Source organism: Pseudomonas sp. IPO3747 (genome assembly GCF_013385245.1).
GTDB lineage: Bacteria > Pseudomonadota > Gammaproteobacteria > Pseudomonadales > Pseudomonadaceae > Aquipseudomonas > Aquipseudomonas edaphica.
In genome coordinates this window covers 475,033-532,703 of record NZ_JACAQL010000009.1, presented here as the reverse complement: position 1 = coordinate 532,703, position 57,671 = coordinate 475,033, and the positions used below count along the sequence as shown (strand labels likewise).

The following is a 57,671-nucleotide window of genomic DNA, read 5'->3' as shown; positions in this document are numbered from 1 at the left end:
CATCGCCGAAGATGTGGCCTTCGCCGAAAGCCGCATCCGCCGCGAGACCATTGCCGCCGAAGATATCCTGCACGATTTGGGCGCGTTCTCGATGATCAGCTCCGACAGCCAGGCCATGGGCCGTGTCGGCGAAGTGATCACGCGCACCTGGCAGACCGCTGACAAAATGAAAAAGCAGCGCGGCCCTTTGCCCGGCGACGGCCCGGGCAATGACAACTTCCGCGCCAAGCGCTATATCGCCAAGTACACCATCAACCCGGCGATCACCCACGGCGTCAGCCATATCGTCGGCTCGATCGAGGTGGGTAAGTGGGCCGACCTGGTACTGTGGCGCCCGGCGTTTTTCGGCATCAAGCCGACCTTGATCCTCAAGGGCGGCGCGATTGCCTCAAGCCTGATGGGTGACGCCAACGCCTCGATCCCCACGCCGCAGCCGGTGCACTATCGCCCGATGTTCGCCAGCTTCGGCAGCTCGTTGCACGCCACCAGCCTGACCTTCATCAGCCAGGCCGCCCAGGACGCCGGGTTGCCCGAGGCCCTGGGGTTAAAAAAGCAGATTGCCGTGGTCAAGGGCTGCCGCGATGTGCAGAAAACCGACCTGATCCACAACGATTACCTGCCGGATATCGAGGTTGACCCGCAGACTTATCAGGTCAAGGCCGACGGCCAGTTGTTGTGGTGCGAACCGGCTGATGTATTGCCCATGGCCCAGCGCTACTTTTTGTTTTAGGTCGCACGGGAGACGACACCCTCAGCCATGTCCAGCGGATGATCGAGCAACTCCTGACGGGTCAGCGTCTCGATCAGCGCGGCGTCTTTAATCTGCAATTGCAACTGAAGTTCGCCGGACCGATGCTTATAAAGTGCCTCGGTGATCGCGTTGGATTCAAACCTGCTCCGCAAGTCCGCCAGCTGATCGTGCAAGGGATGGCGCAGAGCGTCAAATTGCACGGCGTATTTACCGGTCAGGTAATCCTGCCAAAAGCCCCTGGACAGCAGCGCCTGAAGCTCTTGCGCAGAGTTATCCAGGGCTTTGATCGTGTCATAGGCAGTATCGAGCATCGATGCGGTCACGCCGCCCAGCTTGATATGCCTGACCTGCTGCGGCTGCCCCGGTAGCTGGAGCCGATCCTTGAGGCCGTAACGATACGCCAGTCGGATCTCAACCTCTTCGGCCAGGCGCTGGGTATGGGGCACCTTATTGGCTACCGACACGCGGGGGTCATTGACGATGGCCTCGCTGCGCTGGATATCCGCCGACGCGATCTTGTCTACTTCGTGCAGGCGGAACAAACCTCTGGATAACCTTGCCAGTTGCACGCCCTGGGTCTGATCCGTGGCCTGCAAACGAGCCTTGTAGGCCATTGTGCGCACTTCCAGGTTGCTGAAGGAGAAAGCTGCAAGGTCGCAACATCCTGGCTCACCGGCCAGGTCGAGGAGTTCCTTGCGCAGGGTTTCCGATTCGGCGGTGTCCTGGGTGATGCTTTCGATCACTTCCCAGACACGGCGCTGCAAGTCGGCGTGGCCGGCACCCGCCGGTTCCAGACGCTCAAGGATGTCGAAAAACGGGGCAGCCCTCGGAGCGCGCTCCAACGCCACCCATAGGGGCCGTTTGCTACTCGCCTCTTGCGTGGACATGCCTTGGGCCCAACGCAGAAATGGATCCTGCGCGCCAGCTGTGGGGGCCACACGGTTAGGGGCAATATCAGCCGTCAACCGGAGCATGTTCGGAAGACCCTCAGACATCAGCCCAGCCTCCTCAAGGCGCCGGCTGTGTTCGCGGACTTGTTGCCGGGTTTGCTCGGTCAAAGGGTTCTCGCCGATATCCGTCACACGAGTCACGCGCTCCGTCTGCGCCAATTGCTCATCCGACGGTGCAATGACTGAGTCCGGGATAGTGGTAATACTGTTTTGGCTCAGATCTACCCATAGCAGGTTCGTTCGTTCAACCAACCCCGCAGGCCAGGTATCAATCCCTGTATTTTTCATCTGCAAGGTACGCAAATCCGTCATTTGGCTGAAATCCGGCGTCAGGCCGAGGGGGTTATCATTGAGCATCAAGTCACTGAGTGTCGCTCGCGAGGACAGTAAGGCAGCCGACTCGGCAGTCAATCGGATTCGGTTGTTTTGCAGCGACAAACGGGCCAACTCGTTCATATTCCCCACGGCTGGCGGCAACTCGAACAAATGGTTATCCGACATGTCCAGCCAGCGCACACCTTGGCAGTGCGCCAGGAAACCTTCTGGTGACGTACGCAGGTTCAGGCGGTTCAGTTTCAGTGACGTCGGGCGAATGAAATTCGCGCCAAGGTCGGGCAGGCTCGACAGGCGCAACCCACTGAGGTCCAGTTCGACGTCGATGAGTGTGGCGTCGTTGCTCAAAACGAGGGGATTACCCGCCCTCCAGCAGCTCATGATGCGTTGCCTGGCGCGATCACGATCGTTGAACTCCAGCAGGCGCTCATTTCGCCCGACGCGCTCGTTACTCTGACGCTCGTTGGAGAGGTTCCAGGCTTTTAACTGACGCTTGAACGCTTTGAATTCCTGCTCACGCTGGGCCAACTCTGCATCGGCGCGCTCGCCCAGCGCCCAAATCATCTTCCGAGAAGTTTGCACGCTGTTGTCGGGATAGAGTTCCTGCATGACCCTGAGCCTTGGATTACCACTGTCAAAGGCGCCATCAAGGGCGCCTTGCAAAAGTTCGGGCCGCGTGCGCGTCAAGGTCTCCCAGTAGCGATCGAACTGCTGCCAATAGTCGGCAGGAAACTTATTGTGCTCAAGCATGACGACGTTGTTTGTCCGAACGATCGCTTCAAGCTGCTCAGGCGGTGGTGTCAAATGCTGTGGTGGAACCTCCTGCAGGCGGTTTTCGGACAAATCGACACGTCTCAATCCAGTCAGTGCGGTTAATCCCGAGGGCCACTGCTCAATCTGCGTGTTACTGAGGTTCAACTCCACCAGATTTGGCATACCGCTGACATCGGGGGCAGCACCCAGCGGGTTGCTGCGCAGATCAAGCGTGACAAGGGCGCTGAGGTTGCTCAGCATACGGCTGGTTGGTGGAGTCAACTCAAGATTATTACCGGTCAGGTTCAACGAAGTCAGGTAGCGCATTTCACCGATAGCACTGGGTAACTCGGTAAGCCGGCAACCGATCAGGGCCAAATGCTTGACGTGGGTGAACGATGTAAGGAAAGCATCAGTCTTGCCGGTCCAGCCGCTACCGTAGATCTCAAGCCCCTCAACATGGCTGAAGTCGACGCTTAGCAGTGGTAGTTCCAGATCGCCCCTCATCATCAGCTTCAGGGGGCCTTCACTCATAAGCCGCCAGTGACTCTTGATCTCGCGCGCGATATCGGACGCACCGGGAAAATCGGCATCCCAACCATCAGCACGCGGCGGCCCACTGGCGTAAACCCAGGCATCCAACTCCCTCGTAAACGTTTTGAACTCAGCCTTCCAGTGTTTCAACCCACCCTCGACGTCGTCGCCCAAAGTGCGGACAAACGCATTGACTGCCTCCTCGTCCATCAAAGGGAACAGATCGGTGACCTGCTCGTGTACTAAATCGACATCGCTATCGACATCACTGGCCGCCTGTCGGCTGGACCCGCCGCCACCACCGAGTAATCTCAGCGTCGAATCAATCGTCGGTTTGCGCACCGGATGCTCCAGCAACACCGTGCGCAGCGGCTCACGAGGCAAAGGCGACTGCTGGATCGCTGTCTTCAACTGCTGTGCATCGGTGAACCCGAGGCTCTGGCGTTCGGCGGTGGACAACAGGTCCCAGGTTGCCCCAAAGAAGTCCCTGGGCATGGGCGCCTCGAATAAACCATTGTCCTTGAGCACCAGGGCCTTGGTGGTGGTTGAATCCGGGGAACCGATAGCATCCAGCAACGTGCCTTGGGCCGAGTAGTGACGCAACTCCACCCGCGTTCCACGCTGCCATCCAGGCAAGGTTTCCAAAGTGCGCAAGGCGAGGCGCTGGCTGTCGATGCTTGCCAGAGTGTCCAGGTGCAGGCCTTCATAGGCACGCGATACCCGGGTTTCCTGCTCAAGCCACCTCGCCTGCTCAATACGTTCCTGGGGCAGAAACCCGGTATCTCGAAAGGTGTGCAACTGTTCAACGCTCAGCCTTCTGAGCAACTCAGTAGCCATCGACGCTGGCAGCCTGGGGTAAGTCGCCATGAGCAGGCGCACATCAGGATCGTTCGTGGCATTCAAGGCTTGATAGCGCTCTTCGACCAGCGAGCCCTTAAAGGTATCGACGACATTGGCGATGTGTTCACGCAGCTTGCCGGCCCGCACCGCCAGCGACTCTTCGGCACTGCCAGGGATGTCCCGGAGCGTGGGGTCCACGCCTTGCAAGCTGAACAGCACCTCATTGAGCCACTCACCGCTCGCCAACTGGTTGTCACGGACCACCACTACGCGTTTGGGGGCAGCTGCGAAGGTCTCCTCCCACAAAATCCTGTTGTGGCTGTCCATGACCCGCAGCGGCGCATCAGGCAACATCCCTCGTCGACGCATGATTTGCAGCAGCAGCGTGAGGTCCGCCTGGGCATAGACGGCCGAGTCGCTGCTTCTCAATTGCTCGACAAACGTCGTCAGTGCCTGATGAGCCTTGAAGTGCTGGATCGTGTCATCCAACAACAAAGGCACCGGGTCATGCTCAACAAAGGTCTGGCGCAAGACGTTTTCCTCGACACCGCTGGCCATACGGGCTTGTTCCAGCGTCGCGGAGTCAAGCCCACGCTGTTCCAGCCCCAGGCGCCTCATCAGGGTCGGTTTGTCCCAGGTCAGCGGTTGCTCGATTTCATGGCTCCAGGCGCCAGCATGGTTATGCTCCAACTGCGGCTCATACGCACCAGGGCGGCTGGGGTGCTGGATGCGATACTGCCCAGTGACGGGGTCCTGCCCAACTCGATAGTGGTCACCCTCATGGTGCAAAATCAACTGGCCGTCGTGCGAGTAAAGGCCCAAAGCGTCTGGCTTGGCGCCTGTGTCCAGCTCGACAGGCGCCTTATAGGGCGCAAGATCAGGCTTCCACAGGCGGATCTTGCCGCCGGGCAACGTGACGGCTTTGAGCCGTTCAATGAAGGGGGACACTGTGAAGCGCAACGCCACCGCCTGCGCCGCCAGCGTCGCCAGGTTTTCCACCACGTCGGTAACATGCGCCCAACCTGCCTCGCGGTCGCCTTCACTGAGTTCGACCGCACCCTCAAAGACCTCGTAAAGCAGCTGACCGGCCATCACCCCGGCCATCACCAGGCCCAAGGGTGGCACGGCCATCCCCACCAGGTTCAGGCCGAACATGCCGATACTCAGGTAATGGGCTGCACGCCTTGAACTCGATGCCTTGTCAGCAGCCTCAGTGCTCACGGCCTGGTGTTGGGCATCGTTAAACAGTCGCGTGCGCAGACTGGCATGGCGATACACCCACAAGTCCGCAGCCCGCCAGAGGCCAGCGATTTCGATGGCCTGAATATTGAATTCGGGGGCTTTTATCGGAACGCGTACGGTCGGTTGCGGCTCCCCCAGCGACGAGCCGGAGGAAAAGAATGGGGCCGTCAGTAAACGCCCCCATTCCGAACGCAGCGCCTGTGAACCGAACGGTTGCGGTGGCGCATCCACCACGAGTTCGGTCAGCCTGCGGTAGTAGTAAGCGCGATCCTTATAGGCTACAAACTGGGCAAAAAGCTGCTGGTATTGCGTGGTTTGTACCCCCATGGAGCGGTCGGCACCCTGGCTGACGCTCGCGGTCAGGTGATCAGTCAATTCGTTGCGAAACTCATTAAACGTTTCATAACGCTTGATGGGGTGCTCGAGGTGGTCAGGAATATAGACGATAACCCAGCTCGAATAACGCTGCTTGGCGCATGGGGCGATGATCAGGCAGTCATGCAGGTGCAGGTTCATCAGGCTCAAGCAGCAGTAACCGACCGGCTGGTTGCCGATCACGATGTGCTTTTCGCCAGCCGTCACACGCATCAGCAAGGTGTAATCGGTGGTACCGATATCACCCTTGAGCAAGGCCAGATACGCCGCCGCCTTGAAGGCATCTTTCTGATGGCGGATGAAGCGATCCCGAAACTCGGCACGGGACCGTACATCATCAGGTATCAACTGCGCCCTGAGGTGAGCCTGGTATTGACTCCCCAAATCGAGATCACGGCATAACTGGGCGAACTCATGAATTTTCAGGGTCGTGGTGTGGCGTTCAAAGTGCTCGCGAGTATCCGGCTCGGTGATAAATCCCGAAACGCTATCGTAAAAACCGTCCTCGGCCTCCCGCGCCTCAAAGTTGCCCAGGGCAGCCTTGAGCAAGGAGAACGTCTTGACCCTGGAACCGCCGGTTTTTTTGCCAAAGGCGTCTTCAACCGGAACATACAGGCGCAACCAGGTTTGATTGACGTCCAGCGCATAACCGGCAGCCTTTAATGCCGCTTCCAATAACGGCTGGGCGAATGCTTCCAGCGCCTGGACTTTGCTTAGGGATTTCTCCAGCTCATTCAGGGAGTGGCAACGGCTCTCCAACAGCGTCTTGAGCTGATCCTTCTGCGATTGAGACGTGGCGTCGTACCAAGAGGGGATATTCGCGGGGGTCTGTTTGAGGGCCTGGCGCCGCTCAGGTGAACTGCTGACCAGGCAGGACGGGATCGCCTGTTTGATTAATTCGTAGTGTTGTCCCTGTTCACCGGGCGGGAGCGTGGAGGGGGCAATAACCTGAAGTTCGAGCATGGGATGACAACCTTGTGGTGAGAAAGATTGTCATCCTATGCAGTGCGTTTTTTTGCTGGAGCTAACTATTTAGCAAGCTCGAAAACTCATCGGGTCAGCTCGTTCAGAAGTGCTCACGGGGGTCGAAAGCGGCCTTTTCAGCCAGCGCCTGCCACAATGCCTTGACCTCATCGTCTGCAGCCTTAGGCATCACAGCCTTGAGCTGGATAAACAGATAACCGCGTTGCCCGGCCTTGTTCAACAAGCCATGGCCCTTTGCGCGCATGCGTTGGCCGTTCTGGCTGCCGGCCGGCACCTTGAGGTTGATCTTGCCGGTAAGGGTCGGCACTGCGACTTCCGCGCCCAACGCCAGCTCCCACGGGGCCAGCGGCAGGTTGATGATCAGGTTTTCGCCATCCACCTCGAACTTGGCGTGCGGCGCAAACTTGATGATCAGGTACAGGTCGCCATTGGCACCACCGCCCACACCCGGTGCGCCCTGGCCCTTGAGGCGGATGCGCTCGCCATCGGCCACACCGGCCGGAATCTTCACATTCAGGCTCTTGACGGTATTGCTGACATGCCGGCCAGACGCATCGTATTGCGGCACCTGGAAGCTGATCTGCTTGGACTCGGTGGACAGCGTTTCCTCAAGGGAAACGCTCAGTTGCATCTCCACATCCTGGCCCTTGCGCCCGGTAGGACGGCGCTGGCCGCCGCCAAAGGCGTCGCCGCGCGCGCCGAAGATCGAGCTGAAGAAGTCCGAGAAGTCGCCCGTGTCCTGGCCACCGCCATAACCACCACGGCTCTGCCAGCCCGGCGGCCCCTGGAACGGCTGGCCATGCTGGCCGTATTTACGCAGCTCATCGTACTCGGCGCGTTTGTCGGCGCTTTTGAGCGCCTCATAGGCTTCGGACGCGTCCTTGAATTTCTCTTCGGCGTCCTTTTCCTTGCTCACGTCCGGGTGATACTTGCGTGCGAGCTTGCGATAGGCGGCCTTGATTTCCTTGTCATCGGCGCTCGGCTCGACACCCAGAATCTTGTAATAGTCTTTGAAATCCATCGGCAGTTCACCATCCTTAATCGAGATCGCACAGCCCGGGGCACAACGTGCGCTGCTTTGCACCTGTTGAGTGGTGTGGCCTGGGGGTGCGTCAAAGTGTTATCGGCGCTAGCCGTATGCAACAGATGTGGGGGCAAATACCCAACTTTCAAGCACGATTTAGCGGATAGTCGGCCTACGCATCTGCGCGCGAGTGACATACACTGCGCGGCCGTTTTTTAACCGGAACCTGGAAGACATGAACAACACATCCCCAGCCCGTGCCTGCGGCATCGACTTCGGCACGTCCAACTCCACCGTCGGCTGGATCCGCCCCGGCGAGGAGACGCTTATCGCGCTGGAGGACGACAAGATCACCCTGCCGTCGGTGGTGTTCTTCAACTTCGAGGAGCGCCGCCCGGTGTACGGTCGCCTGGCGCTGCACGAATACCTGGAAAACTACGAAGGCCGGCTGATGCGCTCGCTCAAGAGCCTGCTGGGTTCCAAGCTGATCAAGCACGACACCAGCGTGCTCGGCACGGCCATGCCGTTCACCGACCTGCTGGCGCTGTTTATCGGCCAGCTCAAGAGCCGCGCCGAAGCCAACGCCGGTCGCGAGTTCGAAGAAGTGGTGCTGGGCCGCCCGGTGTTCTTCGTCGATGACGACCCGATGGCCGACCAGGAAGCCGAAAACACGCTGGTGGATGTGGCGCGCAAGATCGGCTTCAAGGACATCTCGTTCCAGTACGAGCCGATTGCGGCCGCGTTTGACTATGAGTCCACCATCGAGAAAGAAGAGCTGGTGCTGATCGTCGACATCGGCGGTGGTACGTCTGACTTCTCGCTGGTGCGCCTGTCGCCGGACCGTCGTCACAACGACAACCGCCAAAGCGACATCCTCGCCACCGGCGGCGTGCACATCGGCGGTACCGACTTCGACAAACAGCTGAGCCTGCAAGGCATGATGCCGCTGTTCGGCTATGGCAGCCGCATGAAAAGCGGCGCCTACATGCCCACCAGCCACCACATGAACCTGGCCACCTGGCACACCATCAACTCGGTGTACTCGCAAAAATCCCAGCTGGCCTTGGGCAGCATGCGCTACGACATCGAAGACACCGGCGGCATCGACCGCTTGTTCAAGCTGATCGAACAGCGTGCCGGGCACTGGCTGGCCATGGAAGTGGAAGAAACCAAGATCCAGCTGACCCACGAAGACAGCCGCCACGTGGCCCTGGACCGCATCGAAAAAGGCCTGAGCGTCGACCTGAGCCGGGCATTGTTCGAGTCGTCCATCGACGCGTTGCTGGAGCGTGTGCGCAACAGCGTCACGCAACTGCTTAACGATGCCTCGGTGAGCGTGGCCCAGGTGGACACGGTGTTCTTCACCGGCGGCTCCAGCGGCATTCCGGCACTGCGCCACAGCATCTCGGCGATGCTGCCGAATGCACGGCATGTGGAAGGCAATATCTTCGGCAGTATCGGCAGCGGTCTGGCGATTGAGGCGAGCAAGCGTTACGGCGCAATGGAGTAGATCGTTCCCACGCTCCGCGTGGGAACGCATCCTGTGACGCTCCGCGTCACGACGTCAACAGCGGACGCAGAGCGCCCAGGGCAGCATTCCCACGCAGAGCGTGGGAACGAGCTAAAGGGCCAGTTAAACCATCCCCGCCAGCTTCAACTCACTCTTCAAATACGCATAATAAATCGGCCCCGCCACCACACCAGGCAGGCCGAATGCGGCTTCAAACACCAACATCGCCAGGAGCAATTCCCAGGATTTGGCACTGATCTGCCCGCCGACGATGCGCGCGTTGAGGAAGTACTCGACCTTGTGGATCACGATCAGATACCCCAACGCCGCCACCGCCACCCAGATCGACAGCGACAGCGCGACGATGGTGATCAGGGTGTTGGAGATCAGGTTGCCGATCACCGGCAGCAGGCCGACCAGGAAGGTCAGCACGATCAGGGTTTTGGTCAAAGGCAGGTGAATGCCGCAGAGCGGCAACACAACCGCGAGAAAAATCGCAGTGAAGGCCGTATTGAGTGCAGCAATCTTGATCTGGGCGAAGACAATGTTACGAAACGCCTGGACCAACAGGTGCAGGCGGTCGAACAGCGCGGCCGCCAGGGGTTTGCGTTTGGTCAGGTCGGGCACGCGCTGCAGGGCGATAATGGCGCCGAGCACCATGCCGATCAGCAGGGTGACGAACATGTGGGCGGCGTCTTTGCCGACCAGTTGCAGCTCGCTCAGGTGTTTGCTCAGCCAATCGCCGATGGCCACGCGGAATTCGGCGGCACTGGCGGGCAGGTAGGCGTCGACGAACGGCGGCAGTTGCCCGCGCGCGCGGTCGACCACGCCCATGAATTTGTCCAGGGAAGCCCCGGGGTTTTCCGCTTCGTGGAGCAGAAAGCTGATGGCGCCGGCAAAGATCAGGGTCAACACGCTGACGATCAAGGTGCCCAGCAACGCTACTGCCAGCCAACGCGCACGCCGGCCTTCAATCAGTCGCTGCAACTGCGGGGTAAGCATGTTGACCAGTTCATAAACCAGCAGGCCGGCCAGCAAGCTCGGCAACAGCTTGAGCGGCAGGACCAGCAATAGCCCGCCGAAAATGATGACGCAACTGACCAGCAACAACACGTGACGCTGAGAAAACGTTGGCATACAGCCTCAAAACGAACGGCGTTAAAGGATGGGCAGTCTGCCAGCCTTGAGGGAATCAAGCGAGAGGTCTGAATTGTGAACACCGTCAGTGTGGGAGCTGGCTTGCCTGCGATGGCATCACCTCAGTCTGGCTGATGCACCGCGGCGTCTGCATCGCGGGCAAGCCCGACTCCCACATGGGATCTATGTTGTTAGCTGCCTTTGAGGCAGGTGCTCATAAAGGTTTTACGCGCATCGCCAGCCAACGCCTTGGTTTTCGCCGAGGCATTGCAGTCTTTCATTTTCTGCTGCTGTGGGGTCAGGGTCTTGGCATCGTTGGCAGCTGGCGCCGACAGGCAGGTCTTCATAAAGGCCTTGCGGTCATCACCTTTGAGCGTCTTGGTGGTCGCTTGTGCATTGCAGGTGGTCATTTTATTTTGCTGGGCTGTGGCAGCGAAGCCTTGGGAACACAGCAGCAGGCCCATCATCAACAACGGAATACGCAGCATCTTCATGGAGTTTTCTCCCTGTTACCGCACCAAAGGGGCACGGCCTACGCAGCAGTGTAGTCAAAACCTGTTACATCTTCAGCGTCCGCGAATATTCGACCGTCGGTACTGCTCCGGGGTGCAGCCGGCGTGACGCTGGAACATGGCGATAAACGCCGAGGCCGTGCTGTAACCCAAGTCAAAGGCTACATGTTGCACGCTGCGGTCGCTGTCCAGGGCTTCGATGGCGGCAAGATAGCGCAGGCGCTGGCGCCATTCGCCGAAGCTGATGCCCAGCTCGCGCACAAATTGGCGTGCCAAGGTGCGCTCACTCACATGCACCTGCTCCGCCCACTGCGCCAGCGGGCGATTGTCGCCAGGGTCGGCCTGCATGCCTTCGAGCACGCCGAGCAGCCCGGGGTGGCGCGCGTAAGGCAGAAAGCAATCATGCATCGGTGCCTGTTTGAGCTGGTCCACCAGCACCTGGGCCAGGCGTATATCGGCCTCACTTTGAGGAACATTGACGTCACGCTGGGCAAAATCGCTGAGGATCGCCTTGAGAATGTCACTGATCGCCAAGGTGCACGGCGCCTGCGGGAGTTGCGCGCACAATGCCGGGGCCAGGCCCACGGAGCGATACACAATCGCCTGGGCGTTGTAGGAGCTGTGCTCGGTATTGGGTGGGATCCACACCGCGTACTGCGGAGGCGACATAAAGCGGCTGCCGGCCACCTCCATGCGCATCACGCCATTGGCCGAATAGTCCAGCGAGCCCCAGCCATGCCGGTGCGGCGTACACTCGGTGTCGGGCGCAAATTCGGAGTAGCGGAAGTAGACCGGACTCGGCAGGCTGCGAAAATCCGCGAGGCGTACGGTGTGTCTGGCCATATTGTCTGGATACAAAGGTCGGTTGTCTGGATCGCAGTATAGGCTTCTATCCAGACAGGGGGATAATCGCGGCTCATCAACACACCTGGTTTCTTTCGATGCAATACGCGTACCCCCTGCTGGCCATCTTTATCTGGGCCGGCAACACCGTGGTCAACAAACTGGCCGTGGGCTCGATCTTCCCCGCAGAAATCGGCTTTTACCGCTGGTTGCTGGCGGCATTGCTGTTTACCCCATTCATGCTCAAGCCGGTGCTGGCCAACTGGGCGCTGATCCGCCCGAACCTGGGCAAGATCTTCATCCTCGGCGTGCTGGGCATGGCGGTGTATCAAAGCCTGGCCTATTACGCCGCGACGCTGACCAGTGCCACCAACATGGGCATCATCCTGTCGCTGATGCCGTTGATGTCGCTGACCGCTGCCATCATCAGCCTCGGCCAACGCCTCACCTTCGGCGCGCTGACCGGCGCAGTGCTGTCGTTCGCAGGCGTTGTCGTAGTGGTATCAGCCGGCAGCCTCGGCGCGTTACTGCAACACGGGCTCAACCTGGGTGACGCCATGATGCTGTTCGCCACCCTGGCCTACGCGGTCTACAGCACCCTGCTGAAAAAATGGCATTTGCGCCTGCCGCCGCTGGTGTTGCTGTATTTGCAGATACTGGTGGCGGTGGTGGTGCTGTTTCCGCTGTTCCTGTTCTCGGCCAAGGCCGGCTTGAGCTGGGCGAATATCCCACTGGTGCTGTACGCGTGCCTGCTGGCGTCGATGCTGGCGCCACTGGCGTGGATGCACTCGGTGAAACACCTGGGGCCAAGCCGCACCACACTGTTTTTCAACTTGCTGCCGTTGATTACCGCATTGATTGCGGCGGTGGTGCTGAAGGAAAAACTGGCGATGTATCACTTGGTCGGCGGCTTGCTCACCTTGGGTGGGGTGATTTTGTCGGAGCGTTGGATTACGCCGGTGCGCCGTGAGGTTGGCGTCGCCTGACAGATCGCTATCGCAGGCAAGCCAGCTCCCACATTCGACCGGGTTCCAACTTTGGAATGGGGCCAACTGTGGGAGCTGGCTTGCCTGCGATGAACGATAACCCGGTCTCCCTGTTAAACCCCAGCCGCCTTCAGCCGCCGCGCATGCTCGACAAACAACCGGATCGGCTCCGCACCTTTGCCCACCAACCCCAAGGATTGGTTGACGATATCGAAGTGATCCAGGGCGTAGTCATCGCCGATGACCGTGCCCAGGTGCGAGCTGTAGCGCCCGACCATGCCGTCACACTGGCCCTTCTCGCGCACAAAGCTGCGGGCGAACAACCGGCAACTGCGATTCGTGCCGTCCAGCAGGTTGCGCCCACGATCGGTCTTGCCCGGCTGCAAGGTGCCGGACCACGAGTAATAACGCACGCCATTGACCACTTCGGCGCCCTGCCCGCCCCAGGTAGCGGGCAGCCCTTGAGGATACTGGCGGTTAAACAACGCCACACCGGCACTGGTCAGCGAATGGTGCGAAGCCTCTAGATCGGCCTTGAAGCGCGGGCCGCGATAGCCGGTTTCCAGCAGGCCCATCCACCAGGCAACCAGGTGAAACACCGCGCTCATCAGCCTGCCTTTCACGCTGTCAGCCGGGTAATGGGCGTGGATATGGTCCGCCAGCTCCGAGCCATGGTTGGGGCCAGCCACCGACGTCACTGACGCCACCCACTCCGGGCGCCTGGCGGCGGCATAACGCGCGGTGAGCGCGCCCTGGCTATGGCCGATCAGGTTGACCTTGTCGGCGCCGGTCTCGCGACGAATCTGCGCAATGTGTACCAACAACTGCTCGCCACGCACCTCGCTGGAATCCAGCGGCGCCACCTGAACCGCAAATACCTGCGCCCCACCCGCCCGCAGCGCCGGGACAATCCCGTACCAGTAAGGGAAAAAGCCTACGCGCACAAAGCCCAGCATGCCGGGTACCAGCACCAGGGGGTAACGCGTGGCGAGGGAATCGGGCATAGGGCGAACATCCTGGTAGGGGAAGCGATAACGCCATCCTAGACCACCCGACATGACTGCCCCATGACTGTGCCGTTTAGAAGTGTCCGGTCAGGCGGTGTGAAATCCGATAAAACTTTTTGCGCTGCCCGGGACTCACAACTTGGAGTGATCACGCCGACAGAGCGTGGCGCAAAACCGGATTAGCACCAGGAGATTGAGATGACCCAAGCAAACTTGACCGACGTTGCAACCCTGCGCAGCCGCGCCCGCCAGCACGTCGAGAACGGTGCCGTGACCGAAGGCTACGACGCCGACCGTGAGGAAATTATCCGCCTGCTCAATGAGTCGCTGGCCACTGAACTGGTCTGCGTGTTGCGCTACAAGCGTCACTACTTCATGGCCAGCGGCCTGAAAGCCAGTGTCGCGGCCGATGAGTTCCTGGAGCACGCCACCCAGGAAGCAGAACACGCCGACAAACTGGCCGAACGCATCGTGCAGTTGGGCGGTGAGCCGGAGTTCAACCCCGACCTGCTGTCGAAGAACTCCCACGCTCAATACGTGGCCGGCAACACCCTGAAGGAAATGGTCTACGAAGACCTGGTGGCCGAGCGGATCGCGGTGGACAGCTATCGCGAAATCATCCAGTACATCGGTGATAAAGACCCGACTACACGTCGAATCTTCGAAGACATCCTGGCCCAGGAAGAAGAACACGCCGATGACATGGCGGATATTCTGCAGGACCTGTAACGCGCTTCACCGCTGAACCCCATGTGGGAGCGGGCTTGCCCGCGATAACAATCTAACAGTCAGTGCCTGTATCGACTGTTACAGCGCTATCGCAGGCAAGCCAGCTCCCACATTTTTTTGCGCCGGGTCCTGATCGTTCCCACGCTCCGCGTGGGAATGCATCCAGTGACGCTCTGCGTCACATCACCTTTAGGAGCGGACGCTTTACTTAACGGTTTTCGGCGCCTTGCCTTCCTTCATCTGTTGCAGCAACGGTGCGCACTGGTTGGGCTCGTCACCGCTCGGAGCGACCAACGCCAGCAACCCGGCCGCCGGGCCGGCGATTACGCCCAGCGCGACCATGCCGGCACCCCGCAACATCAGCGGCACGGCCTTTACACCCGCATTAGGCTTGATAAACGGGCCATTGACGTACAACGGTGAACGCAGGGAGAACAAGCGAAAGCCCTTGGACTCTGGCGTGATGGTCAAGTCCAACTGCTCGGTCGCCATGTTCGCCGTGCCATCGATATAGATAATCGCGTTCTCGGTATCGAACACAAACAGCCGCGTCGTCGCCAAACCCGTCTTGATGCCAAAGTCTGCCGCCGCGCAGTTGATCTTCACTTCCTTGTCGCCAAACAAGCGGCCCACCACGTAGTTGCCCACGTTGAGCCCGGCAATTTCCATCAGGCCGCGGCTGATGGCGCCGTCATTGATCAGCATTTTCAGGTCACCGTTGGAGGTGCCCAACAAGGCCGCCACGGAGTTGCCGCGCCCGGAAATATCAGCGTCGCCGTTGAGCTCACCAAAGCTGGTCTTCATCGGTTCGAACGTCGGGAACAACTGCTTGAGCTTGAAGTTACGCGCGGTCAGCTTGGCGCGGCCTTCCATCGGCGTGATGCGCCCGTTCAAGCGAATCTGCGCATCCAGCTTGCCACCCGCCACGCCAAAGCGCAGGGGTTGCAGGCTCAGCTCGCCATCGTTGAGAACCAAGTGGGTGTAGAGGTCGGTGAACGGCAAGTCGGCGCTGTGCACGATACGTTTGCCGGTGAATTCCACGTCGGCGTCCATGTCGCGCCAGCGCTCGGTGCGGAACTCTTCCACCGGCAGCACTTTGGTCGCCGGTTGCTTGCTCTCGCCACCACGGGCCTTTTGCTTGGCGTTGGAGTCGGCACCGATCAACGGTGCAAGGTCAGTCATCAGCAGTTGGTTGGACACCAGCGTACCGCTGAGCTTGGGGCGTGGCTGGCTGGCGACGTAGCTGAGGTTGCCGTGGATATCACTGTTGCCGATCTTGCCGTTGAAGTTTTCATAGGTGAATGACGCGCCGCTGGCCTCATGCAGCTTGGCGATCAGATGGCCGTCGGTGGAATAGGCCGGAGAATCGGGCAGCGTCACGCCGGTCAGCGGGTAAAGGTTGCCCAGGCTACTACCGGACAGTTTCAACCGCAGGTCCAGGGCACCCAGGTTCAGCGGATCGGTCAGGGTGCCGGCCAGTGCGATGCTGGTGTCGGCGATTTTCACTTGCGCTTGCAGCGGGAACGGCTTGGCCGCGTCCTGCAAGGCCAACAGCCCGCCTATCTTGCCGGTGCCATCGAGTTTCTGGCCGTGGTACTGGCCTTTGACCTTGAGGCCGAATGCGTAGTCCTGCGGCGCCGAGCCTTTTTCCAGGGCCTTCTTGGCATCCGCGTCGCCGACGATTTCACCGAAGGGAATCGGCTTGCCAAGCAGGTCGATGATCACATCCAACTGGGTCTTGAGGGTTTGGTCGTCGAGGGTCACGTGGCCCTTGTCGAAACCGATGGAGCCGATGTCCACCACCCAGCTGGAAGGCTCGGCGTTGGGGTCTTTGGGGTCGAACTTGAAGGTCCAGTTGGCGCGACCGTCGGCAAGGCGCTGCAAGTCGGCGCTTGGCTCGGTGAGGTCGATACGCGGGATCACCACGCGCTGAGCCAACAGCGCCAGGGGCGAGATGCGCAGCTCAACGCGTTTGAGCGTGACCATCTGCGGTTTTTTTGACCAGTCCGGGTTGCCCAGGGTCAGGTCTTCGGCAATCACGTGCGGCCACGGCACCCAGGCACGCCAACCGCCTTCATCGGCCTCGCGCGCCCACACCACGGCGAGGTTGCCATTAATGGCAAACGGGCGATGCAATTCTTCGGAGACCTTGGCATTGAGCGGCGGCTTGATGCGGTTCCAATCAAAGAACACCAGCACCAAGACCACGATAGCGATTAACACAGCGAAGCTGGCGCAGCTCCAAACCACGATTTTACGAGTGCGCGTCATTGCACAGGACTCCTCAACACAGATAGCAAAACTAAAGCTTATAAGGCTACGACTGGCAAACCGCCGGGGGGTTTAACCCGATCAGCGATTTAGTCGCAAAAAGCCACATTCCTGATCGACCAGACAGTTTTCATCATCGACAGCGCACCATTGTTACCCAGGTTCGTGTCGAAAATACCCACCACGGTGCAAAAGCGCGGGCTTGAGAGGCGCGTTCTAGAGCCTCTGCGGGGAACAATCAATTCTGTTGATTATTACCATTGTGTTTATGAACTTTTATATCGACTTCTCGAGAGTAACATTAGCCCTGTACCCACTTTATCGCCCTCCCAAGGAGCAACCCATCATGAAACGCCAAGTACTCGCTACTGTTCTGCTGTCGGTCCTGGCTTCCAGCGCATTTGCCCTGCCAGCCGCTGAACAAGCTACCCCACAGAACAAAGCTCAAGCCGTTCAGTCGAGCCAGACCCTGGCCCGCAGCGGTTCGCAAGAAGACGAAAACCGTGACTACGCCAAAGGCGCCGTTGCTGAAAACGGTCGCAACCGCCTGGAAGAGAAAGGCCTGGTAGAAGGTGGCGCTGAACAAGCCAACAAACGTGCTTACACCGAAGGCGTTGCTGAAGGTGGCCGTGATCGTCTGGAACAAAAAGGCCTGGTAGAAGGCGGTGCTGAGCAAGCCCACAAACGCGCTTACACCGAAGGCGTTGTTGAAGGCGGTGCTGACCGTCTGCAAGAACTGCATCAAGCACAGAGCTAACCCCGTGGTGGCCGAGAAAAAAGCCCGATCTGAAGATCGGGCTTTTGCTTTTATCTGACGCTTATCTGAACTGCATCACACCCCAACATCCCGCCAAGTTCGACGTAGCTGAAGCTGTTTTGCTAGAGTGCGTCGCTGTACTTGCCGACAAAGCCCGCCCGCCGATGCTGCCCCGCGCCGAACAGAAGCAACAGACCCGCCTCGCCTTGATGGACGCAGCCCGCCATCTGATGGAGTGTGGCCGTGGGTTCGGCAGCCTGAGCCTGCGCGAAGTGGCCAAGACCGCCGGGATTGTGCCGACCGGGTTCTATCGTCACTTTGAGGATATGGACCAGCTGGGGCTCGTGCTGGTCAGTGAAGTCGGCCAGACCTTCCGCGCCACCATTCGCCTGGTCCGTCACAACGAGTTCGTGATGGGCGGCATCATTGATGCCTCCGTGCGGATCTTTCTGGACGTGGTTTCAGCCAACCGTTCGCAATTCCTGTTCCTGGCCCGCGAACAATACGGTGGCTGCCTGGCCGTGCGCCAAGCCATCGGGGCGCTGCGTGAAGACATCACCAGCGACTTGGCTGCCGACCTTACGTTGATGCCCAAGCTCCAGCACCTGGATGCCGACGGCTTACATGTGATGGCCGACCTGATCGTCAAGAGTGTATTCGCCACCCTGCCCGACATCATCGACCCACCGGCCCAGGCCCTGCCTGCCCACCTTACGCCCCAGGCGAAAATCACCCAGCAACTGCGCTTTATCTTTATCGGCCTCAAGCATTGGCAAGGGCTGGGCAGCACCGAATAAGCCCGGTCAGCCCGCCGTGTGGAAGCGCTTGGCGGTGGTGTAGTGCTTTTTCCAGTAGCTGTTGCTCAATGAATCGATACGCACGCGTTTGCCGGTACTGGGCGAGTGGATGAATTTGCCCTTGCCGATATAAAGGCCGACATGGCTGACCTGTCCGCGCCCATTGCCTTTGAAAAATACCGCGTCGCCGGGCTTGAGCGCCTCGCGCTGAACAGTCGCGGCGCTTGATCGATGCATTTCTGTGGTGGTGCGCGGCAGGCGGATATTGGCTTCGGTCTTGAACAGGTAGACCAGGAAGCTGCTGCAATCAAACCCCTGGTTAACCTTGGTACCGCCGCTTTTATACGGCGTGCCGAGCAGCTCATGGGCACGATCGATCACGTTGTCGATGGTGGCGGAGGGTTCGAAGGCCACAGGCGCTTTTAAATTGGCCGAGGCCGGTATGACGGCGCAGGACAAGCTGAGAATAAGTGAAACCAAAAATACTTTGAACATGATCGGCGTCGCAGTGGATTAAACACGGCGCACATCGTAATGAAACAGCGCGTAACTTTTTGAACGGCAAATCCTTCAATCACGTAGGACAAATCCTAGAAAAATCCAGTGCGAAACAGATGAAGGAAATTTCATCCTTTACGCAACGGTTCTCAACGAAAAGCGCCCCCATCCAGTGCTATAAATCCAATAGCGCACCAATTTGAAGCGCGACAGCCATTGGCTGACGCCCTATTCGGTGGCATGTCCGTGCTTGCCTACAGGGATTTCCCGCCCATACACACGGTTGGCAAGCCCCTTGCTCTAGCTCATTTATCGCTCATAGCTGGAAGCCTCCTGATGCTGGTGATCCACCGCCGAATCGCCCCCCAAGCCCTCTGGGCCGCCGAACTGCTGCTGAACTTCGAAGCCCGCAGCAAAAGCCGCCTGCGCTGTTTCAGTGCCGACGGCGAAGACGTCGGCCTGTTTCTGGAGCGTGGCCAGCCGCCGCTGCACGATGGCGAATGCCTGCAAGCGGAAGACGGGCGCGTGGTACGCGTGGTCGCCCGCCCTGAACAGCTGCTGCACGTGACCTGCAGCAACGCCTTTGAACTGACCCGCGCGGCGTATCACCTCGGCAACCGCCATGTGGCCTTGCAAGTCGGCGACGGCTGGCTGCGCCTGCTCGATGACTACGTACTCAAAGCCATGCTCGAACAGCTCGGCGCCACCACGCAAACCCTCGAGGCTCCGTTCCAGCCGGAACACGGTGCCTATGGCGGTGGCCATCATCATTCGCGTCATGGCGATGAAGACTTCAATTACCCGCCCAAACTGCACCAGTTCGGCGTGCGTCTATGAACCCAGCCTGGGCGCTGTTGCGTCTGGCCAGTCCGCAATTGCCGATTGGTGGCTACAGCTATTCCCAAGGCCTGGAGATGGCGGTGGATAACGGCCGCGTCAATGATGCAGCCAGCGCCCGGCGCTGGATCAGCGACCAGTTGCTGCTCAACCTCGCCCGTTTTGAAGCGCCGCTGTTGCTCGCCCATTGCCGCGCCGCCGCCGAACAGGACTGGCCGCATTTGGCGCAGCTGTGCGAAGAGCACCGCGCCAGCCGCGAGACCCGCGAGCTGTATCAGGAAAGTCGCCAAATGGGCTATTCCCTGCAACAGCTGCTCAACGGTTTACCGGAGCTGGACGACGCCGCGCGCCACTTTCTGGCCCAACGTGATGAACCCCACCTGGCCCTGGGCTGGGCTTTGGCCGCCCGCGCCTGGCATATCAACCCCGATGACGCCCTGGCCGCGTGGCTGTGGAGCTGGCTGGAAAACCAATTGGCGGTGCTGATGAAAACCCTGCCGCTGGGCCAGCAAGCCGCCCAACGCCTGACCAGCCAATTGCTGCCCCTGTTGCAACAAGCCCAGCAGGACGCGGCACGCATCGACCCTCCCCATTTCGGCAGCGCCGCGTTCGGCCTGTCCCTGGCGTGTATGGCCCATGAGCGCCAATACAGCCGCCTGTTCCGTTCCTAGGAGACCTACATGAACACACAACCTTTGCGTGTCGGCATCGGCGGCCCAGTGGGCTCCGGCAAGACCGCCCTGACCCTGGCGCTGTGCCTGGCGCTGCGCGACCGCTACAACCTGGCGGTGGTCACCAACGATATCTACACCCGCGAAGACGCGGATTTTCTGGTGCGCAACCAGGCACTGGCGCCCGAGCGCATCATCGGCGTGGAAACCGGCGGCTGCCCGCACACGGCGATTCGTGAAGATGCCTCGATCAACCTCGAAGCGGTGGACCAACTCAACCGCCGCTTCCCCGGCCTGGACCTGATCCTGGTGGAGTCCGGCGGCGACAACTTGTCGGCCACGTTCAGCCCGGAACTCTCGGACCTGACCATCTACGTGATCGACGTGTCTGCCGGTGACAAGCTGCCGCGCAAGGGCGGGCCCGGTATTTGCAAATCCGACTTGCTGGTCATCAACAAGATCGACCTGGCGCCCCTGGTCGGCGCCTCGCTGGAACTGATGAACAGCGACACCACACGCATGCGCAACGGTAAGCCCTTTGTGTTCAGCAACCAGAAAACCGGCATCGGCCTGGATGAAATCGTCGCCTTTATCGAACGTCAGGGTTTGCTGACTGCAGCCTGATCACACCCCCAAAAGGAGCCTGTATGGGACTCAACAAAATTCTTGCAACCGCCGCCCTGCTGCTGGCACCGGCCCTTGCCTTCGCTCACCCCGGGCATGGCGATAATGGTCTGGTGGCCGGTATCAGCCACCCATTGGGCGGTATTGATCATTTACTGGCCATGGTCGCAGTCGGGTTGTGGGCCGCGCAGCAACAAGGCAAAGCGCGCTGGGCACTGCCTTGCGCGTTTGTCGGCACCATGCTGGTGGGCGGCCTGCTCGGCTTTGAAGGCCTGGAACTGCCGGCGCTGGAAAGCGGGATTGCTGCCTCGGTACTGGCGCTGGGCTTGGCGGTAGCGCTGGCAGTGCGGCCGCCGTTGTTTGTGGCGGTGGCGGCGACGGCGTTGTTTGCGCTGTTCCACGGCGTGGCGCACGGCCTGGAGCTGCCGGACATGTCCAGCCCGTGGGCGTATGCGGCCGGCTTTGTGGCCGCGACGGCGGCGCTGCATGCTGCCGGGTATGCGGTGGTGCGTTTCCTGCCGGCTGCTGCGGCGCCGCTGGTACGGGTTGCCGGGGCAGCTTCGGCGGCAACCGGGGTTTGGTTGCTGGCGGGCTGATTTGCGTCGCTGCTGAGGCACCCATCGCAGGCAAGCCAGCTCCCACCTTTGACTGTGTTCACAGATCCAAAGGTGGGAGCTGGCTTGCCTGCGATGGCGGTGGCACAAACACCACAGAACTCAAGCCTGCTACCATGCGCGCCTACACCTCTGCCGTGACGACGCCAGCCGATGCCCATCGCTTCCCAACCTTCCTTGAATGCCGTGCTCACGCACTTCCACACCCTGATCGTGCCGCTGTGGCAAGGCCCGGGCTGGAACGCCGACTTGGCGTTGCCCTACGAGGCCGTGGACGCCAATCACCAGCCATTGCCCCCGCAACGCTACCGCGCCATGGCCTGCGCCCGGCAGTTGTACCTGTTCGCCAGCCTGATCGGCGAGCCGGGTGCAGCGTTTGCCGAAGAGCGTGCAGCGGCGCTGTTTCGTTCGCTGCAACGGCATTTTCATGATGCCGAACACGGCGGTTGGTTTTACAGCATCGACGCCCACGGCAAACCGCTGGACAAGCGCAAAGACCTCTACACCCACGCTTTCATCATCTTCGCCTGCGCCCACTATTGGGCCAAAGTCCGCGAGCCGTTGGTGGAGTCGGTACTCGATGCGGCCCTGGCCGTGGTCGCCGAACGTTTCGCCACCGGCGACGGCCTGTACGAAGCCGTATTGGAGCGCAACTGGTCATCGCTCAAGTCCGGCCCACTGCAAAACCCACTGATGCACCTGGCCGAAGGTTTCCTCGCCACCCTGGCCGTGCGTGAAGACGCGATCACCCAGGATGCGTTGCTGGACCTCGCCACCGCCCTGCAGAAGCGCTTCATCGACCGCCAGCACGGCGTGATGATGGAAAAACCGCTGGGCGCTGTGGATAACTGGTTTGAGCCAGGACACCAGTTCGAGTGGTTCTTTTTGCTCGACTCTTCAGAGGTACTGCGCGGCACACCCTTGCATGCCTCGCTGACGCGGGCATTTGCCTATGCAGAGCTTAAGGGTGTGGATAAGTTAAGTGGCGCGGTCAGCGGCATGCTCGCGCTGGATGGCAGCGTGCGCGACGGCACGCAACGGATCTGGGCACAGGCTGAATACCTGCGGGCGCTGACCTTGCGGCCGGGCAGTGAAGCGGTGTTGCAACGCCAATTGCTGGCGCTGCAGCAGAACTTTTTGCATGAGAAAGGCTGGCATGAATGCCTGGATGCCAAGGGCGCAGTGAGCCGGCGGGATATGCCGTCGACTACACCGTATCACTTGGCGACTTGCTATCAGGGGCTGATCCAGCATCTGGGTTGACCTTTAGTGCCTCATCGCAGGCAAGCCAGCTCCCACATTTTGATGTGTGAACACAGTCAAATGTGGGAGCTGGCTTGCCTGCGATAGCGGTCTACCTGACTGTCATGCAATCCACTTGCGATCCCCAGTAAAACTGATCGTCAACCAACGCGCCGCATCCGGCGTACCCAACCCTGTGGATATCTCCTCGCGCAGCCCATCAAGCGTCGCCACGTTATCTACCGGGTAATTGGCCGGCAACACCACATGAATCTCGATAAACCGCGCCCGCCCGTGCTTTTGCACGTAAGACACGTAGTCATCAAAACCGTGCCTGGCCTGGGCGGCATCCATCACTTCGCGCACTTTGTCATCCAAGTGGTCCGGGGCAATGCCCAGCACCTCACGCAACGCCGGGCGCAGGATCTTGAACGCCGGCGCCAGCATGCTCAGGGCCAGCAGAATCAGGATCAATGGGTCGACATACACCGCCCACTCGCCATAGCCCTGGGACTTGAGCAACAGCGCAGCGAGGAAGCTGATCAGCAAGCCCACCGACAGCATCGCGTCCACCAGCCAACTGATGTTGTCGAACTGGATCAGTGAAGATTTGAGCTCGCGATTGCGATAGCGCACGTAGAAGAAGTAGGCAAACTCGACAACGGTAAACACTGCCGCGTAGACGATCACCAGTCCCAACTCAATCTCACGCCCGCCATTGATGATGCCGAACACACCGTTGAGAAACGCGTAGATCGCGATCAACAACAGGAAGCTGCCTTCGATCAGCAGCACCATCGGCTCCAGGTGCCAGTAGCCGAACTGGAAGCGCTCGTTGCTTTTCTTGGCGATCAGCTTGGCCGTGATCAGCATCAGCACCTTGATGGCGGTGGCGATCAGCGAGAAAAAGCCGTCGAATAGAATGGACTGGGCGCCAGATATCACACCCGTGACAATCCCGGCGATCGCGACCGCGAACATCAGAATCGTCGATTGTTTGAGCAGTGCCTGCTCACCTCGGTTACTCACATTTCCTCCCGTCAAAACCTTTAAACCGCACAGTGCGGAGGGGTTTTCAGGAGTGGAGTGTACCTTATGTCCTGTTTTGGCCGATTTGACGCCTTCTGAGACACTGGAAAACCTTGTGGCGAGGGAGCTTGCTCCCGCTGGGGCGCGAAGCGGCCCTAAGATTTTGGGGCCGCTGCGCAGCCCAGCGGGAGCAAGCTCCCTCGCCACAACAACAACAACAACAACAACAATCAGTTTCAGCCCTTGGCCCCACGCTCAATCGCAAACCCAGCCCAGGTCTGGCTCACCGGCATCAGCTCCAACCGGTTGATGTTCACGTGCGCCGGGGTATTCATCACCCAGAAGATCGTGTCGGCAATGTCCTGCGGCTGGATCGGCTCGGCACCGGCATAGGTCGCGTCATAACGCGCCTGGTCACCGCCAAAGCGCACCAGCGAGAACTCGCTCTCACACAGGCCTGGCTCGATGTTGGTCACGCGCACGCCAGTGCCTTGCAGGTCGCAACGCAGGTTCAGCGAGAACTGCTTCACGAACGCCTTGGAGCCGCCGTACACGTGGCTGCCCGGGTAAGGGTAGTTACCGGCGATGGACCCCAGGTTGATGATGCCGGCGCCACGGCCGTGGGCGATCAGGCGCGGCAACAGCAGGTTGGTGGTGGTCAGCAGGCCTTTGATGTTGGTGTCGACCATGGTTTCCCAATCGTCGAGGCTGCACTTGGGCGCAGGGTCGGTGCCCACGGCCAGGCCGGCGTTGTTGATCAGCCCGCGCAACTTGGCGAACGACGGCGGCAGGTTGGCGATGGCCTCCTCCATACCCTTGCGGTCACGCACGTCCACCACCAGGCCATGCACTTCGGTCTGCTTGGAAAGCTCTTCGACCAAGGCATTCAAACGGTCAGCACGACGGCCGGTAAGCACCAGTTTCCAGCCAGCGTCGGCAAAACGACGGGCGCAAGCTTCGCCAAAACCAGAGGTGGCGCCAGTAATAAACAGCGTGTCGGACATGGTGTTCTCCTTGCGGGCATCGGAAAAAAAACAGCCAGCAGAATGCCCTTACGCCGCGATTGCAGCAACCGCTAAGCGCATAACTTCATACACGGCTGGTTGTTTTTTGATCACTTCAGGCAAAGCCTTATAGAACGTGGCGTGCAGCCATATGCACGCAGGTTATCCACAACTGCGCCCACAGTCTTTGGGGGCAAGTGTAAAAAGCGCCAAGCCGCTCTATACAAGGCTTGCAGGCGATTTCAGAAAGTTTTTTGCTTGACCTTGGCCAAGGCGTATGTAGCCCAATGGCAAGAGGGAAAATCCGAACGATGGCTCCAGGCCAGTCATTCCGGCCTCTGCGGCCGTCTTTCCAGAGTTTAGTCACAGACTTATCCACAGGCTGTTCCGACATAAATCAGTCATATACCTGTGTCTTTAAACAGGTTGACAAAGCCCTCGGCAGGCCAGCAAAAACCGGCTGATCAATAAACAACCACCACGCTGCAAGCCACGGTTTTAAAGGCTTGCAGCCAGCTACTCCCACGTTACCCACAGCCGGTTCCACAGCGGATGGGGACAAGTCAAAACTGTGACAAAACAGGGATTTGCGGCGGCTATATGTCGCGCTTTGGAGGGTCTCTGGATTTGTTTTCCACAATTTGGCGGGAGCACTGAAAACACCCCAAAAACACCTGTGGATGATCGTTCCCACGCTCCGCGTGGGAATGCAGCAAAGGACGCTCCGCGTCCCCAAGCGTGACGCGGAGCGTCACAAGAGGCATTCCCACGCAGAGCGTGGGAACGATCAGGGGCAGGGATCAATGCCCGCCGAGGTAGGCGTTGCGCACTTCCTCATTCACCAGCAATTCCTTGCCGGTGCCCGTCAGGCGAATCTCGCCGTTGACCATCACATAGGCCCGGTCCGACAGGCGCAGCGCGTGGTTGGCGTTCTGTTCCACCAGGAAGATAGTCATCCCGGTGGCGGCCAGCTCGCGCAGTGTGGAAAAGATCTGCTTCACCACAATGGGCGCCAGGCCCAGGCTCGGTTCGTCCAGCAACAGCAGTTTGGGCCGGCTCATCAGCGCGCGGGCGATGGCGAGCATTTGCTGCTCACCACCGGACATGGTCATTGCGCGCTGGGTGCGCCGCTCCTTGAGCCGAGGGAACAGCTCGAACATGCGCTGCATGTCTTCCTGCGCATACTTGTCACCAATCGGGATGGTGCCCATCAGCAGGTTTTCCTCGACGGTCATGTCGGGGAACACCCGCCGCCCTTCCGGCGACTGCGCAATGCCGTTGGAGGCGATGTAGTGGGACGACTTGTGGGTAATGTCGACGCCGTTGTACAGAATTTGCCCGGACTCGGCGCGCGGCTGGCCGAAAATCGACATCAGCAGCGTGGATTTACCCGCGCCGTTGGAGCCGATCAGGCTCACGGTTTCGCCTTCGTTAATGTGCAGCGAGACTTTTTTCAGGGCCTGGATCGGGCCGTAAAACACGTCCAGGTCCTTCATTTCGAGGATAGGTGCACTCATACCAGCTCCTCTTCGTCTGCGCCCAGGTAGGCGGCAATCACTTTCGGGTCGTTGCGGATCGCGTCCGGGCCGCCTTCGGCGATCACGTTGCCGTGGTCGAGCACCACGATGTGGTCGGAAATACTCATCACCATGCCCATGTCGTGTTCGATCAGCACGACTGTCAGGTCGTGTTCGTCGCGCAGCAGGCGAATCATCGCGCTGAGGGCTTCGGTTTCCTGCGGGTTGAGGCCCGCTGCCGGTTCGTCCAGGCAGATGATCTGCGGCCGGGTGCACATGGCGCGCGCGATTTCCAGGCGGCGTTGCTGGCCGTAGGAAAGCTCACCGGCCAGGCGGTTGGCGCAGTCCACCAGGTCCACCACTTCCAGCCAATAGAAGGCGTGGTCGAGGGCATCGCTTTCGGCCTTACGGTAGCCCTTGGTATTGAGGATGCCCGCCAGCATGTTGCGGTTGACCCACATGTGCTGGGCCACCAGCAGGTTTTCCAGCACCGACATTTCCTTGAACAGGCGAATGTTCTGGAAGGTCCGCGCCAACCCTGCGCGGTTGACCAGGTGGGTGCCGCCGAACATCTTGTAGTACACGCGGCTGAAGAAGCTTTTTGGCGACACAAAGTCGACGGCCTTGAAGCGTTCGCCGAGCAACTGGATCACGTTGGTCTGCTTGCCACGAATGTTCAGTTCGATCTTGCCGCCGCTGGCTTTGTAGAAGCCGGTGAGGCAGTTGAACACCGTGGTCTTGCCCGCGCCGTTGGGGCCGATCAGGGCGAAGATCGAGTTGCGTTTGACCTTGAGGCTCACATCGCTCAAGGCCTTGATGCCACCGAAGTGCATCATCAGGTGTTCCACTGAGAGGACGACTTCTTTGCTCATGGCGCCACTCCTTTACGTGGGGTCACACCGGTTCGGCTGATGCGGATCAGCCCGCGTGGCCGCCAAATCATCATCACCACCATCAACACGCCAAACAGCAGCACGCGGTATTCGGAGAAGCTGCGCAGCAACTCCGGCGCGACGGTCAAGACGAACGCCGCAATCACCACACCGACTGTCGAACCCATGCCGCCCAACACCACGATGGCCAGGATCAGCGCCGATTCGAAGAAGGTAAACGACGACGGGTTGACGAAGCCTTGGTAGCTGGCGAAGAACACCCCGGCCAGACCCGCAGTCGAGGCCCCGATGGTGAACGCCGAAAGCTTGACCAGTACATGGTTCAGGCCCATGGAACGGCAGGCGATTTCATCTTCGCGCAAGGCTTCCCAGGCGCGGCCGACCGGCATACGGGTCAGGCGGTGCTTGATGTACAGCACGGCCAGTACCACCAGGAACAGCACGATGTAGATGAACATGAACTTGATGTTGGGGTTGTAATCGATGCCGAAGAACTCGTGGAACGGAATCCCGCCATCCTTGGCCTTGCGCCCGAATTCCAGGCCGAGAAAGGTCGGCGAAGGCACCGGCATACCGTTGGGGCCACCGGTGAACGACAGCCAGTTGTTGAGCACCAGGCGGATGATTTCACCAAAGCCCAGGGTCACGATGGCGAGATAATCGCCGTGCATTCGCAGCACCGGGAACCCGAGTATGCAGCCCGCCAGCGCGGCAGCGATGGCCGCCAGAGGCAACACACTCCAGAAGCCCAGGCCCAGGTATTGATAACCGAGCGCCAGGCCGTAGGCGCCGATGGCGTAGAACGCCACGTAACCCAGGTCGAGCAAACCGGCCAGGCCCACCACGATGTTCAGGCCAAGGCCGAGCAACACGTAGATCAGCCCGAGAATCACCACGGTCAGCAGGTACTTGTTGGCGAAGATCGGGAACACGATCGCGATCACGATCAGTGCCGGGATGATCCAGCGCAGCCGCGATTTGTAGTCCGGCGGCAACACGTGCACGCCGGAGCCACTGCTCTCGAAACCCTGCAGGATCTTCACGCCCTTGGGGGTTTGCAGGAACAGGCTCAAGGCAAAGCGCCCGGCCATCACGATGGCGACCAACGTGGCCACCCGCGCAGGCTCGAGGTTAAAGCTATACCCGTCGAGGACCACGCCGACAATCGGACCGAACACGATCAACGAAATCAGCCCGGCAAGGACCGTATCGACCACACTTTTCTTGATATCGATAGATTTGGCAGCAGACATGTTTACACCTTAGCCACGAGTGGGCGACCAAGCAGGCCCTGAGGACGGAAGATCAGAATCACCACCAGCAGGGAGAAGCTGAACACGTCTTTGTAGTCAGAGTTGATCAACCCCGAAAACAACGACTCGGAGATACCCAGGATGATCCCGCCCAACATCGCCCCAGGCAGGGAGCCGATGCCGCCGAGTACCGCTGCGGTAAATGCCTTGATGCCGATGATGAAGCCGGCATAGAAGTCGAAGGTGCCGTAGTTGAGGGTGATCAGCACGCCGGCCAGGGCGGCCATGGCGGCACCGATGACGAACACGTAGGAGATCACGCGGTCGGTGTTGATGCCCAGGATCGAGGCCATCTTGCGGTCTTGCTGGGTGGCGCGGCACATGCGGCCGAGCTTGGTGTATTTGATGATGTAGGTCAGCAGGCCCATGCCGAGAAACGCGGCCACCAGGATAAACACCTTGGTGTAGGTCAACTGCACGAAGCCCGTGCCGATATCGACGCGCCAGGCGCCGGCCAGCAGGGTTGGAATGCCTTGTTGTTTCGCGCCCTGAGCGATCTGCGCATAGTTTTGCAGGATCAGGGAGATACCGATGGCGCTGATTAACGGTGCCAGCCGGGTGGAGTTACGCAGCGGTTTGTAGGCGACACGCTCGATGACCCAACCGTACACGCCGGTGACGACCACGGTGAAGATCAGAGTGCCGAGAATGAGCAGCGGGAAGGATTCGATGCCGAAGTAAGCCAGCAGTGCCAGACTGATCGCCGCGAGGTAAGCGGAAATCATATAAACCTCGCCGTGGGCGAAGTTGATCATGCCAATGATGCCATAGACCATTGTGTAGCCGATGGCGATCAGGCCGTAGACCGACCCGAGGGTCAGGCCGTTGACCAGTTGCTGCAGGAAAATACCATCCATAACGCAATCTCACGCGGTGAGCACCTGCACACGGTTGAGTGCGCGGCGCTTCTGGAGGAAAAGACAGATATCGATATCAACACCACTCCCTGTGGGAGCGGGGCCCTGTGTGGGAGCTGGCTTGCCTGCGATTGCATCACCTGGGTATTACTGAAGTACCGAGGTGCCTGTATCGCAGGCAAGCCAGCTCCCACACAAACCCGCTCACACATGGGTTATGTGGCGCTCAGGCTTACTTCTGCTTTTCCAACTGGTGGTATTTGCCGTCTTTATCCCACTGGTAAACCACGTAGTCGGAGATTTTCAGGTCGCCCTTGGTATCCCAGGCTTTTTCGCCCATCACGGTTTTCACCGGGTGAGCCTTGAGCCACTTGGCGGCGTCTTCGCCCTTGTTGGATTTGGCGCCGTTGAAGCCAGCCGCCAGGGCCTGGATCGAGGCGTAGGCGTACAGGGTGTAGCCTTCTGGCTCAGTGCCGTTTTTACGGAACTCTTCCACCACGGTTTTGCTGTCTGGCAGCAGGCGCGGGTCGGCGCCGAAAGTCATGTACACACCATCCACGTATTGCTTGCCGCCAGCGGTGGCCACCAGTTCGTCGGTCACGACACCATCATCGGACATGAACTTGACGTCCTTGAGGCCGGCTTCACGAATCTGGCGAACCAGCGGACCGGCTTCCGGGTGCAGGCCGCCGAAGTACACGACGTCCGCACCAGTGGAGCGGATTTTGGTGACCAGGGCGCTGAAGTCTTTCTCGCCACGGGTCAGGCCTTCTTCCAGCACCGGCTTGACGCCGCGCTTGGTCAACTGGGCAGCAGTAGCATCGGCCAGGCCTTTGCCGTAGGTGTCCTTGTCGTTGATGACCGCGACTTTCTTGCCCTTGAGCACGTCGACAATGTAGTCGCCGGCCACGATGCCTTGCTGGTCGTCACGGCCACACATACGGAATACGGCACTCAGGCCACGCTCGGTAACCTGCGGGTTGGTGGAACCCGGAGTGATCATGATGATGCCCGCTTCGTCGTACACCTCTGACGCCGGGATGGTGTTGGAGGAGCAGAAGTGCCCGACCACGCCGATCACTTTGTCCTGGTCGGCCAGGCGGTTGGCCACGGCCACGGCTTGCTTGGGCTCACAGGCGTCATCACCGGCAACCAGTTTGATCTGCTCGCCGTTGATGCCACCGGCCTTGTTGATAACATCGGCTGCCGCTTGGGCACCCTTCATGTACTGCTCACCGAAAGCTGCGTTGGCGCCCGTCATCGGGCCTGCCACGCCAATCTTCACATCAGCTTGAACAAACGCAGAAACACCCAACGCCGCTGCAACGGCGAGGGCCAGAAAACCTTTCTTGTAAAACGTCTGGGACATGAGTGGTGCTCCGAGGTTTTTGTTTATTGGCACTACGAATTCGCGTCAAACTTTCACAGGAAAGCCCAGAGCAAGGCGCGTGCCATTACTTTTTTATTCTTCAAAAAGACACGGTGTCATTGTTATTACAGGCGTTTCGACTCCCTTTGCCAGTACGTGCAACCGTCTAGCATCGAAAGGTGCAACCAATGAATCCAAAAAGTACAACCCTGGCAGGTCGCACCTGCAACCGGATGCCTAAACGACAGTTCCTACAGCTGTAACAATGTGCGTAACGGAACTGCACATTTACAGTGCGTGATTGCTACGACTTGCACCAATACAGATTAGTAGCCTGCTAAGAAGATGCAGGCTTTTGACAGGTATTTCGCTGATCAGACCACGATCCGCAGGCATTGCCCGGCGTGATACAGCGAGAACCCCGCTTCATACAGGCAACTGCGCAGGCCCACTCCGGCGAGCGGTTGCATCGGCGCAAACGGGATCGGCAACGCCTGGGGATCCTGGTGACATAAGTAGTCGGCAAAGGCCTTGCCCACCACACTGCCCGTGGTCACGCCGCGGCCGTTATAACCGGTGACGGCGACCAGACCGGGGGCCGGCTCGAACAGGCGCATCAGGTGGTCCGGGGTGAAGGCGATGCAGCCGGTCCAAGTGCATTCCCACTGCACCGATTTGAGGTACGGGAAGTAATGCTGCTGCACCCGATCGGCCCACGCCTTGAGGAACCACGTCGGTTTCTGGTTGCCATTGCCCAGGCTGCCGAGCAACAAGCGGCCATCCGCGTCGCGGCGGATGCTGCTTAACACCTGGCGTGTGTCCCACGAGCCCTGCCCGCCGGGGAGGATATGTTGCGCGGCTTCGTCCGTCAGCGGGGCCGAGGCGACCTGGTAGTAGTAACCGGGAAAGAAGTTGCGCCGCAGCTCGGTCCATTCGCCTTCGGTATAGGCGTTGGAGGCGATCACCACTTGCGCCGCCTGCACTGAACCCTGGGCGGTCTGCACCGACCAGAGTGCACCTTGGCGTTCAAGTTGCGTGACCGGCGAATGATCGAACAGTTGCCCGCCAAGTCCCACAGCCGCATTCGCCAGGCCAGTGGTGTAGGCCATTGGGTTCAAGGTGCCGGCACGCCGGTCCAGCAGGGCGGCGGCGATCTTTTTGGTGCCGGTGGCCTGTTCGCACGCCTGGCCCGTCAGCAGCTCGACGGGGGCGCCACGGCGCTTCCACTGTTCTTCGCGACTGCGCAAATCCGCCTCGCCACGGGCGTTATGCGCCATGTGCAAGGTGCCCTCACGGCGCAGTTGGCAATCAATCTTGTATTTGTCGATCAGGCTGAACACCAGCGACGGCGCCGCGCCCAGCATGCGGTTGAGCTGGCTGCCCACCGCTTCGCCGAAACCCGCTTCGATCTCGTCCGGCGGGATCCACATACCGGCGTTGACCAGCCCGACGTTACGCCCCGAACCGCCATGGCCGGTGCGATGAGCCTCCAGCACGGCGACGCTTTTGCCTTGCTCCAGCAGGTGAATGGCGGCCGACAAGCCGGTGATACCGGCACCGATCACGCACACATCAACCTTGACCTCGCCCTTGAGCGCGGCGCGATCGGGCCGGCCTGGGGTGAGTTGTTCCCATAAACATGTTTCGCGTAGTGCCATTGCCAGACTCCGATGAGACCCAACAAACAACTATTGTTCTGAATTGCAAATGAGACCAAATGTGGGAGCTGGCTTGCCTGCGATAGCGGTGTATCAGCCACCACCGCTATCGCAGGCAAGCCAGCTCCCACATTGATCCCACTTCGACTTGGGGGATCAGTCGAAGGTGATGCCTTGGGCCAAGGGCAGCTCCAACGAGTAGTTCACGGTATTGGTCTGGCGACGCATATACCCGCGCCATGCATCCGAACCCGACTCACGCCCACCACCGGTCTCTTTCTCACCACCAAACGCGCCACCAATCTCCGCGCCGCTCGGGCCGATGTTGACGTTGGCGATGCCGCAGTCACTGCCCACCGCCGACATGAACTGCTCGGCTTCACGCACGTCGGTGGTGAAGATGCACGAGGACAGGCCTTGCGGCACGGCGTTATTCAGGCGCAAGGCTTCGGTGAAGTCGCTGTAGCCAACCACATACAGAATCGGCGCGAAGGTTTCGGTACACACCACGTCACTTTGCTCGGGCATCTCCACAATGGCCGGCGACACGTAGTAGGCATTCGGGAACTTGTCTTCCAGCTGGCGCTTGCCGCCGAACACCTTGCCGCCTTCGCTCAAGGCTTGCTCCAGGGCGTCCTGCATGTTCTCGAAGCCGTGCTTGTCGATCAGCGGGCCGATCAGGTTGCCTTCCAGCGGGTGGCCGATGCGCACTTTGGAATAGGCGGCTTTGAGACGGGTAACGATTTCTTCCTTGACCGACTCATGGGCGATTAAACGGCGCAAGGTGGTGCAACGCTGGCCGGCAGTGCCGACGGCGCTGAACAGAATGGCGCGCACGGCCATGTCGAGGTCGGCGCTTGGGCCGAGGATCATCGCGTTGTTGCCGCCCAGCTCAAGGATGCTGCGGGCGAAACGTGCGGCGACTTTCGGCGCCACTTCGCGGCCCATGCGCGTGCTGCCGGTGGCGCTGATCAGCGCAACGCGCGGGTCATCCACCAGCGCCGCACCGGCGTCACGGCCGCCAATGATCACTTGGCTGAGGTAGTCGGGGGCGCCGTCGAACTTCTTCAGTACGCGCTCGAACAATGCCTGGCAGGCCAAGGCGGTCAGCGGGGTCTTTTCCGAGGGTTTCCAGATCACCGCGTTGCCGCACACCAGCGCCAGCGTGGTGTTCCACGCCCACACGGCGACCGGGAAGTTGAAGGCGCTGATCACGCCGACCACACCCAGCGGGTGCCAGGTTTCACGCATGTGGTGGCCTGGGCGCTCGGAGGCGATGGTCAAGCCGTACAACTGGCGGGACAGGCCCACGGCGAAGTCGCAGATGTCGATCATCTCCTGCACTTCACCCAAGCCTTCCTGGGTGATCTTGCCGGCCTCCCACGACACCAACTCGCCCAGGTCGGCTTTATATTCGCGCAATACATCGCCGAACTGGCGCACCAGCTCGCCGCGACGCGGTGCCGGCACCTTGCGCCAGGCCTCGAATGCATGCTCGGCGCGACTGACCTGCTGCTCCACTTCAGCGGCACCTTCCCAGTGCACACTGCCGATACGGCTGCCATCAATCGGCGAATGCACGGGCTGTTTACCCGACTGGTACAGCGCCGGGTTTACCCCGAGACGGTCAAGCAATGCGGCAACCATGGGTCACTCCTTCAAACTCAAACAGAAAATTCGCGCCGCCACAGACACGGCGATCCAGACCTTATTTGTAGCTGGCCCAAGACTTGCCAACAAACGACGATTAGGCGAGATATCATTCCGTTTACTCATGCAAAGAATAAAAAGAGGCGTGCCGTGCTGAATAAAAGACATTTGCCCTCGATCACCGCCCTGCAGTGTTTCGAAGCCGCCACCCGCCACCTGAGCTTCACCCGCGCTGCCGAGGAACTGAACCTCACGCAAAGCGCGGTGAGCAAGCAGGTCGCGCAGCTGGAAGAATTGCTCCAACACCTATTGTTTCGCCGGGTGCGCCGCCGCTTGCAGATGACCCCGGCAGGGGATTTGTACCTGGTGGAAGTGCGCAAAATCCTCACGCAAGTGGAGATGTCCACCCACTACCTGCGCTCCCACGGCGGCGAGACCGAAGTGCTGCGCGTGTCCACGCCCTACACGTTCGGCGCGCGCTGGCTGGTGCCGCGCCTCAAGGGCTGGCGTTTGCGTCACCCGCAGATCCACCTGGACCTGTGCAACGAGCAGGAGCCGGACGAACTGTTGCAAGGCAAGGCCGACATGGCTTTCTACTTCGGCCAGCGTTCACGGCCGGGCACCGAGAGCCTGAAACTGTTCAGCGAAGAGTTGGTGCCGGTGTGTGCGCCAGAGAGCTTGCCTGCGCAGCCATTCACCGACCCCACGCAACTGAGCAACCTGGTGCTGCTGCAAAACGCCTCGCGACCGCAAGGCTGGCATGACTGGTTCGCCAGCCAGGGCTACCAGACCGAGCACAGCTACCACGGGCCGCGTTTTGATACCTTTTATATGTGCATTCGGGCGGCGCAGGTCGGCTGTGGCGTGGCCTTGTTGCCGCGCTTTCTGGTGGAGGAAGAGCTGGCCGAGGGCAAGCTGGTGATTCCCTGGCAGCATGCGATGCCCAGCCAGGATGCGTATTACCTGGCGTATCCCGAGCATTCGGCGGAGGTGCCCAAGGTGCGTGAGTTTGTGAAGTGGATGATGGAGCAGGTTTAGCTCTTTTTGGGCTGCACCACCGTCATCGCAGGCAAGCCAGCTCCCACCTTTGGAATGCATTTCAAGTGTGGGAGCTGGCTTGCCTGCGATGAGGCCAGTGGCCGCACTGAAAAAATCACTGGCAAAACCCTACAGGTCTATGCGCCACTAGCACCCTTCCTTAATTGTGCGTAAAGGCCGGCGCCCATCGCCGACCCGTCTGGAGATTCCCGTTATGAGCGAGAGTGTGTTTGCCGATCGCATCGTGCAGAACCTGCTCGACACCGACTTCTACAAGTTGACCATGATGCAGGCGGTGCTGCACAACTACCCGAACGTGGAAGTTGAATGGGAGTTTCGTTGCCGCAACAGTGAAGACCTGCGCCCGTACCTGGCGGAAATCCGCTACCAGATCGAACGCCTCGCCGAGTTGAGCCTGAGCCCCGACCAGTTGGGCTTCCTGGAACGCATCAGCTTTATGAAGCCGGACTTCCTGCGCTTTCTAGGGCTGTTTCGCTTCAACCTGCGCTACGTGCAAACCGGCATCGAGAACGGCGAGCTGTTTATCCGCCTGCGCGGGCCGTGGCTGCATGTGATCCTGTTTGAAGTGCCGATGCTGGCCATCGTCAGCGAAGTGCGTAACCGCTACCGCTACCAGACCGTCATCCTCGAACAGGCCCGCGAACAGCTGTACCGCAAATTCGATTGGCTGTCCGCCAATGCCAGCAGCGAAGAGCTCTCGGAGCTGCAAGTCGCCGACTTCGGCACCCGCCGGCGCTTCTCGTACCGCGTCCAGGAAGAAGTGGTCAGCGTGCTCAAGCACGACTTCCCCGGGCGTTTTGTCGGCACCAGCAACGTGCACCTGGCCCGCGAGTTCGACATGAAACCGCTGGGCACCATGGCCCACGAATGGATCATGGCCCACCAACAACTCGGCCCGCGCCTGATCGACAGCCAGATCGCCGCCCTCGATTGCTGGGTACGCGAATACCGTGGCCTGCTCGGCATCGCGCTGACCGACTGCATCACCACCGACGCGTTCCTGGGCGATTTCGACCTGTACTTCGCCAAGCTCTTCGACGGCCTGCGCCACGACTCCGGTGACCCGATTCAATGGGCCGAAAAAGCCATCGCCCACTACCACAAGCTCGGTATCGAGCCGATGAGCAAGACCCTGGTGTTCTCCGACAGCCTGACGCTGCCCAAGGCCCTGGAGATTTTCCGCGCATTGCGCGGTCGCATTAATGTCAGCTTCGGTATCGGCACCAACCTGACCTGTGACATTCCGGGTGTTGAACCGATGAGCATCGTGCTTAAAATGACTGCCTGTAATGGCCAGCCCGTGGCGAAGATTTCCGATGAGGCAGGCAAGACCCACTGCACCGACCCCAATTTTGTCGCCTATTTGCGTCACGTTTTTAAAGTACCTGCCCTTTCCAGCAAGGAGTGAATCATGCAAGCCGTACAGCGTGAGATTGCGCAGCAGCTCAAGGTCCAAGCACCGTTCAACGACCAGGCCGCCCTTGAGGCCGAAGTGGCGCGCCGCGTAGGGTTTATCCAGGACTGCCTGCGCAATTCCGGGCTCAAGAGCTTGGTGCTGGGCATCAGCGGCGGTGTCGACTCGCTGACCGCCGGCCTGCTGGCCCAGCGTGCAATGAAAGAACTGCGTGCCAGCACAGGTGATGAGGCGTACCGTTTTATCGCGGTACGCCTGCCCTACGAAACCCAGTTCGACGAACACGACGCCCAGGCGTCGGTGGACTTTATCGACCCGGACGAGCGCCACACCGTGAACATCGGCCCGGCGGTTAAATCCCTGGCCAATGAAGTGGCGGCGTTTGAAGGCAAGGCGGCGGTGTCGCGTGATTTCGTGCTGGGCAACACCAAGGCGCGCATGCGCATGGTGGCGCAGTACACCATCGCCGGCGCGGCCGGTGGCCTGGTGATCGGTACCGACCATGCAGCGGAAGCGGTGATGGGCTTTTTCACCAAGTTCGGTGACGGTGCCTGCGACCTGGCGCCGTTGAGCGGGCTGGTGAAGAACCAGGTGCGCGCGATTGCGCGGCACTTTGGCGCGCCGGAGTCGCTGGTCGAGAAGATCCCGACTGCCGACCTTGAAGACCTGTCGCCGGGCAAACCGGACGAAGCCTCACACGGCGTGACCTACGCCGAGATCGATGCGTTCCTGCACGGCGAGCCGGTGCGTGAGGAAGCGTTCAAGATTATCTGCGACACGTATCGCAAGACTGAGCACAAGCGCGTCATGCCCTTCGCGCCGTGAGGTAGACCGCAATCGCAGCGGTGCGACGATTCGACAAGCCAGCTCCCACACTTGACCGAGTTCCCCTGTTGGAAACCGGTCAAATGTGGGAGCTGGCTTGCCTGCGATGAACGATAACGCGGTGTTACTTGACTACCACAGTGCCTTTCATCATCGAGATGTGGCCCGGGAACGAGCAGAAGAACGCGTAATCCGTGCCGGCCGCCAGTTTCGACACATCAAACGTCACCGAATCTTTCTCACCAGCACCAATGATCTTGGTGTGAGCGATGATGCGAGTGTCGCCGTCTTTGAGGTAGTTTTTGTCGATACCGGCGGCCATGCCGTCGCTGGCAACGCCCGGCATGTCGGCGGCGGAACTCAGCACCCAGTTATGGCCCATGACGTTTTTCGGCAAGCTGCCGGAGTGTTCAAGGTTCACGGTGAACTTCTTGCAGCTCTTGTCGATGGTGATTTCTTTGGTGTTAAAGGACATCTGGTCGGTGGAATCAACAGTGACCGCGCACTCTGCAGCAAGCAACTGGCCGCTCGCCAGTGTCAGCAGGGAAACAGCAACGATTTTGGCAAACATGTGAATCTCCAAGGCAGGGTTTAAAAAACGCGTATTGCGACTAGGGTGCCCCAAGCAGGCTGAAATTCTTATGATCTGAATCAACAGATTGTATACAACTTTAGGCTATCAGACTGATCAACACAATCTACCAGCCAAACAACCGCCACCCGCTTATGATCGCTCCATCACCCACCGGAGCGTCTGCCATGCACTTCAATCAGTTCTTCAACGGCCTCTTGGCCGCGTATGCCTGCGGTAAGTGAAGGCCAATCGCGCTGCTAAGCTGCTACCATAGCGACCCAAGGCAGCTGCGCGCCGCCCACCCTCACCTTCGACCCTAGAGGATCGCCCATGGCCAAACCTAATTACTCCTTCGCCAAACGTCAGAGAGACTTGGCCAAGGAGCAGAAGAAAGAGGAAAAGCTGCAACGCAAGAAAGCCGCTGCCGATGAAGAAGCAGGCGCACTGAACCCGGATGCTGAAGGTGAAGTGGCTGCTGATGACACCGAGACACCGAAAGACCCGGCTGAATAAATTTTGTTGAGGTGAGCAGGCCCTCCCTGCTCACCCCAACCCACTGTTACTCCAGCGGCATCACCGTCACCCGAACCTCCGGGTCATGGTTCCCTCCTCCCAGAATCACCCCACGCAACGGCGACACATCCGAGAAATCACGGCCCCAGGCCAGAGTGATGTGCTCCAGTGCCGGCTGCACATTATTCGTCGGATCAAAATCCACCCAGCCTGCCACCGGGCAAAACACCGAGACCCACGCGTGGGAGGCATCAGCGCCGATCAGCCGTGGCTGGCCGGGCGGTGGCTGGGTCAGCAGGTAGCCGCTGATATAACGCGCGGCCAGGCCCCGCGAGCGCAGGCACGCGAGCATCAGGTGAGCGAAGTCCTGGCACACGCCGCGTCGGCGCTCCAGCACTTCCACCAAGGGCGTGGCGACCTGGGTGGCTTCGGCATCGAAGGTGAATTCGCTGAAGATCTTCTGCATCAAGGCCTGCACGCCCAGCAGCAACGGCACGCCTGGCGGGAAGCAGCTTTCGGAGAACTCGACGAAGGTGTTCTTCAGGTGCACGTAGGGCGATTCGAAGCGATAACGGCAGGCTTCGAGCATCTCCGGCGACAGTACTTGGCTGCTGTAGGTCAGGCTGTCGCGCGTCTGGTCCCAAGGCGGTGACTGCTGGAAATCCAGCGCCGGCCGCGCCAGCACTTCCACGGTCAGCCCGGCATTGACCAGCAATTCATCATGGGGCCGTTCGAACGCCAGCCGGGTGATCGGGTTGCCGAACACGTCCAGCTCATCACGACGCGACGACGGCTGCGGGCTGATATCCAATTGCTGGGAACTGCAGCGCTGCCACGCGCACGGCCGCGGCCACAGGTGCGCCAACTGCTGGGCCAGGGACACCGGGCTGTCGTAGTGGTAATGGGTATCGTGAAAAATCTGGTAGCGCGCACTCATCACACCGACACCGTTTGCTGGCTGACATCATCCACATGGGCAAAGTGGCGCAACGCCAGGCGATCCGACACTTGCCCGCTCTCATCGGCGACCGCTTGCAGCAGGTCCGCCAGGCCGTCCAACGCGGCACGTACGCTGGATTCGCCGAACAGCGGGTTCTCCAGGCAACCCAGGTCGAAACGTGACAGGCGCTCCACCAACGGCGCCAGGCCGGTTTCCCGTGGCACGCCAAAGTCGTCATTGAGACGCCGCAGAGTGCGGCTGACCAGCTTCAACTGGAACAGCACCGCATGCGGGTTCTGTTCATCGAGCAGCAACAAGTCGAGCACCGGGATCAGTTGCGGCACGGCCAGGTAACGCGAGCGATAGGTGATGCTGCTATTGCCCAGCTCCAGCAGCCATTCCAGCCCGGCCTGATCAAACACCGCCACGCCACGCAGGAACGCGGCGAGGCTGCTGCTGAGAAATTGCAGGCGCTCAATACGCCGGCCCATCATCAAAAAGCGCCAGCCTTCATCACGGGTCATGTCATCCAGGGCAAACCCGGACAGCGCCGCCAGGGACATCACCAGGCGGTTGAGGAAATCCAGCAACTCGCCAAAATCCGGGGCCTCGCTTTCCAACTCCAGGGCTTCGCGCTGCAACTCCACTAGCGCTTGCCAGTTCTCGCGGGACAACTTGCCACGCACCTGGGACGCCGCCCACTGCAAGCGTTGCAGGTTGGCGCGCAGGCTCGACGGCCAGTCATCGCCGAGCAAAGCGGCAAGCAGGCGCTCGGGCAGTTCGCCCTCCTCCGGCAACAAGCGCAGGGTCTCGCCCAGCTCGACAGCGGCCTGCAAGGCTTGCGGGTCGTCGCCATCGACATAGCGTGCCAGCACAATGCGCAGCCAGCGCGCGCTGTCATCACAGCGTTCGCAGTAACGGCCAAACCAGAACAGGTTTTCCACCACGCGCGACGGCAGATAAGGGTCGCGCCGCACCAGATCATGTACGCCAATCGCCCGTTGCGCGCGCCAATGCTCGCCGCCGACAGCGCGATCGCCGAGCACCCACGTGTCTTTGCTCGCGCCACCACGCTGCATCGACACCACTTCGGCATCCGCCTCGGCCGCCACGCGAGTCAGGCCGCCGGGCAGTACACGGTAGCCGTCAGCGCTGGCCACCGCGTACACGCGCATGCCGATGGCACGGTGTTGCAGATGGTCGTCGACGGTGTGCCATACCGGCGCCTGGGACAATTGCGCCAGCTCCTGGGCCACATAGGCATAAGGCCGCGCACGCATGCGCTCGGCCAGGGCCAGGCGTTGCTCTTCGTTCAAATCGCGGCCGAATACCGGCGCGAAGCTTTGCGAAGGAAACGCTGGTTTGATCAGCAATTCCGGCAGCTTTTCCAAGGCTTCGGCCAGCACCGGCGCCTCGCCGCACCACCAGGTGGCGATGGACGGCAGGATCAGTTCTTCACCAAACAAAAACTCGTTGATCTTCGGCAGAAAGCCGAGCAAACCGGGCGACTCCAGCACGCCGCTGCCCAAGGCATTGGCCACCAGCACATTGCCCTGGCGCACCGCATCCAGCAGGCCGGGCACGCCCAGCGCCGAGTCGGTGCGCAGCTCCAGCGGGTCGCAGAAATCGTCGTCCAGGCGCCGCATGATCGCGTGCACCCGGCGCAGGCCGCTGAGGGTTTTGAGGAACACCGTGCTGTCGCGCACCGTGAGGTCGCCGCCTTCTACCAATGGGTAGCCGAGCTGGCGCGCCAGGTAGAGGTGTTCGAAATAGCTTTCGTTGAAACGCCCCGGCGTGAGCAGCACGATCAGCGGTGGCTGGTCGTCACCGGGCGCCTGGCGGGCCAGGGTTTCCTGGAGCGTGCGGAAGAAACCGGTGAGGTGTTGAACCTGCAAATCGCGGTACAGATCCGGGAATGCACGGGACACGATGGTGCGGTTTTCCAGCGCGTAACCTGCGCCCGATGGCGCCTGGGTACGGTCGGCGGTGACCCACCAACGGCCATCCGGGGTGCGCGCCAGGTCCACGGCATACAGGTGCAGAAACGCGCCGTCCGGTGGCTGAATGCCCTGGCACGGCCACAGGAAGTTGTTGTGCCCAAACACCAGCTCCGCCGGCAACAGGCCTTCTTTGATCAGGCGCTGCGGGCCGTACAGGTCGGCCAGCACGGCATTGAGCAAGCGCGCACGCTGGGCGATACCGGCCGACAGATGCTGCCACTCATCGGCGGCCAGCACATGGGGCAGTAAATCCAGCTCCCACGGGCGATCGGCGCCCTTGGGGTCGGCGTAGACGTTGTAGGTCACGCCGTTTTCCTGGATCTGCCGGGTCAGCAACGCCTGGCGCTGGGCCAGTTGCACGGGCGTACTGCGTTGCAGGTGATCGAGCAGGCGCTGCCAATGGGCACGCACCGCGCCACTGTCGTCGAGCAGTTCGTGATAGGTGCCCGCAGTGAGCGGGTAACGGTCGAGCAAGTCGGGCATGGAACGCTCGGCAGAGGCAAGGGAAGTCAGTTTAAATCAAATTCACTGCAATCAAGTGTGGGAGCTGGCTTGTTGTGGCGAGGGAGCTTGCTCCCGGTCGACTGTGTAGCAGTCGCCTGCTTTGGGGGCGCTTCGCACCCCAACGGGAGCAAGCTCCCTCGCCACAAAAGCCATCCCACATTTGGATTGTGGTTTAGTCATTTTTATTGGGGAAACGCCGCAAATCCAGGGTCATTGGTAGTTCATCGTTAATCACCAAGGGCGGCACAGGCAATTTGCCTGGGCTGTGGCCGAGGCGGAAAAACCGCGCCATGCGCCGGCTCTCCGCCTCATTGGCATTCACCGGCAAGCTGTCGTAATTGCGCCCACCCGGATGCGCGACGTGGTACTGGCAGCCGCCCAGCGAGCGTTGCATCCAGGTATCGAGCAAGTCGAACACCAACGGCGCATGCACCGCGATGGTCGGTTGCAAACAGTTGGCCGGTTGCCAGGCGCGATAACGCACGCCAGCGACGAACTCGCCGATACGCCCGGTCGGCTGCAACGGCACCGGGATGCCGTTGCAGGTCAGCAGGTAGCGTTGCGGCGCCAAGCCGCTCAACTTCACCTGCAAGCGTTCCAGGGATGAGTCCACGTAACGCACCGTGCCACCGACGGCGCCTTCTTCGCCCAGCACGTGCCAAGGCTCCAACGCCTGGCGCAACTCCAGTTCGATACCGCTGACGGCGTAGTCGCCGACCTTGGGGAAACGAAACGCCAGGTGCGCGGCAAACCATTCGGCGCGCAGCGGGTAACCAGCAGCATTCAGCTCGACGATCACGTCGGCAAAATCCTGCTCGATAAAGTGCGGCAGCAAAAAGCGATCGTGCAGCTCCGTGCCCCAGCGCGCCAGTTTTGCTGGTGCATACGGCTCACGCCAGAAGCGCGCGACCAAGGCCCGCAGCAGCAATTGCTGGGTGAGGCTCATGCGCGCATGGGGCGGCATTTCAAACGCACGCAGTTCCAACAGACCCAGGCGGCCAGTGGCGCCATCGGGCGAGTAGAGTTTGTCGATGCAGAATTCGGCGCGGTGGGTGTTGCCGGTCACGTCGATCAGCAGGTTGCGCAACAGCCGGTCGACCAACCATGGCGGGCATTCTTCGCCAGGCTCGGGCATTTGTGCGAAGGCGATTTCCAGCTCATACAGCGCGTCGTTACGCGCTTCATCCACCCGTGGCGCCTGGGAGGTCGGGCCGATAAACAGCCCGGAAAACAGGTACGACAAGGACGGATGGTTATGCCAGTAGCTGATCAGGCTGCGCAGCAAATCCGGGCGGCGCAGGAACGGTGAGTCTTTCGGCGTAGCGCCGCCCAGCACAAAGTGGTTACCACCGCCGGTGCCGGTGTGGCGCCCGTCGATCATGAACTTTTCGGTGGTCAGGCGGGTTTGCCGCGCCTCTTCGTAGAGGAACTCGGTGCGTTCTACCAGCTCATCCCAAGTGGCGGACGGCTGCACATTGACCTCGATCACACCCGGGTCCGGCGTGACCCGGAAGTTGCTCAAGCGCGTATCGAACGGCGGCTCGTAACCTTCCAGCAACACCGGGCAATGCAGTTCTTCGGCGGTGGCTTCAATAGCGGCCACCAACTCCAGGTAATCCTCGACGCGTTCCAGCGGCGGCATAAACAGGTACAAACGCCCTTCCCGTGCTTCGGCACACAAGGCGGTGCGAGTCAGCCAATCGGCGGATTCGTCGACCTTGGGCACGCGCTCGTCGCTCGGCGCAGGCGTGGCGTGGCTTTGCAGTTGGGCGGTGGTCGGCAGCTCCGGCTGATCCTGATTCGGGTCGGTGGGGTGCACAAATGGATACTCAGCCGCCGTCACCCATGGCTGCGAGGCCAACGGCAGGCGGTAGCCCAGCGGCGAGTCACCCGGTACCAGTCGGCAGTGGTTATCACGCAGGTACCAGCGCCCACTCTGCCAGCGGTCATTGGCCGCCGTGCGCGCCAGCGGCAGCACTTGGCCGATGACTTTATCCAGGCCCTGGCTGAACACTTTGCGCAGGCGCTCGCGCTCCAGGTCATCACTCAGGCGCGGGTCCTGGGCGGTGACGTTTTGCGGCAGCGCACCTTCGCGCCACAGGTAGTAGAAGTTGTCTTCGAAAGCTGGGAACACAAAGCGTGCCGGCAGTTTAAGGCGCTCGGCGACACTGGCCAGGAAGCGCCCGGCCATCACGTCATCGGCGCCGTAGTCCTGTTGTTCATCGGCGATCAGCGCGCTGTTGTGCCAGATCGGCACGCCGTCGCGGCGCCAGTAGCAATTGAGCGACCAGCGTGGCAGTTGCTCGCCGGGGTACCACTTGCCCTGGCCGAAATGCACCAGGCCTTTGGGCGCGTAGTGTGTGCGCATGCGCTGGAACAGCTCGGCGGACAGGCGACGCTTGTCCGGCCCCAGCGCCGCGGTGTTCCACTCGGCGCCGTCGGGGTCGTCGATGGAGACAAAGGTCGGTTCGCCGCCCATGGTCAGGCGTACATCGTCCTTGAGCAGGTCGGCGTCGATCTGCCGGCCCAACGCCTGGATCGCCAGCCATTGCTCTTCGGTGTAGGGCTTGGTGACGCGCGGCGCTTCCCAAATGCGCTCCACCGACATCTCGTGGGTAAATTCGCACTCGCAGGGTTCCACCAGCCCGCTGATTGGCGCAGCGGACGAAGGATCAGGGCTACAGGCCAATGGGATATGCCCTTCACCGGCGAACAGCCCGGAGGTGGCGTCCAGGCCGATCCAGCCCGCGCCGGGCAAATACACCTCGCACCAGGCGTGCAGGTCGGTGAAGTCGACTTCGGTGCCGGACGGGCCATCGAGGGCTTTGACGTCGGCGGTGAGCTGGATCAAGTAGCCCGACACAAACCGCGCCGCCAGCCCCAGGTTGCGCAGTAGTTGCACCAGCAGCCACGCCGAATCGCGGCAGGAGCCGGAAGCGGCGCCCAAGGTGAATTCCGGGGTTTGTACGCCCGGCTCCATGCGGATCAAATAGCCGATGTCGGCCGCCAGGCGCTGATTGAGCCCGACCAGAAAATCCACAGCCGGCAGCGGCGTGCGGTCGATGCCGGCCAGATAGGCGGCAAACTTTGGCGTCAGCGGCAAGGTTTCCAGGTACGGCGCCAGCTCGCGCTGCTCATCGGCGGCGTAGCTGAAGGGGATTTTTTCGGCGTAGGGCTCGAGGAAAAAATCGAACGGGTTGAATACCGCCATCTCGGCGACGAGGTCGACCTCAATGCGCAACTCATCGGTCTTTTCCGGGAATACCAGGCGCGCCAGGTAATTGCCCTGCGGGTCTTGCTGCCAATTGATGAAGTGCTGCTCGGGCAGCACTTTGAGCGCGTAAGACAAGATCCGCGTGCGGCTATGGGCAGCCGGGCGCAAGCGCACGATCTGTGGGCCGAGTTCGACAGCGCGGTCATAGCGGTAATGCGTAACGTGGTGCAACGCGACATGAATCGACACGGCGGCCTCCTGCGAGCCAGGGCATGAACACAAAGCGCGCAAGACTTATGCCAGAGCGGCCGTCATTGCGCTTTATCGTAAGATCCGGTGCAGTACAGCACCAAAACGGCGCCAACGTGGGTGCCGTGGTGCAAGGCTTGCACATATTTGTGGCGTGCGTGTGAGGCCGGGTGGTGAATCTACCCAGTCAGCGCGTTTTGTGGCGAGCGATCGTGGCTTCGCGAAGGTGGCGGACTTCGAGCAGCTTTTGGCGCATTTCGCGGTGGCGCTTGCTGTTAAGCAGGAGCAACCCCAACAGCGGAAAGAGCACAGCCGAGCCGTAGACCAGTTTGGGAATGGGGTACTGGATCATCGGCAGCACGAACAGCAGGCAGCAACCCAGGTAACCCGCCACCAGGCCGGTGGCCCATGGGCGGCCACGCGCAACCATCACGTTGGCAAAGACCAGCACCGCCACCAGCAGCAAAATCGCCAGGCCTGAGTAGTCGGATTTAAGCGACGCATCGACACCCCGCAAATACGTCACGCCGGCGAGGGATACAGCAGACGCGCCGGAAAAGATCGCCATGAAGATCGTGCCCATGAACACCGGGAAATAGCGCGCGAGGAAACTGCCCATGTCGGGGAAACCTTTCATTCGGTGAGGTCCTCGTACAAGCCGATTGCAAGGGTGGTGGCGGTGCCCACGCTACCGCTGCGGTAGCTGCCCACGATACCGAGGATGCCGCCCAATGCGTCTTTCATCTGGGTCAGGGTGGCATGCCGAATTTCCGTGGAGCTGAAGCTCTTGGTCAGTTTGCCTGCACGCTGCTGCAACTTGAGCAACTTGGGCGTCAGGCTGGGGTCGCGCAGGCTTAGCAGCTCTTTGGTCAGTTTCTTGCGTTCCTGGCGATTTAAACCCTTGAGCAATTCATACCAACTCTTGCCCAGAGCGGCAGCCTTTTTGGCCCTGAGCAGCTTCACCGTGGTCAGCGCGCCGGTGCCGATCCCCACCAGGGAAGCCGTATCAAGGATGGTTGAAACAGCGCCGAACCATTCGGCGTCATCCATCCGGTCGTTAGCGTCAGGGTCGAGTATCTCGTTGTAGGTACGCGCCACGCCAAACCCGCATTGCGCACTGCTGGCCAGCGCCGCCGTCACGCCAATGCCCACCACGAACGCGCTGGCGCCCGCCGTAAAAGGCACGGCGACGCTGCCGCTGAACACCACGATCCAACCGATAATCGCGGCGGTGCACGACAAGCCCATATCAAACGCCTCTTTTCTGAGGCGTTCTTCCCGTGGGTCGGTCTTGACCTGCTCCACAAATTGCGCGGGCGAAATGTACTTCTGTGCTTCGCGCAAAATGATGCGCTTGGGCTTAATGCTGCAGAGGGGCTTGAATTCGCGCAGGGTGATCACATTGAAGTCGGCGTCGATGTACACCACACCGGCGCCGACAATGCCGGGGTCGGCATCGATGGCGGCGAACAACCGTGGCAGGTTGATCTGGCTTTCGATGCGCTGGCGCGCCATGAATTGGGAGCGGTTGGAGTCCATGCCGATGGAGAGCAGGGGGTTGCTCATGGGTGTTCTTCCTTGAATATGAGGGTGGCCGGGCCGGCTTTGTGGGAGCTGGCTTGCCTGCGATGGCGATCTAATGGGCGCCACCTTAACAAACAGGCACGCCAGCGAATAGAAAGCAAAACGCCAGCACGAGGCTGGCGTTTTGCATATTCAGGTTGCGATCAGCGCGGCACGACCGGCTTGCGCGCAGGCTTGCCGCCCTTGCCCTTCGCCGCATCACTGCGTTCTTTAGCCGCCTGCTTGTTACGCGCCTGGGCTGCCGCCTTGGCTTGCTCACGCTTGTCCCACGGGTTGCTGCCATCACTGCCGCGCGGTGGCAGGCCGGTGTGCTGGGTGAGGATCCTGGTGGTGGTTTCCTTCGCAACCTTATGGCTGCCAGCCGGCGTCGAGTTCTTGCGACGGGCGCTCTGGTAGCTGTCGGTGGACGGCTGGTGCAGCGGGATCAACTGATCCTTGCCCGGCCCGATCAGGTCGGCGCGGCCCATGCGCGTCAGTGCTTCACGCAGCATCGGCCAGCCTTTCGGGTCGTGGTAGCGCAGGAAGGCCTTGTGCAGACGGCGCTGTTCCTCGCTCTTGACGATGGTGACCGCGTCGCTCTTGTAGGTGACCTTGCGCAGCGGGTTCTTGCCCGAGTGGTACATGGCGGTGGCGGTGGCCATCGGCGACGGGTAGAACGCCTGTACCTGGTCGGCACGGAAGCCATTGCCCTTGAGCCACAGGGCCAGGTTCATCATGTCTTCATCGGTGGTGCCGGGGTGGGCGGCGATGAAGTACGGGATCAGGTACTGCTCCTTGCCCGCTTCCTTGGTGTACTTCTCGAACATGCGCTTGAACTTGTCATAGCTGCCAATGCCCGGTTTCATCATCTGGTTGAGCGGACCTTCCTCGGTGTGTTCCGGGGCGATCTTCAAGTAGCCACCGACGTGGTGGGTAACCAGTTCCTTGACGTATTCCGGCGACTCGACCGCAAGGTCGTAGCGCAGGCCGGAAGCAATCAGAATCTTCTTCACACCCGGCAACGCACGGGCGCTGCGATACAGCTGAATCAACGAGGAGTGATCGGTGTTCAGGTTCGGGCAGATGCCCGGGAACACGCATGACGGCTTGCGGCACGCGGATTCGATTTCCGGGCTCTTGCAGGCGATGCGGTACATGTTCGCGGTCGGGCCGCCGAGGTCGGAGATCACGCCGGTAAAGCCTGGCACTTTGTCGCGGATCTCTTCGATCTCGCGAATGATCGACTCTTCGGAACGGTTCTGGATGATGCGGCCTTCGTGCTCGGTGATCGAGCAGAAAGTACAGCCACCGAAGCAGCCACGCATGATGTTCACCGAGAAACGGATCATGTCGTAGGCCGGGATCTTTTCCTTGCCGTACACCGGGTGCGGGACGCGGGCGTAAGGCATGCCGAACACGTAGTCCATTTCTTCGGTGGTCATAGGGATGGGCGGCGGGTTGAACCACACGTCCACTTCGCCATGCTTCTGCACCAAAGCGCGGGCGTTGCCTGGGTTGGTTTCCAGGTGCAGCACGCGGTTGGCGTGGGCGTACAGGACCGAGTCGCCACGGACTTTTTCCATGGACGGCAGACGAATGACCGTCTTGTCACGGGTCATGCGCGGGCTGGCAAGAATTTGTACGACCTTGGCTTCTTCCGGGTCTTCAACCGGGCCTTTTTCCTGCTCAATGGCGCAGGCCTGGGTGTCCTGGGTATTCACATACGGGTTGATGATCTTGTCGATCTTGCCCGGACGGTCGATACGCGTGGAGTCCACCTCGTACCAGCCTTCAGGCGTGTCACGGCGAATGAACGCGGTGCCGCGCACGTCGGTGATGTCTTCGATCTTGTGGCCCCACGACAGGCGCTGGGCAACTTCGACGATGGCCCGCTCGGCGTTGCCGTACAGCAGGATGTCGGCGCAGGCATCGATCAGGATCGAGTTGCGCACACGGTCCTGCCAGTAATCGTAGTGGGCGATGCGGCGCAGGGACGCTTCGATGCCGCCAAGTACGATCGGCACGTTCTTGTAGGCTTCCTTGCAACGCTGGCTGTACACCAGGCTGGCGCGGTCCGGGCGTTTGCCGGCCATGCCGCCTGGGGTGTAGGCGTCGTCGGAACGGATTTTCTTGTCAGCGGTGTAACGGTTGATCATCGAGTCCATGTTGCCGGCCGCGACGCCGAAGAACAGGTTCGGCTCGCCGAGCTTCATGAAGTCGTCTTTGGACTGCCAGTTCGGCTGCGCAATGATCCCGACGCGAAAGCCCTGGGACTCCAGCAGCCGGCCGATGATCGCCATGCCGAACGATGGGTGATCCACATACGCATCACCGGTGACGATGATGATGTCGCAGGAATCCCAGCCAAGCTGATCCATCTCCTCCCTGCTCATCGGCAGGAATGGCGCAGGGCCGAAACATTCGGCCCAGTACTTGGGATAGTCAAATAACGGCTTGGCTGTTTGCATGACGGTGACCGGTGTTGAGATGAAAAATCGCGGGCGCGGAATATAGCACAAATTTTGACCAATTCCGACGGTAATGGTCGGAATTGTGCTGATGCAATCGCAGGCAAGCCAGCTCCCACATTTGAAGGTATTCACCGTTCGAGTGTGGGAGCTGGCTTGCCTGCGATGAGGCCCTTACAGGCGCTGAAACTTACTCGTCATCGTCGAAGTTATAGCTGCCCGGCGCCAGGTTCTCGAAGCGCGTGTACTTACCGATAAACGCCAGGCGGATAAAGCCGATTGGCCCGTTCCGCTGCTTGCCGATGATGATCTCGGCAATGCCTTTGTGCTCCGTCTCGGGGTGATACACCTCGTCGCGGTACACGAACATGATCACGTCAGCATCCTGCTCGATCGCTCCGGATTCCCGCAAGTCGGAGTTCACCGGGCGCTTGTTCGGGCGTTGCTCAAGGGAACGGTTGAGCTGGGACAGCGCCACCACCGGGCAGTTGAATTCCTTGGCCAGGGCTTTGAGCGACCGGGAGATTTCGGAAATCTCGTTGGTGCGGTTGTCACCGCTGGAGCCTGGAATCTGCATCAGCTGCAGGTAGTCGATCATGATCAGGGCGATGTCGCCGTGCTCACGCACCAGCCGGCGAGTACGTGCACGCATCTCTGATGGGCTGATACCGGCGGTGTCATCGATAAACAGCTTGCGGTCGTTAAGCAAGTTGACCGCCGACGTCAGGCGCGGCCAATCGTCGTCTTCCAGGCGACCGGCTCGCACCTTGGTCTGGTCAATACGGCCGAGCGAGGAAAGCATACGCATGATCAGCGATTCACCTGGCATCTCCAGCGAGTAAACCAGTACGGCTTTGTCGCTGCGCAGCACGGCGTTTTCCACCAGGTTCATCGCAAAGGTGGTTTTACCCATGGATGGACGGCCGGCGACGATGATCAAGTCAGACGGCTGCAGGCCGCTGGTCTTCTCGTCGAGGTCGGTGTAGCCGGTGGAAATACCCGTGATGGCGTTGTCGGTGTTGAACAAGGTGTCGATGCGGTCGATGGCCTTGGTCAACAGGTCGTTGACGCTGACTGGGCCGCCGGTTTTCGGCCGCGCTTCGGCGATCTGGAAGATCTGGCGCTCAGCTTCGTCGAGGATCTCGGCGGCGGTGCGGCCTTCGGGGTTAAAGGCGCTGTCGGCGATTTCGGTGCTGATACCGATCAATTGGCGCAGCGTGGCGCGCTCGCGAACGATCTGCGCATACGCCTTGATGTTGGCGACGGATGGCGTGTTTTTCGCCAGCTCACCCAGGTAGCCCAGACCGCCGACTTGGGAGGTCTGGCCTTCCTTGTCCAGCTGTTCGGCCAGGGTCACCACGTCGATCGGCGAGTTCTGGTCGGCCAGCTTGGCAATGGCGCGGAAGATCAGGCGGTGGTCATGGCGATAGAAATCACCGTCCGAGACTTGATCCAGCACGCGTTCCCAGGCGTTGTTATCCAGCATCAAGCCACCGAGCACGGCCTGTTCGGCCTCGATGGAATGCGGCGGCACCTTCAGGGCAGCGGTTTGCAGATCGTATTGCTCAGGAGCTGAAATATCGTTCATGGCCACTTGGAATTAGGGGTGTGTAGAAAAACAAAAGGCACGACCTGTAAACAGGATCGTGCCCGATGTTAACCGCCTGGCACGCGAGGTGCCAGTCAGTTAGGTGTTGCTTAAGCTGCTACCACTACAACGCGTACGGTGGCTTCAACTTCAGCGTGCAGGTGCACGGCTACGTCGAATTCGCCTACGTTGCGGATGGTGCCGTTCGGCAGACGAACTTCGCTCTTCTGCACTTCAACGCCGGAGGCGGTCAGTGCATCAGCGATGTCGTGGGTGCCGATCGAACCGAACAGCTTGCCTTCGTCACCGGCGGTGGCAGTGATAGTCACTTCCAGCTCAGCCAGTTGGGCAGCGCGAGTTTCGGCCGAAGCTTTTTTGTCTGCTGCGGCTTTTTCCAGCTCAGCACGACGCTCTTCAAACGCAGCCAGGTTGGCAGCGGTTGCAGCGGTGGCTTTGCCGTATGGCAGCAGGTAGTTACGACCGTAGCCGGCCTTAACGTTCACTTTGTCGCCCAGGTTGCCCAGGTTGGCGACTTTTTCCAGAAGGATCAGTTGCATGTGAAAATCCTCTAACTTTTAACCTTCACCGTTCGCGTTATCGGCGTCTTTCGACGCCAGACGACCGCGAAAATCAATCAGGCCGTCGACAATGGCCAAAACCACGAGTAACGGATAGATCAGCTGCATAAACAGCAACATCGTGACGTACAACCCCACCAGCCAGAACTTGGCCAGGCGCTTTCGCGCAACCAGCCCGTGAATCAGGGCCAGCCCGGCAAACACCAGCGGTACACTGCAAATCGGCGCCAGCAAGGCCATCTGTGGGCCGAAGTTCGGCCCGACAACCATGCACGCCAGCAGCAACATCGCCGGCCCCGCTGGGATTCTGATACTGCGAAATTCGCGACCAAAACCACCCGGGTTGTACAACAACGCTTGCCAATAACGCCCAACAATCAGGCTCAGCACGCTGACGACCTGCAACAATGCCGCAATCAGGCCGGTCAGGACCGGGGCAATCAGTGACGCAAACCGCGCTCGCTCATCTACCGACAATTGCTGGTAGAGATCCCCGAGGGCCATCGGCAGGATCTTGATGATCTCTTGCGACAGCGCTTCGATTTGCGGGCGGAAAGCCGCGCCAAGCATCACTGAGTACACCAACCCCAATGCCACGCTGACCAGCAGCGTGCGGACCCAGGACTCACTTGCGCGTAAAACCAACGCAAGGCTCGATGACCCCAGCAGTACCAGAAGTACCCGTGGATCACCGAATTGAAGCCACCAGATCAAGGCCGGCAACAATCCCAGGGCAAGAACGCCAAGGGCGTCCTTCAAACCGCGCCGCAGGAGCACAAGGCAACCTGCAGCAGCACCCAACCAATAAAGCAGCGGCAATGCCGCACATCCGGCCACTACCAGAGTGGCCTGCACGCGACCGCGCATGATGAACTCAGCTAAGGCGCGCATGCATTCAATCCCTTACTACTTGTCGACTGCCCGGTCTCAGCGGCCGTGGCTGTCGGTGTAGGCCAGCAGGGCCAGGAAGCGGGCGCGCTTGATAGCGGTGGCCAGCTGACGCTGATAACGTGCTTTGGTACCGGTGATACGGCTTGGAACGATTTTGCCGGTCTCGGATACGTAGGCTTTCAGAGTGTTGAGATCTTTGTAATCGATCTCTTTCACGTCTTCAGCGGTGAAGCGGCAGAATTTACGACGACGGAAGAAACGTGCCATTTGATAGGCTCCTTAAAAGGTCCGTGGATTACTCGTCAGCGTTATCGCTGTTGTCGCTGTCATCACTATCAGCGCTTTCAGCGCCTTCGTGCTCAGGACGGTCGCGACGCTCACGGCGCTCACTGCGGTTTTCTTCAGCCTTGAGCATCTCGGATTGGCCGGTAACGGCTTCTTCGCGACGGATGACCAGGTTACGGATCACTGCATCGTTGTAGCGGAAGTTGTCTTCCAGCTCGGCCAGGGCCTTGCCAGTGCACTCAACGTTCAGCATCACGTAGTGAGCCTTGTGAACATTGTTGATTGCGTAGGCCAGTTGACGACGGCCCCAATCTTCCAGACGGTGGATTTTGCCGCCGTCTTCTTCGATCAGCTTGGTGTAACGCTCAACCATGCCGCCGACTTGCTCGCTTTGATCCGGGTGGACCAAAAAGATGATTTCGTAATGACGCATGAATGCTCCTTACGGGTTGTAGCCTGCCGCTCAAAAACGGTCAGACAAGGAGTGAATGACACTTATGGATCTTGCCGCAGGGAGGCACATAGGTGCCTGCCAGGAAGGCAAGGGGCGCAATTGTAGAGAAGGGGGAGAAACGGCGCAAGGTGATTGGTGATTATTTGAACAATCTTCCAAACACCCTGAAACGACTGCGGGAGCTGAAATTCTGTGGGAGCTGGCTTGCCTGCGATGCAGGCACCTCGGTGTATCAGTGATACAGAGGTGATGCTATCGCAGGCAAGCCAGCTCCCACACAAGCCCGGCCGCACATTTTTGATCGGGTTACTTCTTGCTCTTGGCCTTGGCACCGCGCTGACGCTGGGCCTCGAACAGGCACACGCCGGTGGCAACCGACACGTTGAGGCTGCTGACGCTACCGGCCATCGGCAATTTCACCAGGTAATCGCAGTGCTCGCGGGTCAGGCGACGCATGCCTTTGCCTTCGGCACCCATGATCAGGATGGTCGGACCGGTGAGGTCCTGGTCATAAATGCTGACCTCGGCCTCGCCTGCAGTGCCCACGATCCAAAGGCCGCGCTGCTGGAGTTTCTCCAGGGTACGCGCCAGGTTGGTCACGGCCACCAGTGGAATCACTTCCGCCGCACCGCACGCGACTTTACGCACGACCGGCGTCAGGGTTGCCGACTTGTCCTTAGGCACGATCACCGCCAGCGCACCGGCAGCATCGGCCGAACGCAGGCAAGCGCCGAGGTTGTGCGGGTCGGTCACGCCGTCCAGCACCAGCAACAGCGGTGCGCCTTCGGTACGGTCGAGCAGCTCGTCGAGCATCGCTTCGCCCCAGACCTGGCTCGGGCTTACGTCCGCAACCACGCCTTGGTGAACGCCCTCAACCCACACGTCCATTTCACGGCGCTCGGCCTGGCCGATGGCAACCTTGTTTTGCGTAGCCAGCTCGACCAGCGCTTGTACACGCGGCTCGCTGCGGCCTTCGGCCAACCACACCTGCTTGACGCGTTTAGGGTGATGACGCAGCAGTGCTTCTACGGCGTGCACGCCGTAGATTTTTTCCAGACTCATGACTTGGCCTTAGGTTTGCGCGACCCGCCGCTTTTCGCGGGGGCCGAACCCGCTTTAGGCGGGCCTTTACGGTGTTTACTCGGTTTGCTCGACGGCTTTTCCGCCCCGTGGGACTTTCCCCCAGACGCCGCTTTACCACCGCTTTTGGCTTCGTTGAGCAACTGCTGCTTCAACTCACGGCTCTTGCGCACTTCAGCGTTTTTCGCCGCTGCATCGCTCGGGCGGTAGGCCTCCGGGGCCTTCTCCTTGGTGGACGAACGACGAGCAGCCTTGGCTGGCGCAGGCTCGGTGGCCGCTGCTTTCGCAGGCGCGCCCTTGCCTTTGCTGGCGGGCGCAGTCGGTTCGCTGCCACGCTTTTTACGGCCAGTCGGTGTTTCGGTCGGCTTGTCGGGCATGCCGAAGTCGATCTTGCGCTCGTCGAGGTCGACGCGCATGACCTGCACTTCCACGGTGTCGCCCAAACGGAAGCTGCGACCGGTGCGCTCGCCCGCCAGGCGGTGATGCACAGGGTCGAAGTGGTAGTAATCGCCCGGCAGCGCAGTGACGTGCACCAAGCCTTCGACGTAAATGTCGGTCAGCTCGACGAACAGGCCAAAACCCGTCACGGCAGTGATCACACCAGGGAACGACTCGCCCACGCGGTCTTTCATGAACTCGCACTTGAGCCAGTTCACTACGTCGCGGGTGGCTTCGTCGGCGCGGCGCTCGCTCATGGAGCACTGCTCGCCCAGCTGTTCCAGAGCCGCTTCGTCGTACGGATAGATCCGTGCCTTCGGAATGGTCATGGCGCCGGCGCGCTTGACGTGCGGGGTGTTCTGCTTGGAGTGGATCACGCTGCGGATCGCCCGGTGCGTGAGCAGGTCCGGGTAACGACGAATCGGCGAAGTGAAGTGGGTGTACGCCTCGTAATTCAGGCCGAAGTGGCCTTGGTTATCAGCGCTGTACACCGCCTGGCTCAGCGAGCGCAGCATCACGGTCTGGATCACGTGGTAATCCGGACGGTCCTTGATGCTGGCCAGCAGCGCCTGGTAATCCTTCGGCGTCGGGCCGTCCTTGCCTTTGTGCAGGGACAGGCCGAGCTCACCGAGGAAAGCGCGCAGTTTTTCCAAACGCTCCGGCGGCGGGCCGTCGTGAACACGGTACAGGGCAGGAATTTCGTGCTTTTTGAGGAACTCTGCGGTGGCCACGTTGGCCGCCAGCATGCACTCCTCGATCAGCTTGTGCGCATCGTTACGCGTGGTCGGCGTAATGGCCGCGATCTTGCGCTCAGAACCGAAGACAATCCGGGTTTCCTGGGTTTCAAAGTCGATTGCGCCACGCACATGACGTGCGCCCAGCAACACCTTGTACAGCGCGTAAAGCTGCTTGAGGTGCGGCACTACGTCGGCATATTCGCCACGCAGGGCCTTGGCTTCGCTGGTCTTCGGCGCTTCCAGGATGGTGCTGACCTTGTTGTAGGTCAGGCGCGCCTGGGAGTGGATCACCGCTTCGTAGAACTGGTAGTCGGTCATTTCGCCGGTTTTGGAGATGGTCATCTCGCACACCATGGCCAAACGGTCGACTTTCGGGTTCAGGGAGCACAGGCCGTTGGACAGCTGCTCAGGCAGCATCGGGATCACGCGCTCAGGGAAATACACGGAGTTGCCGCGCACCTGGGCTTCGTTATCCAGGGCCGAACCGATCTTCACATAGCTGGAGACGTCGGCAATCGCGACGAACAACTTCCAGCCGCCGGAGAACAGGCGCAGCTTGCCAGGCTTGGCTTCGCAATAGACCGCATCGTCGAAGTCGCGGGCATCTTCGCCGTCGATGGTGACGAACGGCAGATGGCGCAGGTCGATGCGTTTTTCCTTGTCTTTCTCTTCCACTTCCGGCTTGAGCTTGGCGGCTTCCTTGAGCACAGCCTCCGGCCAGACGTGAGGAATATCGTAGGTGCGCAGCGCAACGTCGATTTCCATGCCCGGCGCCATGTAGTTGCCGACCACTTCAACAATATCGCCCTGTGGCTGGAAGCGCGCGGTTGGCCAGTGGGTGATTTTCACCTCGACGAACTGGCCGACCTTGGCGGCACCATTGCGACCCGGGGTGATCAGCACTTCCTGCTGGACCTTCGGGTTATCCGGCACTACAAAGCCGATGCCGCCTTCTTCGAAGTAACGGCCAACGATGGACTCGTGGGCACGGGACACCACTTCGACGATCACGCCTTCACGGCGACCACGACGGTCCAGGCCGGAAACGCGGGCCAGGGCACGGTCGCCGTCGAATACCAGGCGCATTTGCGCCGGGCTCATGAACAGGTCGTCGCTGCCGTCATCCGGGATCAGGAAGCCGAAGCCATCCCGATGGCCGGCGATGCGGCCCAGGATCAAGTCGAGCTTATCCACAGGCGCATAGGTGCCACGACGGGTGTAGATCAGTTGAGCATCGCGCTCCATGGCACGCAAACGGCGGCGCAGGGCTTCGAGCTGGTCTTCGGTGGTCAGACCGAACTCTTCAACCAACTGCTCGCGGCTAGCAGGCGAACCACGATCGGCGAGATGCGCCAGGATCAGTTCGCGGCTAGGAATAGGGTTTTCATATTTTTCCGCTTCACGAGCGGCCTCGGGATCGAGGGACTGCCAATCGGCCATTAGAGAGTTTTCACCTTGTCTATATGCGGGTTAGTTTGGCATACGCGTATTGAAACGGGAAATTTCAGGTGTCAACAAGCGTTTAAAAGGCCTTTGCAGCCCTCGGAAAGCGCCTTGAATGACCATTGGCGAAATTTTCCGGGCTTTTTTCATCGCAGGGCTTTACAGCTCAAAATCGCCTCCGTATAGTGCGCGCCATCGACGACGGCAACGTTGTTGATGCTGCCCAGGTGGTGAAATTGGTAGACACGCCAGCTTCAGGTGCTGGTGATCGCAAGGTCGTGGAAGTTCGAGTCTTCTCCTGGGCACCAAATTCAGATTAAACCCGCGAAAGCGGGTTTTTTCGTTTCAGGCCTCTGATTTTTAACAAGAATATTGAATTATATTTTTGATATCAGGGGTTTACAGATTAAAAAGCGCTCCGTATAGTTCGCTCCATCAACAGCGCAAGCGTTGTTGATAATGCCCAGGTGGTGAAATTGGTAGACACGCCAGCTTCAGGTGCTGGTGATCGCAAGGTCGTGGAAGTTCGAGTCTTCTCCTGGGCACCAAATTCAGATCAAACCCGCGAAAGCGGGTTTTTTCGTTTCCGGGGTTTGAAAACTTCCCCAAGGATTCTCCCCTCATCCGCACTTGAGAAGTTTTATCGTTTATCCTTGCAATGATTTGTTGCATACAAGCGAGGAACACTTCGGATGATGATCCGCGATAACCGTCTCAAGACATCCCTTCTGCGTGGCCTGACC

At 60.2% G+C, this 57,671-nt stretch carries 47 protein-coding genes and 2 tRNA genes (2 of these 49 only partly in view); 18 read left to right on the top strand and 31 right to left on the bottom strand.

Annotation, left to right across the window (positions count from 1 at the left end):
• Positions 1–730 carry the 3' portion of an urease subunit alpha gene (gene ureC / locus HX790_RS15520; protein ID WP_169986499.1) on the top strand. The gene continues 971 nt to the left of window position 1, outside the view, so the window shows 730 of its 1,701 coding nt (coding positions 972–1,701); the start codon falls outside the window, past its left edge; it ends in the stop codon at positions 728–730.
• Here ureC and HX790_RS15515 read toward each other — a convergent pair.
• Both HX790_RS15515 and HX790_RS15510 read right to left on the bottom strand, forming a co-directional pair.
• Complete coding sequence (locus tag HX790_RS15515) at positions 727–6,741, bottom strand: dermonecrotic toxin domain-containing protein (protein WP_176991762.1); 6,015 nt, start codon at positions 6,739–6,741, stop codon at positions 727–729. The genes ureC and HX790_RS15515 overlap by 4 nt on opposite strands.
• 103 nt (positions 6,742–6,844) lie before the next feature.
• Complete coding sequence (locus HX790_RS15510) at positions 6,845–7,783, bottom strand: DnaJ C-terminal domain-containing protein (protein WP_169986503.1); 939 nt, start codon at positions 7,781–7,783, stop codon at positions 6,845–6,847.
• A 238-nt stretch (positions 7,784–8,021) separates the two neighbouring features.
• Between HX790_RS15510 and HX790_RS15505 the strand changes: the two genes are divergently transcribed.
• A complete protein-coding gene (locus HX790_RS15505; RefSeq protein ID WP_176991761.1) occupies positions 8,022–9,296 on the top strand; it encodes an Hsp70 family protein in 1,275 nt (424 codons plus the stop codon).
• A gap of 123 nt (positions 9,297–9,419) precedes the next feature.
• Here the strand turns inward: HX790_RS15505 and HX790_RS15500 are convergent, their stop codons facing one another.
• The 3 genes from HX790_RS15500 to HX790_RS15490 form a co-directional block, all read right to left on the bottom strand.
• Entirely contained in the window at positions 9,420–10,433 is a 1,014-nt protein-coding gene (locus HX790_RS15500) for an AI-2E family transporter (RefSeq protein ID WP_017136784.1), read from the bottom strand.
• A gap of 191 nt (positions 10,434–10,624) precedes the next feature.
• Positions 10,625–10,927 carry a PsiF family protein gene (locus tag HX790_RS15495; protein WP_017136785.1) on the bottom strand — a complete coding sequence of 101 codons (303 nt, stop codon included), beginning with the start codon at positions 10,925–10,927 and terminating at the stop codon, positions 10,625–10,627.
• A gap of 72 nt (positions 10,928–10,999) precedes the next feature.
• Positions 11,000–11,788 (bottom strand): helix-turn-helix transcriptional regulator, encoded by a 789-nt coding sequence (locus HX790_RS15490; RefSeq protein ID WP_017136786.1) that lies wholly within the window; start codon positions 11,786–11,788, stop codon positions 11,000–11,002.
• A gap of 98 nt (positions 11,789–11,886) precedes the next feature.
• Here HX790_RS15490 and HX790_RS15485 point away from each other — a divergent pair, with 98 nt between their 5' ends.
• A complete protein-coding gene (locus HX790_RS15485; RefSeq protein ID WP_176991760.1) occupies positions 11,887–12,774 on the top strand; it encodes a DMT family transporter in 888 nt (295 codons plus the stop codon).
• A gap of 113 nt (positions 12,775–12,887) precedes the next feature.
• Here the strand turns inward: HX790_RS15485 and HX790_RS15480 are convergent, their stop codons facing one another.
• Positions 12,888–13,778: a triacylglycerol lipase gene (locus HX790_RS15480; RefSeq protein WP_017136788.1), complete on the bottom strand. Its 891-nt coding sequence runs from the start codon at positions 13,776–13,778 to the stop codon at positions 12,888–12,890.
• 201 nt (positions 13,779–13,979) lie between these two features.
• On the opposite strand from HX790_RS15480, the gene HX790_RS15475 reads away from it, so the two are divergent.
• Positions 13,980–14,510: a bacterioferritin gene (locus HX790_RS15475; protein WP_017136789.1), complete on the top strand. Its 531-nt coding sequence runs from the start codon at positions 13,980–13,982 to the stop codon at positions 14,508–14,510.
• Between the two features lie 204 nt (positions 14,511–14,714).
• Here the strand turns inward: HX790_RS15475 and HX790_RS15470 are convergent, their stop codons facing one another.
• Positions 14,715–16,781, bottom strand: a complete 2,067-nt coding sequence (locus HX790_RS15470; protein WP_017136790.1) for an AsmA family protein — start codon at positions 16,779–16,781, stop codon at positions 14,715–14,717.
• Between the two features lie 346 nt (positions 16,782–17,127).
• Between HX790_RS15470 and HX790_RS15465 the strand changes: the two genes are divergently transcribed.
• Together HX790_RS15465 and HX790_RS15460 are read left to right on the top strand one after the other, a co-directional pair.
• Positions 17,128–17,538 (top strand): hypothetical protein, encoded by a 411-nt coding sequence (locus tag HX790_RS15465; RefSeq protein WP_017136791.1) that lies wholly within the window; start codon positions 17,128–17,130, stop codon positions 17,536–17,538.
• A gap of 164 nt (positions 17,539–17,702) precedes the next feature.
• The gene (locus HX790_RS15460) at positions 17,703–18,335 is read left to right on the top strand and encodes a TetR family transcriptional regulator (protein WP_017136792.1); all 633 of its coding nucleotides are present in this window, start codon (positions 17,703–17,705) and stop codon (positions 18,333–18,335) included.
• 6 nt (positions 18,336–18,341) lie between these two features.
• Here HX790_RS15460 and HX790_RS15455 read toward each other — a convergent pair whose 3' ends face one another.
• Complete coding sequence (locus HX790_RS15455; RefSeq protein WP_017136793.1) at positions 18,342–18,830, bottom strand: C40 family peptidase; 489 nt, start codon at positions 18,828–18,830, stop codon at positions 18,342–18,344.
• A 339-nt stretch (positions 18,831–19,169) separates the two neighbouring features.
• Between HX790_RS15455 and ureE the strand changes: the two genes are divergently transcribed.
• The 5 genes from ureE (at position 19,170) to HX790_RS15430 (ending at position 22,842) form a co-directional block, all read left to right on the top strand.
• On the top strand, positions 19,170–19,670 hold the full coding sequence (gene ureE / locus HX790_RS15450) for an urease accessory protein UreE (RefSeq protein WP_017136794.1): 501 nt from the start codon (positions 19,170–19,172) through the stop codon (positions 19,668–19,670).
• Entirely contained in the window at positions 19,667–20,341 is a 675-nt protein-coding gene (locus tag HX790_RS15445) for an urease accessory protein UreF (protein ID WP_099548109.1), read from the top strand. The genes ureE and HX790_RS15445 overlap by 4 nt, the downstream gene beginning before the upstream one ends.
• 9 nt (positions 20,342–20,350) lie before the next feature.
• Positions 20,351–20,965 (top strand): urease accessory protein UreG, encoded by a 615-nt coding sequence (gene ureG / locus HX790_RS15440; RefSeq protein ID WP_017136796.1) that lies wholly within the window; start codon positions 20,351–20,353, stop codon positions 20,963–20,965.
• Between the two features lie 23 nt (positions 20,966–20,988).
• Positions 20,989–21,561: a HupE/UreJ family protein gene (locus tag HX790_RS15435; protein WP_017136797.1), complete on the top strand. Its 573-nt coding sequence runs from the start codon at positions 20,989–20,991 to the stop codon at positions 21,559–21,561.
• Between the two features lie 171 nt (positions 21,562–21,732).
• On the top strand, positions 21,733–22,842 hold the full coding sequence (locus HX790_RS15430) for an AGE family epimerase/isomerase (RefSeq protein ID WP_017136798.1): 1,110 nt from the start codon (positions 21,733–21,735) through the stop codon (positions 22,840–22,842).
• Between the two features lie 102 nt (positions 22,843–22,944).
• On the opposite strand, the gene HX790_RS15425 is transcribed toward HX790_RS15430, so the two are convergent.
• From HX790_RS15425 to HX790_RS15385, 9 genes are all read right to left on the bottom strand, one after another.
• Positions 22,945–23,850 (bottom strand): cation diffusion facilitator family transporter, encoded by a 906-nt coding sequence (locus HX790_RS15425; RefSeq protein ID WP_017136799.1) that lies wholly within the window; start codon positions 23,848–23,850, stop codon positions 22,945–22,947.
• Between the two features lie 236 nt (positions 23,851–24,086).
• Positions 24,087–24,854, bottom strand: coding sequence for an SDR family oxidoreductase (locus HX790_RS15420; protein ID WP_017136080.1), 768 nt, complete (start codon positions 24,852–24,854; stop codon positions 24,087–24,089).
• Between the two features lie 800 nt (positions 24,855–25,654).
• Positions 25,655–26,371, bottom strand: coding sequence for an ABC transporter ATP-binding protein (locus HX790_RS15415; RefSeq protein ID WP_017136079.1), 717 nt, complete (start codon positions 26,369–26,371; stop codon positions 25,655–25,657).
• A complete protein-coding gene (locus HX790_RS15410) occupies positions 26,368–27,243 on the bottom strand; it encodes an ABC transporter ATP-binding protein (protein ID WP_017136078.1) in 876 nt (291 codons plus the stop codon). The genes HX790_RS15415 and HX790_RS15410 overlap by 4 nt, the downstream gene beginning before the upstream one ends.
• Complete coding sequence (gene livM, locus HX790_RS15405; RefSeq protein WP_017136077.1) at positions 27,240–28,517, bottom strand: high-affinity branched-chain amino acid ABC transporter permease LivM; 1,278 nt, start codon at positions 28,515–28,517, stop codon at positions 27,240–27,242. The genes HX790_RS15410 and livM overlap by 4 nt, the downstream gene beginning before the upstream one ends.
• Positions 28,518–28,519: 2 nt before the next feature.
• On the bottom strand, positions 28,520–29,434 hold the full coding sequence (locus HX790_RS15400; RefSeq protein ID WP_017136076.1) for a branched-chain amino acid ABC transporter permease: 915 nt from the start codon (positions 29,432–29,434) through the stop codon (positions 28,520–28,522).
• 232 nt (positions 29,435–29,666) lie between these two features.
• The gene (locus HX790_RS15395) at positions 29,667–30,803 is read right to left on the bottom strand and encodes a branched-chain amino acid ABC transporter substrate-binding protein (protein ID WP_017136075.1); all 1,137 of its coding nucleotides are present in this window, start codon (positions 30,801–30,803) and stop codon (positions 29,667–29,669) included.
• Between the two features lie 374 nt (positions 30,804–31,177).
• The gene (locus tag HX790_RS15390; protein ID WP_017136074.1) at positions 31,178–32,461 is read right to left on the bottom strand and encodes an FAD-binding oxidoreductase; all 1,284 of its coding nucleotides are present in this window, start codon (positions 32,459–32,461) and stop codon (positions 31,178–31,180) included.
• A gap of 156 nt (positions 32,462–32,617) precedes the next feature.
• Positions 32,618–34,108 carry an aldehyde dehydrogenase family protein gene (locus HX790_RS15385; protein WP_017138439.1) on the bottom strand — a complete coding sequence of 497 codons (1,491 nt, stop codon included), beginning with the start codon at positions 34,106–34,108 and terminating at the stop codon, positions 32,618–32,620.
• 153 nt (positions 34,109–34,261) lie between these two features.
• Here HX790_RS15385 and HX790_RS15380 point away from each other — a divergent pair, with 153 nt between their 5' ends.
• The 3 genes from HX790_RS15380 to nadE all read left to right on the top strand — a co-directional run bounded on the left by HX790_RS15380 (position 34,262) and on the right by nadE (position 37,409).
• The gene (locus tag HX790_RS15380; RefSeq protein ID WP_176991759.1) at positions 34,262–35,149 is read left to right on the top strand and encodes a LysR family transcriptional regulator; all 888 of its coding nucleotides are present in this window, start codon (positions 34,262–34,264) and stop codon (positions 35,147–35,149) included.
• 214 nt (positions 35,150–35,363) lie between these two features.
• Positions 35,364–36,578, top strand: coding sequence for a nicotinate phosphoribosyltransferase (gene pncB, locus HX790_RS15375; RefSeq protein ID WP_017138441.1), 1,215 nt, complete (start codon positions 35,364–35,366; stop codon positions 36,576–36,578).
• Between the two features lie 3 nt (positions 36,579–36,581).
• Complete coding sequence (gene nadE, locus HX790_RS15370) at positions 36,582–37,409, top strand: ammonia-dependent NAD(+) synthetase (protein ID WP_065930662.1); 828 nt, start codon at positions 36,582–36,584, stop codon at positions 37,407–37,409.
• 124 nt (positions 37,410–37,533) lie between these two features.
• On the opposite strand, the gene azu is transcribed toward nadE, so the two are convergent.
• A complete protein-coding gene (gene azu / locus HX790_RS15365; protein WP_017138443.1) occupies positions 37,534–37,980 on the bottom strand; it encodes an azurin in 447 nt (148 codons plus the stop codon).
• A gap of 333 nt (positions 37,981–38,313) precedes the next feature.
• On the opposite strand from azu, the gene HX790_RS15360 reads away from it, so the two are divergent.
• On the top strand, positions 38,314–38,496 hold the full coding sequence (locus HX790_RS15360) for a hypothetical protein (RefSeq protein WP_017138444.1): 183 nt from the start codon (positions 38,314–38,316) through the stop codon (positions 38,494–38,496).
• A 46-nt stretch (positions 38,497–38,542) separates the two neighbouring features.
• Here HX790_RS15360 and HX790_RS15355 read toward each other — a convergent pair whose 3' ends face one another.
• The 13 genes from HX790_RS15355 to rnr form a co-directional block, all read right to left on the bottom strand.
• Complete coding sequence (locus HX790_RS15355; RefSeq protein ID WP_017138445.1) at positions 38,543–39,433, bottom strand: transglutaminase family protein; 891 nt, start codon at positions 39,431–39,433, stop codon at positions 38,543–38,545.
• Positions 39,433–41,919 (bottom strand): circularly permuted type 2 ATP-grasp protein, encoded by a 2,487-nt coding sequence (locus tag HX790_RS15350; RefSeq protein ID WP_017138446.1) that lies wholly within the window; start codon positions 41,917–41,919, stop codon positions 39,433–39,435. The genes HX790_RS15355 and HX790_RS15350 overlap by 1 nt, the downstream gene beginning before the upstream one ends.
• A gap of 193 nt (positions 41,920–42,112) precedes the next feature.
• Positions 42,113–45,403 (bottom strand): transglutaminase family protein, encoded by a 3,291-nt coding sequence (locus tag HX790_RS15345; protein WP_017138447.1) that lies wholly within the window; start codon positions 45,401–45,403, stop codon positions 42,113–42,115.
• A gap of 187 nt (positions 45,404–45,590) precedes the next feature.
• Complete coding sequence (locus HX790_RS15340) at positions 45,591–46,040, bottom strand: hypothetical protein (RefSeq protein WP_176991758.1); 450 nt, start codon at positions 46,038–46,040, stop codon at positions 45,591–45,593.
• On the bottom strand, positions 46,037–46,969 hold the full coding sequence (locus HX790_RS15335; RefSeq protein WP_099548100.1) for an NAD synthetase: 933 nt from the start codon (positions 46,967–46,969) through the stop codon (positions 46,037–46,039). The genes HX790_RS15340 and HX790_RS15335 overlap by 4 nt, the downstream gene beginning before the upstream one ends.
• 161 nt (positions 46,970–47,130) lie before the next feature.
• Complete coding sequence (locus HX790_RS15330) at positions 47,131–49,434, bottom strand: YgiQ family radical SAM protein (RefSeq protein WP_017138450.1); 2,304 nt, start codon at positions 49,432–49,434, stop codon at positions 47,131–47,133.
• 190 nt (positions 49,435–49,624) lie between these two features.
• A complete protein-coding gene (dnaB, locus tag HX790_RS15325; protein WP_017138451.1) occupies positions 49,625–51,022 on the bottom strand; it encodes a replicative DNA helicase in 1,398 nt (465 codons plus the stop codon).
• Between the two features lie 110 nt (positions 51,023–51,132).
• Positions 51,133–51,579, bottom strand: a complete 447-nt coding sequence (gene rplI, locus HX790_RS15320) for a 50S ribosomal protein L9 (protein WP_003171376.1) — start codon at positions 51,577–51,579, stop codon at positions 51,133–51,135.
• Positions 51,580–51,597: 18 nt separating this feature from the next.
• On the bottom strand, positions 51,598–52,491 hold the full coding sequence (locus HX790_RS15315; protein WP_017138452.1) for a hypothetical protein: 894 nt from the start codon (positions 52,489–52,491) through the stop codon (positions 51,598–51,600).
• Between the two features lie 36 nt (positions 52,492–52,527).
• Positions 52,528–52,758, bottom strand: coding sequence for a 30S ribosomal protein S18 (gene rpsR, locus HX790_RS15310; protein ID WP_002551829.1), 231 nt, complete (start codon positions 52,756–52,758; stop codon positions 52,528–52,530).
• A gap of 28 nt (positions 52,759–52,786) precedes the next feature.
• A complete protein-coding gene (rpsF, locus tag HX790_RS15305; protein ID WP_003217491.1) occupies positions 52,787–53,209 on the bottom strand; it encodes a 30S ribosomal protein S6 in 423 nt (140 codons plus the stop codon).
• Between the two features lie 327 nt (positions 53,210–53,536).
• Positions 53,537–54,292, bottom strand: coding sequence for a 23S rRNA (guanosine(2251)-2'-O)-methyltransferase RlmB (rlmB, locus tag HX790_RS15300; protein WP_017138453.1), 756 nt, complete (start codon positions 54,290–54,292; stop codon positions 53,537–53,539).
• Complete coding sequence (rnr, locus tag HX790_RS15295; RefSeq protein ID WP_017138454.1) at positions 54,289–56,925, bottom strand: ribonuclease R; 2,637 nt, start codon at positions 56,923–56,925, stop codon at positions 54,289–54,291. Before rnr ends, rlmB begins: the two co-directional genes overlap by 4 nt.
• A gap of 224 nt (positions 56,926–57,149) precedes the next feature.
• Here rnr and HX790_RS15290 point away from each other — a divergent pair.
• The 3 genes from HX790_RS15290 to HX790_RS15280 form a co-directional block, all read left to right on the top strand.
• A tRNA-Leu gene (locus HX790_RS15290) sits at positions 57,150–57,236 on the top strand.
• A 153-nt stretch (positions 57,237–57,389) separates the two neighbouring features.
• Positions 57,390–57,476, top strand: a tRNA-Leu gene (locus HX790_RS15285).
• Between the two features lie 144 nt (positions 57,477–57,620).
• Positions 57,621–57,671, top strand: partial view of an extracellular solute-binding protein gene (locus HX790_RS15280; protein WP_017138455.1) — the start only. The gene runs 975 nt beyond the window's last position; 51 of the gene's 1,026 nt are visible here — the first part of the coding sequence; the start codon lies at positions 57,621–57,623; the stop codon falls past the right edge of the window.

Excerpts from the sequence above, each read along its gene's own strand:
- HX790_RS15515 (WP_176991762.1), bottom strand. The coding sequence starts at position 6,741 with ATGCTCGAACTTCAGGTTATTGCCCCCTCCACGCTCCCGCCCGGTGAA.
- HX790_RS15510 (WP_169986503.1), bottom strand. The coding sequence starts at position 7,783 with ATGGATTTCAAAGACTATTACAAGATTCTGGGTGTCGAGCCGAGCGCC.
- HX790_RS15505 (WP_176991761.1), top strand. The coding sequence starts at position 8,022 with ATGAACAACACATCCCCAGCCCGTGCCTGCGGCATCGACTTCGGCACG.
- HX790_RS15500 (WP_017136784.1), bottom strand. The coding sequence starts at position 10,433 with ATGCCAACGTTTTCTCAGCGTCACGTGTTGTTGCTGGTCAGTTGCGTC.
- HX790_RS15495 (WP_017136785.1), bottom strand. The coding sequence starts at position 10,927 with ATGAAGATGCTGCGTATTCCGTTGTTGATGATGGGCCTGCTGCTGTGT.
- HX790_RS15490 (WP_017136786.1), bottom strand. The coding sequence starts at position 11,788 with ATGGCCAGACACACCGTACGCCTCGCGGATTTTCGCAGCCTGCCGAGT.
- HX790_RS15485 (WP_176991760.1), top strand. The coding sequence starts at position 11,887 with ATGCAATACGCGTACCCCCTGCTGGCCATCTTTATCTGGGCCGGCAAC.
- HX790_RS15480 (WP_017136788.1), bottom strand. The coding sequence starts at position 13,778 with ATGCCCGATTCCCTCGCCACGCGTTACCCCCTGGTGCTGGTACCCGGC.
- HX790_RS15475 (WP_017136789.1), top strand. The coding sequence starts at position 13,980 with ATGACCCAAGCAAACTTGACCGACGTTGCAACCCTGCGCAGCCGCGCC.
- HX790_RS15470 (WP_017136790.1), bottom strand. The coding sequence starts at position 16,781 with ATGACGCGCACTCGTAAAATCGTGGTTTGGAGCTGCGCCAGCTTCGCT.
- HX790_RS15465 (WP_017136791.1), top strand. The coding sequence starts at position 17,128 with ATGAAACGCCAAGTACTCGCTACTGTTCTGCTGTCGGTCCTGGCTTCC.
- HX790_RS15460 (WP_017136792.1), top strand. The coding sequence starts at position 17,703 with ATGCTGCCCCGCGCCGAACAGAAGCAACAGACCCGCCTCGCCTTGATG.
- HX790_RS15455 (WP_017136793.1), bottom strand. The coding sequence starts at position 18,830 with ATGTTCAAAGTATTTTTGGTTTCACTTATTCTCAGCTTGTCCTGCGCC.
- ureE (WP_017136794.1), top strand. The coding sequence starts at position 19,170 with ATGCTGGTGATCCACCGCCGAATCGCCCCCCAAGCCCTCTGGGCCGCC.
- HX790_RS15445 (WP_099548109.1), top strand. The coding sequence starts at position 19,667 with ATGAACCCAGCCTGGGCGCTGTTGCGTCTGGCCAGTCCGCAATTGCCG.
- ureG (WP_017136796.1), top strand. The coding sequence starts at position 20,351 with ATGAACACACAACCTTTGCGTGTCGGCATCGGCGGCCCAGTGGGCTCC.
- HX790_RS15435 (WP_017136797.1), top strand. The coding sequence starts at position 20,989 with ATGGGACTCAACAAAATTCTTGCAACCGCCGCCCTGCTGCTGGCACCG.
- HX790_RS15430 (WP_017136798.1), top strand. The coding sequence starts at position 21,733 with ATGCCCATCGCTTCCCAACCTTCCTTGAATGCCGTGCTCACGCACTTC.
- HX790_RS15420 (WP_017136080.1), bottom strand. The coding sequence starts at position 24,854 with ATGTCCGACACGCTGTTTATTACTGGCGCCACCTCTGGTTTTGGCGAA.
- HX790_RS15415 (WP_017136079.1), bottom strand. The coding sequence starts at position 26,371 with ATGAGTGCACCTATCCTCGAAATGAAGGACCTGGACGTGTTTTACGGC.
- HX790_RS15410 (WP_017136078.1), bottom strand. The coding sequence starts at position 27,243 with ATGAGCAAAGAAGTCGTCCTCTCAGTGGAACACCTGATGATGCACTTC.
- livM (WP_017136077.1), bottom strand. The coding sequence starts at position 28,517 with ATGTCTGCTGCCAAATCTATCGATATCAAGAAAAGTGTGGTCGATACG.
- HX790_RS15400 (WP_017136076.1), bottom strand. The coding sequence starts at position 29,434 with ATGGATGGTATTTTCCTGCAGCAACTGGTCAACGGCCTGACCCTCGGG.
- HX790_RS15395 (WP_017136075.1), bottom strand. The coding sequence starts at position 30,803 with ATGTCCCAGACGTTTTACAAGAAAGGTTTTCTGGCCCTCGCCGTTGCA.
- HX790_RS15390 (WP_017136074.1), bottom strand. The coding sequence starts at position 32,461 with ATGGCACTACGCGAAACATGTTTATGGGAACAACTCACCCCAGGCCGG.
- HX790_RS15385 (WP_017138439.1), bottom strand. The coding sequence starts at position 34,108 with ATGGTTGCCGCATTGCTTGACCGTCTCGGGGTAAACCCGGCGCTGTAC.
- pncB (WP_017138441.1), top strand. The coding sequence starts at position 35,364 with ATGAGCGAGAGTGTGTTTGCCGATCGCATCGTGCAGAACCTGCTCGAC.
- nadE (WP_065930662.1), top strand. The coding sequence starts at position 36,582 with ATGCAAGCCGTACAGCGTGAGATTGCGCAGCAGCTCAAGGTCCAAGCA.
- azu (WP_017138443.1), bottom strand. The coding sequence starts at position 37,980 with ATGTTTGCCAAAATCGTTGCTGTTTCCCTGCTGACACTGGCGAGCGGC.
- HX790_RS15360 (WP_017138444.1), top strand. The coding sequence starts at position 38,314 with ATGGCCAAACCTAATTACTCCTTCGCCAAACGTCAGAGAGACTTGGCC.
- HX790_RS15355 (WP_017138445.1), bottom strand. The coding sequence starts at position 39,433 with ATGAGTGCGCGCTACCAGATTTTTCACGATACCCATTACCACTACGAC.
- HX790_RS15350 (WP_017138446.1), bottom strand. The coding sequence starts at position 41,919 with ATGCCCGACTTGCTCGACCGTTACCCGCTCACTGCGGGCACCTATCAC.
- HX790_RS15340 (WP_176991758.1), bottom strand. The coding sequence starts at position 46,040 with ATGAAAGGTTTCCCCGACATGGGCAGTTTCCTCGCGCGCTATTTCCCG.
- HX790_RS15335 (WP_099548100.1), bottom strand. The coding sequence starts at position 46,969 with ATGAGCAACCCCCTGCTCTCCATCGGCATGGACTCCAACCGCTCCCAA.
- HX790_RS15330 (WP_017138450.1), bottom strand. The coding sequence starts at position 49,434 with ATGCAAACAGCCAAGCCGTTATTTGACTATCCCAAGTACTGGGCCGAA.
- dnaB (WP_017138451.1), bottom strand. The coding sequence starts at position 51,022 with ATGAACGATATTTCAGCTCCTGAGCAATACGATCTGCAAACCGCTGCC.
- rplI (WP_003171376.1), bottom strand. The coding sequence starts at position 51,579 with ATGCAACTGATCCTTCTGGAAAAAGTCGCCAACCTGGGCAACCTGGGC.
- HX790_RS15315 (WP_017138452.1), bottom strand. The coding sequence starts at position 52,491 with ATGCGCGCCTTAGCTGAGTTCATCATGCGCGGTCGCGTGCAGGCCACT.
- rpsR (WP_002551829.1), bottom strand. The coding sequence starts at position 52,758 with ATGGCACGTTTCTTCCGTCGTCGTAAATTCTGCCGCTTCACCGCTGAA.
- rpsF (WP_003217491.1), bottom strand. The coding sequence starts at position 53,209 with ATGCGTCATTACGAAATCATCTTTTTGGTCCACCCGGATCAAAGCGAG.
- rlmB (WP_017138453.1), bottom strand. The coding sequence starts at position 54,292 with ATGAGTCTGGAAAAAATCTACGGCGTGCACGCCGTAGAAGCACTGCTG.
- rnr (WP_017138454.1), bottom strand. The coding sequence starts at position 56,925 with ATGGCCGATTGGCAGTCCCTCGATCCCGAGGCCGCTCGTGAAGCGGAA.